Source organism: Fictibacillus barbaricus (assembly GCF_014635025.1).
GTDB lineage: Bacteria > Bacillota > Bacilli > Bacillales > Fictibacillaceae > Fictibacillus > Fictibacillus barbaricus.
Genome location: NZ_BMCE01000008.1, coordinates 1 through 54727, shown reverse-complemented (window position 1 = coordinate 54727; position 54727 = coordinate 1). Strand labels below are relative to the sequence as shown.

Below are 54727 nucleotides of genomic sequence, written 5' to 3'. Positions count from 1 at the left end.
TTAAAACTGACGGAATTAATTCTTAATTCCTTACCTATTTCTTTTGTTCAGTTTTCAAAGAACTTTATCGCGTTGCTCTCTTAAAGCAGCGACAAAAACTATCTTACCACATATCTTCTTTCGAAGCAACAACTTTTTTTAAGAAAGTTTTTTGTGTGTTTTTGTCGATAAATATGTAAGAAAAGCAACAACGTTTATTACTATATCAGCGATAACGCCTACCGTCAACGCTTTTTTTTAGTTTTTATAAAAAAACCTCCTTTCACGATGGAAAAGAGGTTTTAAGCCTATTGAGAGTACTTTTCTAATAAGTCGTTTTTCGTCTTCCACACTTCTAGCGAAAGGTCTACAAAGTACTCTTGCGGGTTCAATCTTCTTAAGTGCTGCGGCCAGAATAATTGAAGCTGTTTCTGATGGTAGCGGCGGATCTCTTCAAGTTTAGGCAGCTCATAAACAAGTTTTCCTTCTATATAAATAGGTTGAAGCAGCTCTTCTGCTGTAAAGGAAGAAACAACCTTACTTTTATACGTGTGCACCGGATCGAAAAGTTTTAGATCCTTATTAGGAAGCACTTCATCATCCATAGCGATGTAATCTGCTTCTGCTTTGCCTTTGGCATTAATGATACGATACACCTTTTTGTAGCCAGGTGTTGTGATTTTCTCTACATTAGATGAAATCTTAATCGTAGGAACATATTCTCCACCCTCATATTTTGCTACTACTTTATATACACCGCCAAGTGCCGGCTGATCAGAAGCTGTAATGAGCTGAGTCCCAATTCCCCATGAAGTAATTTTAGCACCTTGCGCTTTTAAATCTGTAATGACATCATCATCTAAGTCATTACTTGCTACAATAACTACTTCTTTAAGGCCCGCTTCATCTAACATCTTACGAGCTTGAATGGATAAGTAAGCTAAATCCCCGCTATCTAACCTGATGCCTTTAAGGGATTTTCCTTCTTCCTTCATCTTTAATCCCACTTTTATCGCATTAGGCAATCCGCTTTTTAATGTATTGTACGTATCTACAAGGAAAATACTTTGATCAGGAAGTGCTTTCGCAAACCGTTCGAAAGCCTCTTCTTCTGTTTCATGATCCTGAACCCAAGCGTGAGCATGCGTTCCTTTTGTCGGAATCCCGAAAAGCTTCCCAGCACGCATGTTTGAAGTGGCATCAAAACCTGCAATATAGGCTGCACGCGCACCCCATATCGCTGCATCTGCTTCTTGAGCACGGCGTGTTCCGAATTCCATCAATTGATCATCTGGGGTAACATAACGAATTCGTGCTGCTTTTGTAGCAATCAGCGTCTGATAGTTCATAAAGTTAAGAAGCGCAGTCTCTAGCAAGTGCGCCTCAAACACACGCGACTTAATGCGGATAAGCGGTTCGTTAGGAAAAACAAGCGTCCCTTCTTTAACAGAGAATAGTTCTCCCGTAAATTTGAAGGTTTTCAGCTCGTCTAAAAAGGCTTCATCATATTGTTCTTCCTGTGTTCGTAAATAATCAATATCTTCTTCATTAAAATGAAGGTTTTCTAAATAGCGGATAATCCGTTCAAGTCCTGCAAATACCGCATACCCGCTCTTAAACGGATTTTTCCGGAAAAAGGCTTCAAACACTCGAATGTTATTGTGCGTTCCGTTTTTCCAATGGGCGTACATCATATTGATTTGGTATTTATCTGTATGTAATGCTAAATCTTCATAGCTCATGTAAGAATCACGCCTTTCTCTTGTTTCATTTTTCTCTAATTATTCGTTTGTTAAACATGAGAAATGCCCGAAGATGGGGTTGCCATCTCTAGTTGTTCGTACTTAATCCTGTTTCATAATACCCCATAAATTTAAGAATTGACTATATAGAATAGACATTTTTTACAAGTTAGTAAGGCGGTACCTGGTCCTTAGTACTAAAAAATATTACTGGATATATAAACTTAGGATTTCCCCCTGGCAATAAAAAGTAAGTATTGCCCCTAACGCCAAATACGGGCCAAAAGGTATTGCTGTTTTTCTAGTGAACTTCTTCATTAAGAGACCCGTAATTCCAACAATAAGTCCAAAAACTGATGCGATCATGAGTGTGTAAAATGCTCCCTGAAACCCAAGCACAAGCCCCAGCACGCCCATCAGTTTGATGTCACCGCCGCCGATGCCGCCTTTAGAGAGGATCGCTAACAATAATAAGAACAAAAATCCGATCAGACTTCCGGCTACAGCATCCACCCAGCCTCTATATTCAAAAAACACTTGAAGCACGAGAAACCATATAAAAAAAAGGATCGACACTTTATCTGAAATGATGAAGTATAACAGATCAGAAACTGCGATTATTGCACACAGTAAAACGAGTGAGCATGCCAGCAACAGCTCAACAGAGAAACCGTATTTTATGTAAGAGAAGGCATATAGAGCACCTGTAATGATCTCAACCATCGTATATAAAAGTGGAATCCGCTCCTGACACGTCCTGCATTTTCCACGAGCAGCAAGAAAGGACAGAATCGGAAACAGCTCATACCAATGAAGCTTTCGTTCGCAATGGTCACACTGTGAGCGTTCTAAGCCTAACACTTTCATTCCTTTTGGCAGCCGGTATCCAACTACACCGCCAAACGAGGCTAACACTGCTCCAACTATAAAGAACCAAACGCTCCATAATGCTTCCATTTCTCCACTTCTCCCTCTGCCTTCTTCTGCAACTATTATAATGAAGGAACGAAATTTTAGCACTTTTCTTCCTTTACGTTATCGACTGCTATCATCACTTCTTTTCCTCAAACCAATAAAAAAGGAATGCCCCATTTCGGACATTCCTTCTAATGATATTCTCTATTCTACTAAGAATACGAAGTAGCTGATAAAGACGATGAAGAGTACCCACATGATCGGGTGAACTTCTTTTACACGGCCTTTCACAGTCATTGTTAGTGGATACATAACAAATCCTAATGCGATACCAGTTGCGATGCTGTATGTGAGCGGCATTGCGATCAATGTTAAGAATGCTGGCACTGCGATTTCAAGACGGTCCCACTTAATTCTGCTTAATACAGAAACCATCAACACACCTACGATGATTAGTGCCGGCGCTGTTACGGATGGTGTTACAACTACAAGTAACGGCGAGAAGAATAGTGCTAACAAGAACAATCCACCTGTTACAACGGATGTGAATCCTGTACGACCGCCTGCTGCTACACCTGAAGCTGATTCGATGTAAGCTGTTGTAGAAGAAGTTCCTAGGATCGCACCAACTGCGATCGCTGATGAATCGGCAAGAAGTGCTTTACCTGCACGCGGCAGTTTGTTGTCTTTCATGATGCCTGCCTGTGAAGCTACAGCCATTAGCGTACCTGCTGTATCAAAGAAATCAACGATGAAGAAGGTCAGAACAACGATCATCATCTCAACTGTAAAGATTTGATCAAAGTGGCTGAATGCCTGTCCGAAAGTCGGTTCAAGGCTTGGAATCGCTCCAACGATTTGATCAGGCTTGTTGATCAGCCCAACAAACATACCAACAACGGCTGTGATCACCATTCCGTAGAAGATTCCTCCACGGATGTTTCGGATCATCATTAAGATCGTCACGATAAAACCGAAGATTGCTAACAGGGTAGTTCCTTTTGTCAGATCACCAAGAGAAACAAGTGTCGCTTCATTTGGAACAACGATTCCTGCATTCTTCAATCCGATAAATGCTATAAATAAACCGATACCAGATGCTGCAGCAAACTTAAGGTCTTCCGGGATTGCGTTGATGATTGTTTCACGAATCTTGAATAATGTAATAAAAATAAAGATAATACCAGACATTAATACTCCAGCTAGAGCTGTTTGCCAAGGGATATCCATAACTAAAACGACAGAGTATGCAAAGAATGCGTTAAGTCCCATACCAGGCGCCAGTGCAATCGGGTACTTTGCCACGATTCCCATGAACAGAGTTCCAAGTGCCGCCGCAAGAGCTGTCGCTGTGAAGACCGCACCTTTATCCATGCCAGCGTCACCAAGAACTGACGGATTTACGAATAAAATATAAGCCATCGCAAGGAAGGTTGTTAATCCTGCTGTTGCTTCTTTTTTATAGGATGTATTGAACTCCTTGAATCCAAAATACTTTTCCATCTTTCTTTTTCCCCCTATACTCGATCTACGTATAAAACGAAAAAGACCCAAAGGACTCGCCCTTGGGTCTGAATACGTAAGAGTTAAAGAAAACATGCTTTATACCTAAAAAAGCACAAGCAGTAGTTTCAATAATCCTTCGTAGTCAGACCATTTACGGCAGTCTGGTAGAAACTTTCGGGCCATATCCCCGAATTTATACGTAGGAAATACATTTAATATTGATTACTACTTGAGTATAGGTCGAACTTTGTCGTGCGTCAAGCATTTTCACGAATGATTTTATGTTATTTTACAATAATCGTTCGTGTTTTCGTTTTCAATCTACTCCCACTCGATCGTTGCAGGTGGTTTTGATGTAATATCATACACGACACGGTTGATGTGATCCACTTCGTTAACAATACGTGTAGAGATTTTCTCTAGAACGTCCCAAGGGATACGAGCCCAGTCAGATGTCATTCCATCTATAGAAGTAACCGCACGGATACCAATCGTGTAATCGTACGTACGGGCATCACCCATAACACCTACACTTCGGATATCAGGAAGCACAGTGAAATACTGCCACACTTCACGCTCTAATCCTGCTTTGGCAATCTCTTCACGAAGGATGAAGTCAGACTCACGAACGATCTCCAATTTCTCTTCTGTAATCGCACCAAGTACACGGATTCCTAGACCTGGTCCTGGGAAAGGCTGACGCCAAACGATGTGTTCTGGAATACCAAGCTCCGTACCAACTTGACGTACTTCGTCTTTAAACAGAGTGTTAAGAGGCTCGATCAGTTTAAACTGCATGTCTTCCGGAAGTCCTCCAACATTGTGGTGAGACTTGATCGTCTGAGCAGTTGCTGTACCACTTTCTACGATATCAGTATAAAGTGTTCCTTGTGCAAGGAACTCGATACCCTCAAGCTTAGATGCTTCTTCATCAAATACATAGATGAATTCATTCCCGATGATCTTACGCTTCTTCTCAGGATCAGAAACACCTTCAAGTTTGCTTAAGAACCGCTCTTTCGCATCTACTTTAATGATGTTGATATTGAATCCCTCGCTGAACGTCTTCATTACTTGGTCTGCTTCATCTTTACGAAGGAGGCCATGGTCTACGAAGATACATGTCAGCTGATCTCCGATTGCTTTATGAACAAGCACTGCAACAACAGAAGAGTCAACTCCACCAGACATCGCACAGATCACTTTTTTATCGCCAACAACGTCACGGATTTTCTGAACTTCGTCTTCGATCCAGTTTTCCATCGTCCAGTTGCCTTCACATTCACAAACAGACTTAACGAAGTTATCTAAGAACTCGATGCCGTATTCAGAATGACGAACTTCCGGGTGAAATTGAACCCCGTAAAGCTTGCGAGATACGTCACTCATCGCTGCGACAGGGCAAGAAAGGCTTGTTGCATCTGTAACAAAACCTTCTGGTGGTGCTACAACAAGGTCGCTGTGGCTCATCCATACCACTTGCTGGTTTGGCAGGTTCTCATAAAGTTTGTTTGTGTTTGTGATCGTAATTTCAGCTTTTCCGTATTCACGGTGGCTTGCACGTTCTACTTTACCGCCAAAGTGGTGGCTCATGAGCTGCATACCATAACAGATACCAAGCACAGGGATGCCTAGATCGAAAATAGCTTCATCACATGCTGGTGCTCCTTCTGCATAAACAGAATTTGGACCACCAGAGAAAATGATTCCCTTTGGATTCATCTTCTTTATCTCTTCCGCAGTTGTTGTATGCGGATGTAATTCACTGTATACTCCTAAATCACGGATACGACGTGCAATCAACTGATTGTATTGTCCACCGAAATCTAACACAACGATCATTTCGCTCATAACGTGCAAATCATTCGTTACGTTGTTCATGTACTCACCCCATCTATTAATGTCAGCTATAGTATCCGTCAGCTTGTCTTACTTTACACTATCAAAAAGAATAACTTGTTAACTTATTGTTAAACGACGTAGCAAATAAGTTTAGATAGATAGTATAAGTGCAACTAAGGCTGACTTAAACCTGCATGGCGTCAGCCAAGTTTTCTTTATAAACAAAAAGAATTCCACCCTTGTTTTCCACATAAAAAACAAAGGCAGAATTCCTTAAATGTAGCTATAAAGAACCCTGCCTTCATAGTCAGGTCATTTTCGGCAACCCGGTAGAGACTCTCGAACCTTATTATCGAGGATATACGAAGGAGAATAATATCTGACGCTATAATCTTAAGGACATTCTAACAATGCCTGTTATAGCGGTCAAGGGCGGATTCTTTTAATTAAATTTTCCCACAATTCACGATGGAAATCGTTCCACAAATCAGATTGTTTTTTCTGGCTGAATTGAACACCTTCATACGCTTTTGCCAAGATGTTCATGTCTTTCGTATCGAGTGCCCGATCTACATAAAGGGCGTATTCACGCAGCGTATAGGCTGGCTGTCTTTTGATTCCGTATACTTTTAGAAGCCACAATAACCGTTCAAAAGCTTCTTCAAAAGTGTCAGAGCCTTTTTTACGTTTATAGCGCCAAATCGTATACTGACGAAGCCACTTTTTGCGGAACAAAAAGGCTATTGCGGCAACGAATACAAGAAGCCCCAGCATGATCACTGATCCATTACCCACTGACTTTAGAATCGAACCAAAGCTTTTTTCTTCTTTTGATGAAGCAGCTGATCTCTCTTCATTTAAATCCTTCTCTGGTTTCTTAGGCTGTTTTGGTGCAGCCGCTGCTGGAGCAGAGCTTGTTTTATCTTCTTCAGGCTGAAACGGGTTATCGAACCCTCGTGTCGGCTCAAACGGCACCCACCCGATCCCTGAAAAATAGACTTCTACCCATGAGTGGGCGTTTGCATTTGTTACGGTATACTCCCGAAGTCCATCATCACCTAATGCTTCAAACGTTCCTGGTGTGAAGCCTTTCACCCAGCGTGCTGGGATTCCAATCGAACGCAGCATGACGACCATGGATGTTGAAAAGTTATCACAGTACCCTTTTTTCGTTTCAAACAGGAACTGATCAACGTAATCTTCATCATCTTTTGGCACCGCTACTTCGATCGTATTGTAGCCGTATCCATTTTTCCCAAAGAATTCTTCAATCGTTTTAACTTTGTCATAGATGGTCAGCTGATTGACTGTTTCTTTCTGAGCAAGATCTTTTACCCTTTCCGGGAGCGTTTCCGGCAATTGCAAAAAAGCATCTGTTATATACTGTGGATACTGGTTCGATGCTCCTTTAAGCTGCTCTTCTTTAAGGACAGGCAGCTGATAGTCCATCGTGTAGGTGGAAAGTTTCTCTTCTCGTCCACTTTGGAAGGTTGAGATCTTTCCGCTTACCCCATCCAGCTGATAATTTGCCTCTGAATCTGCCTCAATGTTTTTTAGCTTCCCAGGTATCATAAGGAATGAATATTCTTTTCCTTTTTCAGCTTCAATTCTTGCGGTGTGGTCTTTCATTTCAACTCCGTCTTCCCAAATTCGTGTGAAGTTTGTATCTCCAGACATATCATCGGCTTCAAGTGCTACCGCTTGGGTTGGGATCTTATTCTCCCATCCTTTTCCGGTGTAGAACTCTTTCGTCTCAATCCTCCAATAATGCCTGCCGTTGTCAAAGGTCTTAAAGATCGGCGTATAGTCAAATTGGAAAGGACCGCCAAGCTGGCTGTCGTTCTCACCATAGCCAATCTTCGCAATTCCCCGGCCGTTTCCTAATCCTTCTTCCTCACCTTTACCTGACATGTTCTGAATAAAAGGAACCGGATCTGGCCAGATCGGTGAGGCTTTTGGTGCCACATAACCTAGAGCTGAAGACAAGGCTATCACTCCAGAGAGAGGTGCCACCCACAGGATAGGAAACTTTCCTTTTAATAGGGAAAAACCTTGTGTTTCAATAATCTTCATCATTCTTAAAATACCGATCAAGATCAACCCGATAAACACGGTACGAATGATCGCAAACTTCGCATCATACACCGTGAACGTATCAAGAATAGAAACGTAGATAACCGTAATCAAGAAGAACAAAAAGATGCGGCGCGTTTGGATGAGCCAATAATGCATCAGATAACTCACAAGCCACAACAAGACGAAGAACAGCAAACTGCGAGTGAGTGAGGTCATCTCGTTCCAGTTTTGTTCAGAGAAAAGATTCAGATTGTATTGAATATCCTCAATGAAATAAGGAACCCATTTAAACGATAAAAAGACATCAAAAAAGTAAAGCGAATGAAGCGCATATAACAATGCTCCCAACTTCACCGGGAAGGAAATCCAGAACGGGAGCTGAAAATAGGTCACGATGAACAAAAACAAGGTGTACATTACAAAAATATGAATGTCATTCGTGGTCGTGATCTCTTTAAGAGGTCTTAGCCATTCCCACAATAGAAGGAATCCCAACCCGTAAAGAACAAGAACGTGCAGAGTTGATGTTTGTTGCTGCTGATTAGATTGAGGCATACATGCCACCTGCCTTCAGCGTTTCGTTAAAGTCAGACCCTATAATTGGTGTCACGGGTACACCAAATTGTCTAATCCTTGAAATGTAAGTAAGATCTTGGCTCTTAAGCTTTGAATCCATCGCCAAGTAAAAGAAAATGACGTTTGTCTGCTGTCTGGATGCTAAGAGTTCAAGGGTTTTCATCGTGTACTCAGAAAGGTTTGGCGATATGATAAGCGCGGTCTTTCCTTCCATATGACCTACCATGTATTCTTGTTTAAGCCGCTCTTCAAAGTGATCAGGTACATCCGCTTTTACTTTTGCGAGCTCGTGAAAGATCCGCCATTCCTGATCAACCCCAATGTTCATCGGTATCTCTTTCCCTTTTAACGGATGGTATCCAATAGAACCGCCTTTGGATATCGAAAAGTGAACAAGTGAGGCCGCTAATGATACACCACGTTCAAACAGCCAGTCGTTCTCACCGTAGCTTCTTTCACAATGATCGAGCACAATGACAAAATCATCGTTCCGCTGCTGTTCGAAAACTTTTGTCAGCAGTTTGTTTGATCTCGCACTCGCCTTCCAGTGCAGCCAGTTCATTCGGTCACCAGCCGCATAGTCTCTTACACTTACTGTTGATGTGTAATCTGTAAACGACCGCTTACCCACCTTCTTCATACCGGTCTGAAGCATCTTGCCAGTTTCCCATCGTTCGATATCCTGATATTGCGGATAGACAAAGATCTGATCTTTTACAGAAACGCTTGTACTTTTTAAAACAAAACCAAAAATATCACCTGTACTCACTTGAATCTGGTCAAACTTAAACAACCCGCGCGGTGCTGGATTTATGGTATACGAATACTGTAAATGTCGACGGAACAAAGGGAACATTAGGATACGGGATTGAATCTGGTGTGTGTTCCCTTCATATCGTGTTTCACGGAGCAGGACTTCTGGCAGTAAATCTTCCAATACGACGTAAAAGAGAGGAAAGTTGCTGCGCCGTTTGATGACGATCGTCACTTCCACTTCTTCTCCTGCCATCAGCTTGCTTTTTGAGATATATCGTTCAATCTTAAGCCTATGAATGGGATAGAACGCCATCGTAATAGAATATAGAACAATGGGAAGAACACTGTAAAATAGAAACCAGCTTACGAATCCTCCCTGAAACATGGCAAACGAAAACGTAACAAGCAGTAAGAAAATGATCCCTGAAAACCCAATCGGTGTTTTGTAACGTTCCCAAATTTTTTTGAGAAATGCTTTCATTACGCGTGCTGTTCCTTATGAATCGGGGCAGGAACACGTGCCAACAGATCTTTGATCACTTCTTGAGCAGTAACACCTTCAAAACGGGCTTCGGGCTTTAACAGCACACGGTGTACCAGGACAAACGGTGCTAAGTATTTCACATCATCAGGGATTACAAAATCGCGGTTCATTAGAAGGGCAAACGCCTGCGCCGCTTTTAATAAAGCGAGTGATCCACGCGGACTGACTCCTAGTGCAACCGATTTGTGGTTACGGGTGCGGTTGATAAGATCAACGATATATCGCTTAATCGAATCAGATACATAAATGTTTTTCACTGCGGTCTTGAGTTCAGAAATCTCTTCAGGAGAAATCGCTGGTTTTAATATATGGATGGGGTGTTCGTTGCCAATGATGTTTAAAACGTTAAACTCTTCTTCTGGTGTCGGGTAACCCATCGTAAGCTTCATTAAGAAACGATCAAGTTGAGCTTCAGGAAGCGGATAGGTTCCTTCGTACTCTATCGGGTTCTGTGTAGCCATAACCAGGAACGGATCCGGTAAGATGTGCGTCTGTCCATCAACAGTCATGCTCATTTCTTCCATGGATTCTAGAAGCGCGGACTGTGTTTTTGGAGAAGTACGGTTAATCTCATCCGCTAAAATAACGTTTCCGACTAATGGGCCAGGTCTAAATTCAAAGCTCATATCTTTTTGATTATATATAGAAACCCCCGTCATATCAGACGGCAATAGATCAGGTGTAAACTGTATACGGTTGAAAGTAAGGCCTAAAGATTTTGCGATGGAGCGCACCATCATCGTCTTCCCTACTCCTGGTACATCCTCAAGCAATACATGTCCCCCTGCTAATAATGAAACGAGCGTTAACTCAGTAACTTGCTTTTTACCTACCATAACTTTTTCTACGTTCGCGATAACTTCTCTAAGCTGAGGATGATATTCGAATGACTTTTCATTTCTAGCGCTCATGATTGACTCCCCTCTAACATTTCTGTCTCTCTATTAGATATATTTTTTCTTCCTTTAATAATTCGCATCAGTGAAGCTATATTCCTTGTTATTTTACAAAAAAAGAGAAAATTCGGGAAACGGATGCTTGGCTTCATTTTCAAGAGCACAGACTGCTATCAAGAAAAGTGGATTGATAATGACAAATGGCCCATGAACCTGCTCGTTTTAATGATTAAAATTAAAGTAATTTACACGATATTCCAAAAGGAGTGGTTCAACTGAAACGAAAACTGTTAGCGGTTACAATGTCTTCAGCTCTGCTTCTCACCTTAAGCTTCCCACCTCAAGACCCATCCATCGTACAAGCTTCCGAGACCAGTATGATCATGCCTGGTGCACATTCTGTAAAAGAAACGTATTTTAATGGAGAAAACGGATACTGGCTCACAACGAAGAACCCCTCACAATTTCAGCAAGCCACCCTGTTCGGTAATATGGGCCTCGCTCCCTACAACTGGGGTGATGCAGCATCAGGGACAGGCTGGCATCATATGTATAAACCCGCATCCGTAAAAGGAACTCAAATCAATGGAACCTTTGAAGATGCCCAATTTGTGATCCGTGTTCCGGATGATTGGAACGGAAAACTAGTCGTTTCTGGTATCCCAGCTACTCGGAATGAAACGTCTACTGATCTTCTATTCAGTGATTTTGTACTGGAAAAAGGCTATGCATTTGCCGCCATCGATAAAGGTACGCAAGGTGAAGTTGATCCAAGTGACCCGTTCGGTAAAGTGAAGAACGCTTTGGTTCAGGAGGATGACAGTGTGGCAGAATGGAACATGAGGTTCCGCCAGATCACGAAAGCTGCACAAGAATATTTAGTCAAACATCATAGCGACCAGTTGATCCGCCCGACAGATCGTTCGAATCCAGCAAGCGATCTAGTTACAGATCAGCACCAAGTGCCAACGTATGCGATGGGGATATCGAACGGGGGTTATGTGGTCCGATTTGCACTCGAAAACGATGATCCTAAAAAAACGGGAGAGCCGCATCTTTTTGATGGCGGTGTGGACTGGGAAGGCGTTCTATGGTCAGAAAAAGCTCCGAATTTGATAAGCTCGTTAACGACTGTTGTGAACAACGCAGAAGCAGCACTTTATGGAGAAGGCAAGGAACGCGAAAAAGCGGTCAAAGAAATGTACAAGGCTGGTCTGCCTAAAGGATCTGAAAAACTTTGGGCATATCATGACCAAGTGTATTGGTTTGTGAGCCTCAACATCTACCGTGACCACTTTGATCCTAAAGCACCCGGCAGAACGGATTGGCGTAACTACTTAAACTTTGTTAATGGTGTAAGAGAGCGTTCGTATGATCATATTTTCGAAGACTACCGCTATGTAACAAGGCCAAAAGAAGTGAAAGAGAATATTAAAGAGATCGCCAATACAGGTGATATTGACGTGCCGTTAATCTCTATTACAGGTTCTCTCGATTCTCTGATTTTCCCTGAGATTCATGCGGATGGTTATCAGAAACTCGTTAAAAAGGCTGGTAAAGAGGATTTACACCGGCTTTATACCGTGAAGAACGGCAACCACGTAGACAGCTTAGTGTGGAACGCATCAACTGATTCAGATAAAACGCTTCAGCCGCTGCTGCCTTATGCACATCAGGCGTTTGATCTTTTAGTGGACTGGGTGGAGAATGACAAAGCAGCGCCAGCTAGCAAGGATGTTGGACAGCCAAAGAATCCAATAAAAGTGATTGATTTACGAACTGGTGAAGAAAGAGATCCTCGAGAATAAAAATAAAAGGGTACTTGGCAAAATACAGCTTGCTAGGAACCCTTTTTTTCATGTATTCTATTTCCCCTTTTGTAATCGGATAAGTTTGAAGTTTTAAAAGATGTTTTGTCGAATAGTTACTCAGAATTTGTAGATATTTCTCGGGAAATTGTTGAATGTGTAAGGATATCGGTTACTAGAATGTATCGGGTATCGATATGTTTCACAAGACTTTTAGCTCTGTCGTCCAAATGGTACGTATCGCGTTACTATATATCGTTTCAATAAAGTAATTATGCCAAACACCATCTTTTAAAAAATTACATGCATATCGCTACACGATATACCTATAGAATCTAAAGCTTTGCCCCTTACTTCATCATCTGTTCCCTCAATATCGTATGACTTACCAAACCCGCTTTCTATGTCGCAGCTTATATCGCCCGGCGATACGCAACACAAAATAACAACCCTTATTTTCGAAACAAGGATAAAAGCCAGCCCCATTTCTCATTAGGTCTTTGTATCGCTTCTTCTAAACGTTTATTAAAATCATTTTGTAAACGCCATTCTTTTATCTGTTCGTTCCGCAGATCTTGTATTTCTTTTTGAAGGAGTTCACTTTTTTCTTTTTCTTGCTGGAGCAATTCTTCGTAATGAGTTTTTTGTTGTTCCGTTAATCTTTCAATTTTTGCATTCGTTTTCTGGGCTGCATTTCCAATTGTAGCACTTATAACATGATGATCCTGCTGAAGCCGGGAAACCGTTATTTTAAGCTGTGACATATCATTGGTCATTTGCATATTCATTTCACGTGCTGCTGCGAGTTCATTGGCTAACACCATTAGGATCTCTTTTAATTGATTGGGATCTTGGGGTAAATCCCCATATGTATCGGGTATAGCAATCTCTGTTTCGTCGGAGTCTTTTAATCTCTCTTTTTGTTGATACACCAGGTCTTTCGCCGTATCGTCTAAGGGCTTGTCCGTATCGCGCAGCGCTATAAGCGCTCCAATGTCAGATTGAACAAAAATACGCCGGTCGCCGTCCTTCAAAAACTCATATCCGTTCCGTTCTAAGATTTGACCATACTTTCGGACAGTAGGTGTGGCAATCCCTACTTCTTCTGCGACTTCCTTAGTCGAGAATGCTCGTTCATTCGGTTGTATATCACGTCGCATATCGGACCTCCTTTTCAATTCAATATAAAATTTTATTCATTTATATGTATGTTATATCGCCCAGCGATACAAACCTAAAAAAGCCGATTCACCTTCTCCATAGGATTCGAAGGTATTAGTAGTGATTCGTCTATATCGCCTAATTATCCTCTTAATAATATCAAAAAGACTACCTCCTTTTTTAGGAAGTAGTCTATTCTTTAAAAATTTTATTTTCGTGACCAACTAAATCCCTATGCGGATTTGGCTTCAAGCTGTCTGTTAGGAGAATTCCACATCTCTGCCCATTTTTTCACAGCAGCGACCATAATAACCAATCCAAGGGTCAGCATGATCACAGAGAGAATCGCATTCAGTACGTTGTAGCCTGGATTTGCTGGATTTAAATAAACATTTTTGACCATCCAGTATCCAGCATAATTGACCGTTACAAATAGATAAGCAAGCGGAATAAGACAAGTAAGCATATATCTTCTTTTATCAGCCATTTTTAATATAACTGTGGCTCCAACAATTAACCCAATCGATGCCATCAGCTGGTTCGATACACCGAATAGCGCCCATACCGAGCCGATATCCCCTGAATAAAGAAGATATCCCCACATAAAGCATGCAAGCGCACTGGCGATAATAGAGCCGGGAACCCAATCCGTTTTCTTCATCGGCTTATAATAATCACCAAAGAAATCCTGGATCAAATAACGGGCAACACGAGTTCCTGCATCAATCGCTGTTAAAATAAACACAGCTTCAAACATAATCACGAACTGGAAGAAATAAGCTGAGAGCTTAGCGAACCATGGAATTTCAGTAAAGATATACGTCATCCCAACAGCAAGAGTTACTGCCCCGCCTGTTCTGCCCTCTAAATCCAAACCGATTTCACGGCTGAGTTCAGGAAGATGGACGACATCCATCCCTAATGTTTTAAATACCTCAGGTGTTGAGTTAATGGCAAAATAATCAGCCGGCTGAAGAGCAGTCGCGGCGATTAATGCCATGATTGCAACCAGGCATTCCACCAGCATCCCGCCAAATCCGACAACTTTAATATCCGACCATTTATCAAGCATCTTTGGCGTGGTACCTGATCCAACAAATGCGTGGAAGCCTGATATCGCACCACAGGCAATTGTAATCGAGATAAACGGCCAGACTGGTCCGGCTAAAATCGGGCCGCCGCCATCAATAAATTTTGTAAAAGCAGGGAATTCAATCGATGGATTAATGATAAAGACACCGACGATTAAGGCAATAAATACACCTATTTTCATAAAGCTGCTTAAGTAATCCCTTGGTGCGAGCAGGAGCCAAACCGGCAGCGCTGCCGCAAAGAAAGCATAAATAGGCAAAATGATAGCCAACGTTTTTGAATCAAGAGTCAGCCAGTCGCCAAGAGCGGTCCCTTGAATCTGCGGCCCCATAAAGACACCGAACATGAGTAAAATAAACCCAACTGTTGATGTTAATTTTAAATTGCCTGTTTTTTTGTAAAAGATACCTACTCCCATAGCGATAGGAATGGTGATGCCGACTGCAAATGTACCCCATGGGTTGTGTTCAAGTGCATGTAGGACAACCATGGACAGTCCCGCCATCGTAATCGTAATGATAAACAGCATCGCAAGGCCTGTACAAAAACCAGCCACAGGACCTAATTCATCTTTTGCAACCTCTGAGAGCGATTTCCCTTTTTTACGCATAGAGGCAAACAATACAACCGCATCATGGACAGCTCCGCCAATTACTGCACCGATCAATAGCCAGAGCAGCCCTGGAAGATATCCGAATTGAGCTGCTAATATTGGGCCGACGAGCGGTCCAGCAGCGGCAATCGCGGCAAAGTGATGTCCGAATGACACCCATTTATTCGTTGGGACATAATCCTTTCCATCATTTAGTTCGTGTGCCGGGGTCGGCTTTTTATCATTTAATTTCATGACTTTTACGGCCATAAATGTTCCATATAACCGATAAGCAATCATTAATATGCAAATGGATCCAATAACAATTGTAACCGCATTCAATTTATTCTCCCCCTCTGCCTTATTTTCGTTTCTGTAAACTTTATCTTACTAAATGAAAACGCTAACATAGGGTTTTCATTTTAAAATGCAGAAATAAGGGGATGAATCACAAAATACTGCAGCTGAAATGCAGCGTTTAAAAGCCAAAATGCTCTTTAAGCTCTTTTGTAAATGTACGGCTCACGGGAATTTTCTCCCCATCCTTCATGATCAGGTTATAGGTGGAGTGAAACCAAGGCTGAATTTCCACAATTTTATCCAAATTGACTAAATACCCACGATGCACTCTAACGATGGATCTCTGATGAAGCTTCCTTTCGTATGTGATCAACGGTTCATTCACCTGATATCTTTGTTTATCTGTTACAATAACCGTTCTTCCTTCAATAGTCCCTATATATACAATTTCATGAACAGGAATCAAAACGATTCGTTCATCAATTGTCACCGCCAATTTATCATTCCGTTTACTAGATGGCAGCATTTTATCCAATGTAGAGCTGTCTCTATTTTCTTTGCCCTTGAGCACTTTAGCCAATTTTTCAACCGTTTGAAGGACCCTGATTTCATCAAAAGGCTTCATAATATAATCAATGGCCTGCAATTCAAATGCCTTTAGCGCGTATTCATCATAGGCCGTTGCGAACACAATCTCCGGACGTGGATTGAGATCCATTATTTTTTCTGCTAAATCCAAACCGCTTTCGTTAGCCAGTTGAATATCCAAAAAAATCACGTCAATCTGTAATTCTTGAATTTGGCTCAACGAGCTTTCTATTGAGTCACCTTCTCCCGCAATTTCCACTTGCTTGCTTCTTTTTAACAGAAACGCCAGTTCATCTCTAGCTAACGGCTCATCATCAACGATAAATGCCTTAAACATATTCCTCACCCCACTTGTTTTGGGTTAAAGGCAGGATCATAGTAACCTTTGTACCTGAATCTTGCTCACTTTCAATCATAAAGGTACCTTCCTTACCGTATATCTCTTTCATGCGCTTTTGAATGTTCCATAAAGCTGTCCCGGTCCCTTCTTCTGATTGAACCGTTTCCGTTCCAATCGATTGCATCAGGGGGGCAGGAATTCCCTTGCCATTATCCTTCGTTGTCAAAACCATTTTATTGTTATCAGTATAAGCTGTAACCGTTACTCTTCCTTTTTTCATGTTCGAAAACGCATGGCGAATCGCATTTTCCACTAAAGGCTGAAGGGTAAACGGGGGGATTAGTACCTTGTTCAGTGCTGGATGAATATCAAAATCCACCTGATACTTCCCTGGAAAACGAGCTTGCTCTAACGATAGATAAGCCTCAACGTGTTCTAATTCCTTTTCCAGCGGAATCAGCATTTGCCTAGCACCCTGCAGGTTGCTGCGAAAGAACACGCTTAATTTGATGAGCAGCTTCCTCGCTTTTTGTGCATCCGTCCGAACCAGGCTAGAAATGGTGTTGATGGCATTAAACAAAAAATGCGGGTGAACCTGTGCCTGCAAGGCTTTAATCTCTGCATCCTTTAATAATCTCCTCTGCTGTTCTGCCTCTGCCAGCTCCAGCTGTGTAGAAAAAAGCCTGCTTAAGCCTTCCGCAAGCTCATGCTCCACCTGATCGAGCTTATTTTGGTCTACAAAGTAAAGCTTCAGTGTCCCAACCGTTTCGCGGTGAACCTGTAAGGGAACAACGATCGCCGCTTCTAAAGGGCAATTTTCACGATAACAATGTATTTCATCTGTTGACCTGGCAATTAAAATCTTCCCATGATCGAGCACTTTTTTCGTTAACATGGTTGCCAATTGTTGTCCGGGCTTATGATGGTCTGAGGCTGCACCGGTATGAGCAAGCACCTGTTCCTTATCCGTTATCGAAATAGCATCCGCTTTTGTTCCTTCTAAAATAATTTTTGCAGCCTCACCGCATGAATGACGGTTTAAACCCTGGCGGAAAAAGGGAAGTGTTTGCTGGGCAATCTGCAGGGCATTGTGGGTCTGAAGCGCCCTTGTACGCTCTTCTTCCATTAAAATACTTTGGATGATTAATATAAAGATCAGCGTGCCGAGCCCATTGATAGAAATCATGGGAACCGCGATAACCTCGACCAGATGAGAAGCCGCTTCATACGGTCTTGCAATGAGCAGGATAACCCCCATTTGTACGCTTTCCATCAGGATCCCGATTGCTACTGCTCCCCATGGTGAATGGTTCCTTGCTATTATTCCATAACGACGCCCAAGAAGACCGGTAATCAATCCAGCTAAAATGGTGGAGACCGCACAGGCTTCAGCCGTAAATCCACCCAGCGTCAAACGATGTATGCCTGCAATTAACCCTGCACCTAAGCCGACGATAGGCCCACCCAACAAACCACCGATGGCTACCCCCATGATGCGGGTATTGGCGATCGCCGCGTCATAATCCACATCCGTCTGCCAGGCCTGAGATATAATGGTTCCATTGTGTATTTCTACACCGGTATAGTTGCTAATGATTCCAAAAGCGCCAAATATGCCAATCAGAATCATTTTGTCTTTTCTATTATGCTCTTGATGAACAATTTGACGGAATGACCTCATTCTAGAAAGCAAAAAAGCCACCATAACAAGGACACCCGCCCGCTCAAGCATTAAGGGCAACAGCTGAAACAGTTTAACCCCCTCCTTCTGTATCGCGTAACGATATAAGCGCTACGATATCAGGCTGTACAATAATACGCCCCTTTTTACATACAGCGCAAATAAAACCTTTTTTTGTCCAATATGAAGGTTTTAAAATTTATATGCAAGTTATATCGCCTAGCGATACGAACCCTAAAAATCCAATTAAAAGCTTCTTCGATTAAATAGCCCTTTAAAAAACAAGCAAAAGACTACTTCCTTTATTATTTGGAAGTAGTCTTTTTTTAACAAATAAATTACATACGTGAACAGTTCTCACTTTACGCAAAAGATGATTCACTATTTTCTAAAGCGCGAAAGGCAGATATAATAGATTATTAATATGATAAAAACGAAAGAGGTAATTTTGTGAATACAACATACTCATCCTTAGAAACAACTAAAACAAAAGTATTAGTCATCAATGCACTTTTCGTGGCATTGACTCTTGTAGCAACAATGTTCATTAACTTTAAGCTGCCAATCATGGGTAACGGAGGCCTCATCCATCTTGGTAATGTTCCTCTATTCATTGCTGCATTCGTTTTCGGCAGAAAAACAGGGGCCATTGCAGGTGCCTTCGGAATGGGCTTATTTGATCTTATCTCCGGTTGGACAGTGTGGGCGCCGTTTACCTTCGTTATCGTAGGAGCAATGGGCTATGTAGCCGGCCTTATATCTGAAAAAGTCCCCGGCAAACGAGTGATCGTATACACAATGGCCGTTATAGTCGCAATGATTATAAAAATTGTAGGCTACTATTTTGCTGAAGTTGTCCTTTACGGCAACTGGATTCAGCCATTCGGATCAATCCCAGGAAACGTCTTACAGGTCGTTATTGCTGGTATCATAGTCGTACCGCTAGTAGCACGCATAAAGAAAAGAATTTTATAAATATATGAGTTGCTAATTTAGCAGCGATTGCACCCTTTAGAGCAGTTACTTTGAAAAAAGACTGCTTTATGGGGTGTTTTTTTGTGGAAATGTAAGCAAATGAGTTCGTGGCTGATGACCGCTTCAGGATGCTCGCTTTCCACGAGGGGTAAGGTGAGCTAGCTAGCTAACTGCGCATTTAAAGTCTCACCTGTCCCGCTGCTCCCGCAGGAGTCTCGCACCTTCCGCTCAATAGTAGCAAAAAGTCCCTCCCAAAAAAGATAGACCTTTTAAAGTTATTTCGGTTGTCCAAGACTCTGCAGAAAATTCTCATCACACTTCACTTCGCCGAAATGTTAAAATAAATGATACTTCAAACTCAAAGGTGGAAAGACTTTCTACCCTCAAATTCTACATATCAGGGCAACTTAGGAGTGTATGTAAGCATGAACAAAAAAGATATAGCACAGATTCGAAAGCAATTTAAAAAAGATAACGATTTACTCAAAATCTCCAGTATTTTTAATGTCTATATTATGAAGGAATCAAGTGATATTTATCATCACCAGAGTCAACCATTTGAAATGCTTGACTCAGACCAACAAGAGTTATTTATGAATAACTTTAAAAAACTGCTTGGCGGAAATTTAGATGAGAAGCTCTTTGAATTAAAGTTTCAAAAGGATGCTGAAAACAACAGTCAGCTCATTTTGCATCAAGGATTACTCAGCAGTGATGTAGAAGACTGGAAAGAGCGAATGCTCCAAATGGTAGGTAAAATGCTTTTAAATCGACAATACGAGATGGATATTGTCATTACATTTATTCGTGGAGAATATTTTAAGCCCACGAAACGCCGAAATGAAGAGGCTGTGGAAAGTGAACGAGATACCGTTTACTCTTTCCCCTTTATTCTGTGCAGTATAAACAATACACAAGAACCAAAAAAAGAACTGCTCTTTGACTATGTTGAAAAAGAATTCAAATATAATTTTGTTGTTGACCCCATTATCAACCTCAATGCGCCGATCGGAGGATTTCTATTCCCTTGTTTTACCGATAATGCAGCAGATGTTAACCATATTTTATATGCAGCAGGAAAAGTACACGAGCCTGATCACCAATTCATAGAGAACGTTTTAAATGGTGAAGAAACGATGACGGCAAAGGATGATAAAATCGTTTTTGAAGAAATTTTAAAAGACGTAACAAGAGATCAATTAAATACATCCACTCTCTCAAATGTGTATGAAGAAATTAACCGTATGATTGAAGAAAATGAAGAGGAAGAACACCCAAAATTAGATTCTAAGGACGTTGAACGCGTTTTAAAAATGAGCGGCCTTGAAGATATAAGTGCGGAAAAGGTAGAATCTGCCTTCCAAAAAGTTATTGATGATGACAAATATGAGATAAAAGCAAGCAGCATCGTGCCGAAGTATACTTCAAAATCGATTAAAATTAACACAAAAATAGCTAACATTTCTATTAGTCCGCAAGATTTAAGGTACGTCAAACAAGTTCATCTTAGCGGTAAACGTTACCTCATGATCGAAGTGGAAGAAGATACAGTCATCGAAGGCTTTACAATGATTCCAGAGGCTTTTGGGGAGAAAGTAGAAAAGTAATATTCTTAGGAGTGGTTGATTTCCGTTTCAGGATGCTCGCTTTCCGCGGGGCGTGCGGTGAGCCTCTCGGCGCTTTGCGCCTGTGGGGTCTCACCTGTCCCGCTGCTCCCGCAGGAGTCTCGCATCTTGCACTCCAATCAACTTGTCAATGAAGGCTCTTTAAAAAAACAACCCAAAATCAGATATCTTGTTGAAAAGAACCTCTTTGTTGATTAATCTGAATAACTCATCAAGCAAAAAAAAAAGCTTCTCTCAAGTTTGTTCATCTTATGAGAAGCCTTTTTTATAGTTTCCTAGGTAAGCCAAATGTTAGCATTTCACTCTCACTTAGGGGCAGATTTCATCATGCCGCCCGTAAGTCCAACGATTTGTAACGTGTTTAACATTAGTTTACGAAAGTTTATTTTACCGCATTATATAAGTTTTTTAGTTTTCTTATTGTAATATCTATAACGATAATTAATGGCAAAACAAATAAGGATACCACTTATAATTACGGTATCCTCTAAATAATGGTTCTTATTTAATTTCATCTAAAAGGTGGTACGCTTCTTCTTTTGTTTTTACTGTTAATAATTGTTCTCTAAAGGTTTCATCCATTAGTTTACGCGACAGCATTTGAAGAATCTTTAAATGCTCGTTTCCTTCACTTTGTTTAGGAACCGCAATCATAAAAATTAATTTGGCTGCTGTACCATCTAAACTATTCCATTCAACGCCTACTGGTTTTATTCCAAAGGCAACAGCAGGTTTTTTGACCGAATTGGATTTTCCATGCGGAATAGCAATATTCATCCCTATCCCCGTCGTACTTTCATTCTCACGATCCAAGATGGCTTTTTTAAACGCCTCTTTAGAGGATAACAAACCGTTATTGTCAAATTTCTGTATCATTTCATCGATTACATTATCACGCGTTTCACCCGTTATATCGATATCAATTAGATCGAGGGATGTGATGTCAGTAAGCTTCTGAATCTCTTTTTCTTTTTCGAATGTTTCATGTTGAACAATTTTCGTTTCCTCTTCATTTACGGTCTCGTTTTCAGGCTCAACATCTTTTTTGAGCAGGTTAATCATGATCGCTGTCACAATAACTCCTGTTATTACGGCAATAAAGAACATCAACACATTATCTACTGCTCCTAATACGGCAACGATTGGTCCGCCGTGAGCTACTCTGTCTCCTACATTTCCAAGCATTGCAATAACAGAACCCGTCATTGAACCAACCATGATACTCGGGATAACACGCAATGGATCTTGTGCAGCAAAAGGAATGGCACCTTCTGTAATTCCGAATAACCCCATCGTGAAAGCTGCTTTCCCTGCTTCTCGTTCAGCCTGCCGGAATTTTCTTTTACTCAAGAACGTAGCAACACCCATTCCGATAGGAGGGATACAAATCGCTGCTGCAATAGGTCCCATGATTTCATAGTTTCCTTCCCCAATCATGGCAGAACCAAAGAGAAAAGCTACCTTATTGACCGGTCCGCCCATATCAAAGGAAATCATTGCGCCTAAAATCAACGCTAATAACAATGAACTGCTGCCTTGCATACCAGCTAACCATGTTGTAAGCACCTCAAACACTTTAGCTACAGGTGCGCCAATAACAAAGATAAAAGCCAGACCTACAATGAGCGAGGATAACACAGGAATGATAATAATCGGCATAATCGGTTGAATTGCTTTTGGTACTTTAACCTTTTTAATCGCCAGTGCAACATACCCGGCTAAGAAACCGGCAATGATTCCTCCTAGAAAGCCTGCGCCTGCTTCACTTCCGTAAAAGCTTCCGGTTGCTGCTATATAACCGCCGATTATACCCGGCGCAAGCCCTGGGCGATCCGCGATACTATAAGCGATGAATCCTGCTAGTATCGGAATCATGAACGTGAAGGACGCTCCACCGATCATCTCGATCTTTTTCCAGAACGAGTCATCTGATATGACGATGCCTCCTGGTGTTTTGTCTCCCCCAAGAGTAAGTGCGATCGCGATTAAAAGTCCGCCAACGACAATGAAAGGAATCATATAAGAGACACCATTCATTAAATGACGATAGATCGGATTTTCTTTTTTATCTATTTTACTATCATAAGAAGTGCCCGAGTTCGATTGATAGACAGATACGTCTTTGCTCATTATTTTCTTAATAAGCTGTTCAGGTTTTCTTATCCCGTCTTGTACACCGACAACTAACAGCTTTTTACCGTTAAATCGATCTTTGTTTACTGTTTTATCAGCAGCGATGATTATACCGTCAGCTTCTTGAATGTCTTTTTCCGAAAACTCATTCTCTACCCCTATAGAACCTTGAGTTTCAATTTTCATTTGAACTCCTAAACGATCAGCTGCTTTTTGAAGATTTTCGGCAGCCATATACGTATGAGCAATCCCATTTGGGCAAGATGTTATAGCTAATAATTTCATATGGATTCTCCTCTAACTCTTTATTGAAATCGCTTACACATACTATACAATTAAAAGTCTCGACAAAAAATCCGGATTATTACCGGAGCTTCCGGAAAAATGAATTTTTAATATAAAAACAAGGCTCAATGGCCTTGTTTGATGAACTGCTTATAAAGAGATAAAAAGCTTAGTATATCTTTTTCTTTTAATAGCGTTTGAATCATCTCAGGTTGACTGCTCATATAAGAAATTTCTCTAAATAATTGTTGGGTTCCTTCTCGATCTTCATTCTTGATTGCCAGCATTAACACAATCGATACTTTTTCAGCACCCCATTCAATCGGATGCTGAAGCGTCGCCACTGCAATTGATGAATGCTTAACAAAACTTGGATGCCCATGTGGAATTGCTATTCCAGACCCTATTGTTGTGGCTGACATCTTTTCTCTAACGATTGCATTTTGGGTGTATTCTTTTTCAACATATTCTTTTTTATGGAGAGCGGCTGCTAGTTTCTCTATTAATTCATACTTGTTCGTGGTGTTTTCGTGTAAAAACACTAAAAAAGGAGTGGTATATTTCAAAAGGACGGAATCGTTAAATCCTTTCTTTTCTGGGTTATCTTGCTTTTTCAAGAAATCCTCTAGCCTATTCACATCCGAATTTTCTAATAAAGGTGAGACAACGATATGCGGAGTTCTTAAATCCGTGAGAGATGTTGTACTTATAATGACGTCTACCTTATGTTTCTTTAAATAAACATTCAATTCAGCTTTAGCCACACAATCCATTATATGGACATGATGAAATCTTTGTTCAACCTTTGTTCTCAGCAGCTGGGACATCCCTACCCCCATATGACAGACAATGAGTACATTTTTGACTTTTGTCTTTTTATTTTTAAGCCGCTCCAATGATGCTTGAAAGTGCAGTGTTAAATATCCTGCTTCTTCTTCCGGAATGTTAAGTGCTTTGGTCTCGTCTACTTCCTCAAGGACATGTATCATCATATCAAACATATAAGGATATAATTTTTTTATTTCATTCAGCATGGGATTAGACACTGCGAGATCGTACTTCAGCCGGTTTAATGTTGTATATAAATGAACTTTCAACCCATTCATTAACACTTCGTCTTCTTTAAAATCGACCATGCACAACGCGGACATATTTACGATCAGACTCTCTACTAAGTGGTTAAGTACTGGATGATTTTCAGCAAGATCATCCATATTTTGACCTTCAGTATTTTGGCTGTACCGAACCTTTCCACCTAGCAGCCGTAATGCTAGATATGCAATCTCTGCTTCAGAAAAATGCATATAGAAAGATTTTTCTAATTTTTTGAGAAGTTCTATTGCCCATGCATATTCTTTTTTATTTTTAAGTTTCATTATTTCGATATTTGATGTGGATATAGACTGATTTAATTTTGAACGCTTAATCATCAATAAAATATGAACGGTCAATCCTTCCACCGTTTCGTCTGTGAAAAAAATATGTTGTTTTTGCTGCATTTCTTTTAATTCATGTATAACCATATCAACTTCATGTGGCAAGAATTGTTTCTTCAAAAACAGGTTGGCAGGCTCCTTACGTACAAGCAGCTCAGATAAGCGAGAAAGAGCAGACCTCTTGTCTTTTTCAAATCCTTCTACATGTAAGCCGACCTTTTGTTTCGTAACAAGAGTCAGATTAAACTTTTTGAGCCACACTTCTAATAGATCTAAATCTTTTTTTATGGCCGATTTCGCAACAAAGTATCTGCTTGATAGATCTTGAGCAGTCAGTGGTTTGACACTCATCAACAAATGATAAGCAATCTGAACGACTCTTTCATCATCGGATTCCTGAATATCCCTACCATTAGTCACATGCAAATCATTATATAATCGTGCCTTTTCATCTTTATCAATTTCTAAAAATATTCCTAGACCAGGCTTTCGAATAATTTTGGCATCCGACCGCCGTTTGAGGAACTCTTCTATCACTTTAAGGTCACTCCGAACCGTTTTTTCAGAACAACCTACTTTTTCTGCTATATCCTGTCCTAACAAAAATTCACCTGCTTGAGTGAGTAAAATACGCAGAATTGTTTTCTGTCTATCATTCATCCTTACACCTGCTTGTTTTGTGAGTTGCTTTGTTCATTATCTTTTAACAATTTATTACCAATTAGTATGTATTAACTGTCTACTAGAAACTCATTTTATTGAAGACAACTTTAAGAAGACTCTTCTTATTATATCTACTCAGCAAAAAGTAACACCTAAAAAGAATACGGGCTTATTTAACCCGTACCCTTGATGAACTTTTATATTTGTTTTTTATACTGATGTTTTTGTATGCTGTACACGTTTGTTATCCATTGTTACAGCGGCTGCCAGTACAAGATAAATCAATAGAATCCATAATTGGATTTTCAGTTCGGACCAATCTCCCAATAAAATAATCTCGTGCAATCCCCGAAGTGAATGAGCCATTGGCAGTACCTATCAACAAGCATTACCGTATCATCCATTTTTATATCCGTTTCTTAGCTTATTTGCAAAGTTATCATACCGTTATGTAGTTGTTACAAAAGAAATGAAAAAAGAGGCTTCCCAAAAGTTTAAAGAACTAATGGAAAACCTCTAAATCCAACCCTTTGTTAAAGGGTTTTCGAGCTCATGATTACATCATGCCGCCCATACAACCATGGGTTTGTAACATGTTTAACAAGATTCTACATTATAAGATAAACACGCGTTATTAAAACGATTCCAAAGCACTTTGAAGTAATATCTTTTACATTAAATGATAATTAATTACAGTATTACGTTACCCTTCTGTTACCCCATTTTAATTAGAGCTTGCCTATATTCGGCAGGCTCTAAGTGTTTAGCAAATAATATTTTTTATACATAAAGTGAGATCACAAATTTAGCTCCCAAGATAACTATAAGCGCTAAAAATTCAAAAACTGCAATTCCAATGTGATCTCGTGTTTTTATTTTGTTTTTATAAGAATAAGTTATCCTATTTTCCATAGCTTCAATTAACTTATCTTTTTCTTCCTTTGTTAATAGTGGGAAGTCTATAGAGTTATTAATCACATGTTTTTTTAATTCTCTTTCTGCTGTTTTTTCTGCATTTTGTTCGTCTTTATTATATATATCTTCATAAGGTTTATTGTACTTTTTCGTGGCATAGATATACCAAAGCATCTTTAAGAGAAAAAAAGGAATAAAAATTACTGCAATCCAAGTTCCATTTAACTTAGTAGACATTAAAAATAACGCCAGAAAGTAAATAGCTGCAAGTACAACAGATATTATAGTAGCTTTAATATAAGCACGATAGATTTTTTTTAGCTCTTTTACATGACTATTATTAAAAAAATTATTCAAAGCATGAGCAGCTTCGTGAGCTCCAACCACTGCGGCCTCATAATCATCATCCTTGTAATGATTATTATTAAGATATATAACAGTGTCATGAGGATTATCAGGGTCATAGGAGCAGCGGGACACCCCTAAATCTATATACTTGATTTCCTTATAACTAAAATTGTTACCATCAAGAATTGCTGTAGCTATGTCTTTAGATTTAATTACCACTTCTTCTCCCCCAAATTAGAAACTAAAGTCATTCAATATTTAATTGTTTGGTTATATTCAAAGACTCTCAACCATAATTGGCTGAGAGCCTTTTAGCAATCTAACGATTAGTTATAAAACAGTTCATTTAGTCTTCGTTTCCATTCATCTTCAAACACCACTTGGAACTCGATTCTCTTATCACCAAACTCTAACCCTAATTCGTTCCATGAGGTCTTCTCCCCAATTTCGTTACATAATGCAAAGATGCTCTGCTTATATTTGGTATCCTCGTTCTTTAAGTGTAGTCCCTTTGTTTCTACTACAAAGATGTTATCAAAGTCAGCTTCACTTTCTTTACTTTTTTCCGTAAAGATAAAGTCAGGATATACTTTTCCTTTCTTCCAACCTTGTATGTAGTAATCTGCACGGACGGCATTTCGGTACCACCATAAGAGTTTCTCTTGTTCATCTAAATATATTGCAACGGATTGTTCCAGGTCATTAAAGTCTTCCTCTGGAACGTAATCAAATAGGCTTAATTGAATAGGATCACCATTTGAACGGGTTAACTTTTTAGTTTTCTTTTTAACCTTAATATGGTGCGGCAACTTATATCCACCTTGTTTTTTCTCTATGAAGAAGTGCAATAGATTATCTTCAATTAATGCTCTGAACACTTTTTCACTTAATCTATCCCGCTCCTGTTCTATGTTTTTTACCAATTCTTCCACAATGAAAACCAGATTAGAAGCAATTGTAGTATCATCATAATTCTTACGGAGGATTTCAATTGTTTGTTTAGCAAAATCAAAAGCCACCCATGGATTCGGAACTAATCCCATTAGATGACGGGTTATAAATACGTAATCGATTGAAAGACCGATAGTCTGTTCTTGACCACTTCTCTTTTCAATTACGTCTTTTTCATCAGTGCTTAAACCAACATCAATAACTTCATCTTTGAGTTTCTTGTCTCCCAATTTCAATTCTTCAATTAGAGAGAGATTCACTTCATCCCAATTAACTCTACTAACAAGATCCATTTCATAACTGATTTCTCGCCACTTGCTTTCTTCTTGTATTACAAAGCGAGGCAGGTAAACCGTCCCTTCAAATTGCTTAAATTGTTCACGGTATCCAACAGTTTCTTCTCTAACTTGGGTCGGCTGGTTATCATTAGTACCTTGAATGATTCGTCCTGCCAAATCACCTAAACCTTCCCCTTCGAGCCCTGTTTTAATTTCGTTAAGAACATTACGGGCTTCTCTTTGGAAGCAATACACATAACTTTCGTTCAATTCCGAAACATTAGTTTTTCTTCCATATGGTTGGCGAAGGATTCGACCAACTAGCTGAGTAAGAGCAGTTTGTGCTGTTGGATTAGTTAAAATTGTAAGCACATATGCAAAAGAGCAATCCCATCCCTCTTGTAGTGCTGCTTTCGTAATAATATACCGGATCTGACACTCCTGAGATAACAAATCAATGCCTTCAATATCATCTGTTTCACTAGTTTTAATCGCTATCTCATCAGATGAAATCCCACATTCATTGATAAGGTATTCCTTAGCATCATCTGCGTGAATAAAACCTTGGCCTCTTTGTTTTTTTCCAGTACGTTCAACTTGAATCAAGGCAATTGGTCTAATATACTTCCCAGTATTTGCTTCGTATTCGATAGCGTATTTCTCAAGAACATTTCGTTTCTCGACACTTGCAAGTAATGTATCTTTCCAATTTGTACTAGATTTATTTGTAATATGAAGGTCTAGCTTAATCATTTCTTCTTTATTAAGGTCTTGTCCTTTTACGTTTACTAATACGTTACTTCCTTCTGGGGGTGTGGCTGATAACTCTACGACAAATCGTGGATTGAAGTTACGAATTGTTTTTTGAGCGTTTTCACTGTATGCTCTTTGCCCTTCATCAATGATAATCATCGGTTTTATACGTTTTAAAGTGTTTCCCAACGATGTTTTAATTTGTTTCCCGAAAAACTCTCCCTCTTCTCCAAAATAATCAAGATTTGGGAAAGCCTCAAGAAGCCGTTCGTGTTCTGTCGGCTGATCTTCTGGTGGGAAAAACGATTCAAAGCCACCTGCATCTTGAAAGATCTTTAAAGACTCATTGTTTCTTCTATTTGCCGATGGAAGCATTAAAAGCATAATAACTAAATTTTCTTCAACATCTTGTGGTGTAAACCTATTGGTTTTTTCTATAATCATTGTTCTCCCACCACTGGAGATATCTAATGCTTGCCGGTACGGATGTTCTCTGTTTTGTAAAGCCGACAACGTTTGTCGGTATATTTGTGTAGTTGGCACTACCCAGAGTACAAACCCGGATTTTTTATTTAGGTAATGAGCATTTATCAATTCTATCGTGTAGGTAGCAAGTAAAGTTTTCCCTCCACCTGTAGGTACTTTTAAGCAAAAGTTCGGCAAATCTTCATTGAGCCCGTTCTTTTTAGAAGTATAGGGCTTGTCGACGAACTTTTCCCAAGCCTTTTGTGGAAAATCAATCGATAAGTCTGGATCAATTGCTAAGGCTTTATCGTTTTTAGCTTTGAACTCCGAAAGCGTTTCAACATACCCTTTAACTTGTTTAAGTACTTCTTTTTGATATTCTTTTAGTTCCATTTTTATCAGTCCTTAAGTCGATAGATTTCAAATGGGAGTTGTGAGTATTCAATCCTATAATTTAATAAATACTCTTGATCCAAGTATTTCATCGGCGCAAAGACCAATCTCTGTTTACCAGTGTATTCGCCTAAATTCTTGGCTACCTCTAAATTTAATGAAGTTGTCCGTAAATACGCCAAATCTGGTTGGTAAAACATATATACTTCGTATTCTTTACTTTCTCCAATAAAGTTTCTATTTGTATCAATACATTCTGGATCAAACTCTTCACCAGTAGCGGTATAGAAGATATAACGTGCTAAATCTTCGTATGAAGGGAGTTTTTCTCCATGTAGAATTGCCTCCATCTCTATTGGATCGCCTAATTGAAAATATGAAAATGTACCACCTAATCCGGCTTTGATATTTTCATTTCTACTTTTTGGTACACCTTTAATTACGCGCCTTACTCTTTCTGCTGTAACTTCATTTGTGTATTCTTCCATTTCAACAAGGATAAATTTACGTTCTGTTTCATCCTCTTTGTTCAGTTCTAAAACTGCTTGCCCAGTAGTACCAGAGCCAGCAAAACTATCAAGAATAATATCTCCATCTTTAGTTGATTGTTTAATAATATCTTTAATTAAATATGGAGATTTGGGGTTTTGGAATGTTTTATTACCCATTACTTCTTTATAACTCTTGGTGCCTGCGTCACTTGAATGAGATTTTTTTAACCAAATACTTTTCGGTTTAACTTTTTTTAAATCTCCACCTAATAACATAAAATCTTTTTGGAAGACATCATATTCATTTCTTCCTCCAACTAACCGCACCATAAGTTCATCAATACGCTCTTGTGCGGTTAATTTACCCCATCTCCATCGACCATCTTCACCGCTAGAAAGTTTTGGTGTAATTTCTACATCATTCTCTGTCATCTGGGTTAGAGAAAGTTCTTCTGTATCAGGATTATAATAAAATGGGTAATACATTTCTGGTCTATCCTCACGTTTGGAACCAGCTCCCCTTTTTCTAAGTCCTTGTAAGCGGAAATATTCACCATCATCATCTATCTCGGTGTATTCTTCCTGATATTCCTCTGGAATTGGTAAACCATAAGTATCATAAAGGGTAGACTTTCTGTAAACCAAAAGAAATTCATGGGCTGTAGCAAAATATCTGTCATCACTTCTGCCCTTCAAATTGTTTATAACCGAAATTTGCCCAATAAAATTATTTTCATCAAAAACCTCATCCATTAACGCACGAAGGTTATGAACTTCATTATCATCAATACTTGCAAAGATAACACCATCTTCACTTAATAGTTCTTTAAGAAGTTTTAATCTTGGCATCATCATACACAGCCATTTATCATGGCGAGACAAATCATCTTTATCAACTACATCACCTAACCAAGATTGAATCATTGGGGAATTCACATTATCGTTATATACCCATCCTTCGTTACCTGTATTGTAGGGTGGATCAATGTAAATACATTTTACTCTTCCTGCATATGTAGGGAGCAGCGCTTTTAAAGCCTTTAAATTATCGCCGTGAATAATGAGGTTGTCATTTAAACTAACTTTATTCGTCAAACTCTTATCTTTATCTGGAACAAGTTGATGGTATTTTACTGCATAATGATGGTTTTGTACGAAACTCTTACCTTTAAAATTTAAAATTGGCATACATTTCGCCTCCTCAGAACATATAGTCCCGCTTTTTCTTTTTTATTAGTTTATCAATCTAACATTTCAAAGTTTACTGTTAGTAAAAATTATCTATTATATCATATCATTGTTTCATAATGTAATAACAGTACATTTTATCCGCTGGGATTTAATTGGAAAAGCATATATAATTAGCAGATGAAATAGCACCATTTTTGATATGTAAACAACATCAAAAAACGACCATTTGTCTGGTCGTTATATATATTTTCAATGTTTTTTCCATTAATTTATCTATGAAGAAAAAAATGAAGTCATAATTATACATTTGGTGATTTATTAGGTCCACTTTCCCATGTGTAGTTCTTGAAATGATGGAGTTCTTTATAGGGTATTTCTTCATGTTCTTCTATCTGCCTTCGTAACTCACCGTATATCTCTTTGTATAGTCTTGCAGTAATAGAAAAATATTCTAAATTATATTCTTCTACTTCATGTATTAAATTGTCATCAGAAAATTTTACTACATAATTCTCACCGATCTTATGGCCCAAAAAATAGCTAAAACTGTTTGGGTGACACCTTTCTGACAAATCGTCATATGAAGCTCTAAATTCACCCTCACGCACATTATATTTAGATTTTAAATAATAATCCACCGCATCAATTAATGACATCACATTTATCGGGTCTGGTGCTTCTGGTACTCCTCTTTTATCTTTTATCCCTAAGTATAAGCGTCTTAAACTATCATCAAACTGGTCATGTGGTAATGTACCATTTTTATATTGGTTATATTTTTTATGTAAGAAGGCTAATGAACCAGTTGTTTCGTATAATGCCCTTAAAGATAATGTTGACAATACTGGGATGTTCTTATTTAAACCCTCTAAATATCCTTTACATAATAATTTTATTCTAAATAAATTTGTTTGTAGTAGAACAATGCAATTTTGACCAATCATATTACCTGGTCTTTCGTGAGGTGTTAATTTTTTTATAAAGTTATCATCAAAGAACTTAAATAACTCTTTAATTTCAACAATATATTTACCATTATCAATATGTTTGATTTTATCTTGTACAGACTTTTTTAGTTGCATAAAGACTCCTTTAAGACTTTTTCTTAATATTTAAATAAGTATTCTTTTTTGTATATTTAGATTTCTCTACCCCATTGGTTATTTCACTAGCCTGCTCTTTAATTCAATAAGAAAGTACTTTTCTCCTTCTTGAAGAATTGCATGTTATTTTTTAATATGGGAACATTTTTATAAAGAAAATAAAGCAATGCGTATTGAACAATAAATGAACCTTATATACCAAAGAAAAAACCGCAACGAATTTCGCTGCGATCAGTGATATATGCTATACTTTTTGCATATTTCTTGTTTTCTTTCCCAAAGAAGAACCGGTTATATTAAGGCCTATAATCTAGTATACGTTGCTCCCATGTGCTTTTAAAAACATTTTCTAACCATTGCCTTTTAGTCTCCTTATCGGGTTCTACTTGATTTAACATCAAGTAGTCTTTAATTTTAATAATGATCTGATTATACCTTTTGTCATACCCATACCAAGCTTTAATTATTATCACTGAATCTAAACCAATAATTTTTTCACAAAATTCTTCAAATGCTAATAGAAAACCATATATTTCACTTAATCTTCTTTTTTCTGCTCCTGACAGTTTTAATTTATCATCAACCAAAATTGTTAACTTACTTATCGATATTATTTTGTCGTATTCCATTAATCGGAGTAAAAAAGTACTTACAATATCACTCGATACCTGAATTCTTTCTGTATATGCTCTGTCTGACTCTTGATAAAGAAATCTTGGACACGAATCAACCAGCTTTTTACACTGTCCTTCATCATTATTTGCGTAAGCCTTAATGAACTTTCTAAATCTTTCATGTGGACTAAGTTTTGGATAAGTGATAGCATTCATTTTTTTTAATGAGTTCATATTGCTCTTAATGCTCATCTCTTCTTGACCTCCAATTCTTCAACAACTTCCTTAAGGTGTTCTAGTTCTTCTTGCAATTCTCCCATTTCCATACTTTTTAAAGCGGTGTTTGAAAGTGCATTTATAGCCTTTGCTTTTTCATTAGTCATGTCACCATTCATTAAGAGATGATTAATGACCCTTGACAACATTCGCCTTACATCTTGGGGTTTACTAAGCCTTATTTCATTTTTATACAAAGCCACCTTCTCACCCCCTTCAAGAATCCTTTATTAACAAGTTTTTCAGCTTATATAGTGATACAAATTTTACTAATCTTTACTCCAATACAAGTAGAATAGTAGTTTGTAAGTGCCTCCTACATTACCTACCATTAGGGTACAACCCCTTTCTTCTTATGTGTTGAATCTTTTGCCCAATACTGCTACGTTTTTCCTACAATTCCTACACTTGATCCTTTTAATGTTGTGGGAATTGTAGTGCAATGTAGGTTCATAGATGTTACCCTCAGTTTTTTTGTCCGACAAGCTTTAAATAGATTTGTAGGTATCGTAGGTCTCTTCCTTTGTTTCTAATAAAAAAGGGTTTACATCATAGACGGTTTTTTTACCAATTTTTCTCTCATAAACATACCCTCGAGTTTCTAATTCATAAAATGCTGCTCTCAGTTTACTAGCTTTTCTAAAGCGTTTGTTAGTTAAGAGTTGGATATCTCTGTAGGCAACAGTAAGTTTTTTTTGGTTTTTAACAACTTCCAATAGATACTTAACATCTCGTGTCCCTTCATCGACACCCATACAACCATAAGCGGCTTTGGCATGTTCTATAAAGTATCTGGTAAGTTGTTTAGCTTTGATGTACGTTTTCTCTTTTATTCGTTTAGGTATATCCCCTTTATTTATTGGTAAAGTTTGAACATGTTCAGCTATATGCAAAAGACCCGAGATACGAATAATTTGCCCTGCTAATTTACTCCCCCATTCTTTCATTTCAGCTAATGTGCCTCCTTCTAAAAACATTTCCTCTAACTCTTCTCTTAACCCTATCTCTTCTAAAGTGGCGTTATCAGTAAGTGTTAGCGGGATGGTTTCCAAGTCTTGGAGCTGCATTAATTGTTTGATTCGATCCTCATATCTTTTCTTCACTTCAGTTTCAATTGGTTGTGGAGTAATTTTTCTGTAGCCAACCAATGAGCGGGGGAATGAAAATAAAAACCTTGGCATTAACCCTCGTTCCTGAAAACTGACCGGGACATCTTGTACTACATTGGGCTGAATAAAAAGTCCAATTGTTAAAGCAGGATTATTTAATACTTTTGCCTCTCTCCCTATCCGATCAACAGCACAATAATCTCCGCTAAAAGCTTTTAAAAATATTTCAAAGTTTACTTTTCCGTCAGCATAGCGTCCAGCCATAATATTAAAAATACCGCCTCCCTCTGCTGATAACAAAGCCATTTTTTCGTTATTATCGGCCATTAAGTCTGTCAGTTTTTCCGGTGTCACATCCTCAACTATATAACGAGGCAAGTAAGTTAACCTTTCTTGGTTAATTTCATTATTTAATGCTACAATTTCTTGTAACATAGCTTTATTTCCATCTTTGGCATACTCCTTTTCAAGCTGTTCCACACGCTTTTGTTTAGCTTTCCGTTTCACATTTTGCTCGTACACTTTCTCTTCTAATTTTTCCCGCTTCCCTCTCTCATACGCTGTGACCGGTTCCTGAAAAGCTTTAAAGACAGAACTTTTTCGATTACCTGGAGGAAGTGCTAAAATAGTATAAGTATTTAATGACTCACTCCATTCACCTGTTAATAGAACATAGAATTTTTTAGCAAGGGCAGTTGATAAGATAGAGATAGCAGCCATACTCGGAGCATCCAAAGGGGTTTGAGTTGATTCAGCTACACCTTCCACATACTCCCTTAACCAAGGTGGAAAAACATCTACTGGAAAGGGAGGAAGTTCGTACTCCTCAAAAGGAATAGGTGTTTTCCATTCCGCTGATACTGGAGTTCTAAGTTCCTCTCTTTTCGCCTCTTTAGCAACCTCATATTCAGCCATTAGTTCTGTATCGATACCCATTTTTCTTCCCTCCTCTTAACCGCTTTGTCTCCCTGCATAAGATGCTGTGAAAGGTTGATTCTAATTCTTCAATAGTTTGAGGGGGGTCATTCCTCTCATTCCATAAAATCATTAATTCAAAGGCTATCGGAGCAGCTATACCATGGCGTAATAAGTAACCGGCGAAGGAAGCTGCGGTTACATTTCGTTCCCCTTCCCCGACTCCGTGTAAGACTTCTATCCAATAACCTTCAGATTTTTTTATTTGTTTATTCCAGATAGGGTCAGCTACCAAGTTTAGCAACCACAAAGGCATATCTTCTAATGGAACTTCAAGCGGTCGACAGGATAATTCCCATTCATATTTATTACCACTAATATGAAGAGAAGGAGACCCCACAATATAGCCTCCCTCTCCTCTAACGTCCAATCCTGGTAAAATATTTGTTCGATTTTTGATTAGTCCAGGGTTCTTGAATAAAATATGACAGCCACCGCCTCCAGTTACCGCTTCAACTGTACATGGCAGAGGAGAGTATTGCTTTTTTAACTTCAATAATGATTCATCACCACCATGCCGGGGATCAATATCCAAGGCAATAAACCCACTTGGTTCACCTGTAGCTATCCCGATGTTAGCTTCTGGCCATTGCTTCCACCAATTCCTTATCACGTTTATATTCGTCGTCGCTGCTTTTAAACCGTTTTTTACACGTGGGTGTTTTCCGATACTTTTGCAGTTGGGATTATTACAAGTACATCTTTTATTCAATGGGGTATGAAGCGGAAAAACTGCCCATTTTAACTTACTTGCATAAGCCAAAGCTGCTTTACCATTTATTGAAATATTCAATCTAACCTCCCCTTTTTAAGTGCATAAATCATTTGTTTATTTGAAACTAGACAACAGTTTGAATACCTTTTCTCTTTAGTATTTCTTCTGTTCTATCCATTGGAAAAAGTCTTTTTTATCAACACGTTTTGATAAACCGATTTGGAAACTTCTTATGCCCCCAGCTTCTTCTTTCATTTGTAAAAGCTCATATACACGACGTCGAGAGATGCCTAAATAATTAGCGATATGTTGAGCAGTTAATATATTTGGTAGCTTTTGTTCATTCATTCCTGTCACTCTCCCTCCTGATCTCTCTTCAGTTGTTCGATTATGTCTAAAATCTCTTCCTTTTTCTCTACAGATAATTTTTTTCTTAATAGCCGGTAATATGAATTTTCATGAATCCCCAGCTTTTCTGCGACAATCCAATTTGGTATTGAGCCTTTAGCTCTTCGTATTTCTTCATTTCTTTTAAAGTAGTTCAAATTTAATGCCTCCTTGTATTGTTATAGGTGGGTGGTGGTGATATACTCAGTATATAAGTTTTTGTTACGATAAATAAGATAAAAAAATTGTTATATCGTAACAAAACGTAACTATTTTAAGGAGGAATATTAGTGTCTAAATATACCTATCCATTAACTGGGCAAGATTCAACGGTAAATGTATATCCAGTACAACTAGTCAAAGTAGAACAAATGAATATTGAAAAAGAAAACATTGGACCTCGTTCTAAATCAATTTTAAGAAATAGCTTAAATAATTGGAGCAAAGCTTTAAATAAAGGTATGGGAGAAAAATTGTCTTTAGCTTTGAAATTGGTGGGGCTAGAGGAGAAATCACATCAAATTGTTTTTAATAATGATGGGTTGATAAATCAGTTTGCAAAATTAAGATCAATTGAAGATATTGAATCGTTTTCAAAGAAATATGGTTTGTTAGGAATAGAACCTCCGGACAATGAACAAATAAAAAGTTCCTATTATTCACATCCCTCTTTTATTTTTAATAAATATGGATCTAGTTTATTTGAACCCATCCAGTTATGGCATTGGCATATAAATGAAATTCATCAAATTTTAAAGTTATACGATATTGTAAAAAAAAATAGTTCTGATGATTCAGTTAGCCATCTAATCGAAATAAAAATGCACACGGGAATGTTTGGGTCCCTGGCTGAAGATAGAAGTGTTACGGATAGGTATTTTGTGCACTGGACTACAGGAGAGCCAATTCTCATGCTCCCAGAGGATCTAGAAGAAAAGCCGCTATTAGAAATCGGACAGTATACTTTATCTAAAGTTTTAGCATCCCACTTATACGGAGGAGTACATCTAGGGACAGGAGATATTATTCGAAATTCTTCAACAAAAGGATTCAAGGTTTTGGAACGAAGGTACACTAACTCTTTATTAGCTGCAATTTATTATGATCTATGGCAAAAAATTAATAACGATATGAATATTTATATTTGCGGAAATAAAAGTTGTGGATCACCTTTTATAAAAGCTGGACGAAAAAAATTTTGTTCAGATGCTTGTAAACAAGAAGCGTACAGAGATCGTCTTAAAAGAAGAAAGGTTAGGGATGAATAATGAGTTATATCTATAAACCACGTTGTAAATGTAAAGGTAAGAAATGTACATGTGGGGCTAGCTGGGCTTACATTGTAGATGTAGGAACAGACCCTAAAACCGGGAAACGTAAGCAAAAGAAGAAAAGTGGTTTTCGAACAAAAAAGGAAGCAGAAGCGGCTTGTGCAATTTTTAAAAATGAAATCGGCCAAGGGATTTTTGTTAAAGAAACTAATGTAACCTTTGAAGAATTTGCATATGAATGGCTTTCTATTTACGAAGGTATGGGGAAAGTAAAGGAAAGTACAGTACGGATACGTCAGCATGAAATCAAACGACTATTAGATTATTTCGCAAAGTTAAAGTTAAAAGATATCACTAGAAAACAATATCAAAACGCTATAAATGATTTAAAAAAAAGAGGATATGCCCAAAACACAATTGATGGAGCTCATCGTACTGGTAGAATGATTTTCAAGAAAGCTTTGGAATTAGAAGTATTAAAGAAAGATCCAACAGAATTCACTTACGTCCCTAGACAGCAAAAGACCATAGAAGAAATAGAAGAAAAAAAAGAAGTACCCAGTTATCTAGAGAGACAGGAGCTAAAACACTTTTTGCATGTTACAAAAAAAATGGGATTGGATCAAGACTACTCAATTTTTTTATTATTATCATATACTGGATTGCGTGTAGGTGAAATGTGCGCCTTAAAATGGCGAGATATCAATATGGAAGAACAAACAATTAGTATTTCAAAAACTTACTATAATCCCACAAATAATAGAAAGGAATATAAATTATTAACACCTAAAACACCTACAGCAGCACGTGTTATTGATATAGATGATACTGTTATTAATGAATTAAAAAAACATCAGTTATTTCAAAAGAAAAAGATTATGGAACATCGTGATATTTACTATGATGAAGATTTTGTTTTTACAAGTACGGATGATGAGTTACCCGGTTACCCCTATTATATTAAGAAGATAGAAAATCGTATGAAACGATTATTAAAATTAGGTGGATTAAATTCCTTGCTCACCCCACATTCGTTACGACATACTCATACTTCTCTATTAGCCGAGGCAGGAGTAAGTCTTCCACAAATTATGGAACGTTTAGGGCATAAAGATGAATCCACAACAAAAAATGTTTATTTACATGTTACAAAAGAGATGAAAAAAGAGGCTTCCCAAAAGTTCAAAGAACTAATGGAAAACCTCTAAATTAAACCCTTATTCAAGAAAATGTTACTCATTCGTTACCCCTAGCCCATTTCTAGTGCCTAAAAAGGTATACAAACCCACTTGTTAAAGGGTTTACGAGCTCATGATTACATCATGCCGCCCATTCCGCCCATGCCCATGCCGCCCATGTCAGGCATTCCGCCGCCAGCGTTTTCTTCAGGCTTATCAGCGATTACTGCTTCAGTTGTTAGGAACATTGCAGAAACAGATGCTGCGTTTTGAAGTGCAGAACGTGTAACTTTCGTTGGGTCAACGATTCCAGATTCGAACATGTTTACCCACTCGCCAGTTGCTGCGTTGAATCCGATTCCGATTTCTTCGTTCTTCAGACGCTCAACTACTACAGATCCTTCAAGGCCTGCGTTGTGTGCGATCTGACGAACTGGCTCTTCAAGTGCACGAAGAACTAGTTTAACACCCGTTAACTCGTCGCCAGTTGCTTCCACTTTAGAGATAGCATTCAGCACGTTAACTAGAGCTGTACCACCACCGGATACGATACCCTCTTCAACCGCTGCACGCGTAGAGTTCAATGCGTCTTCGATACGAAGCTTGCGCTCTTTCAACTCAGTTTCAGTAGCTGCACCAACTTTGATTACTGCTACACCGCCAGCAAGTTTCGCCAGGCGCTCTTGTAATTTTTCTTTATCAAACTCAGAAGTTGTTTCTTCGAGTTGTGCTTTGATTTGGTTAACGCGAGCTGCAATCTTAGCAGAGTCTCCTGCACCTTCAACGATTGTTGTGTTTTCTTTTGTTACAACAACTTTAGAAGCTGTACCAAGCTGCGTGATGTTTGCAGTCTTAAGGTCAAGACCAAGCTCTTCAGTGATCACTTCACCGCCAGTTAGTACTGCGATGTCTTCAAGCATTGCTTTACGGCGGTCACCGAATCCAGGAGCTTTTACAGCTACTGCATTGAATGTTCCGCGAAGCTTGTTGACTACTAATGTAGCAAGTGCTTCACCTTCAACGTCTTCAGCGATCAACAATAGAGATTTCCCTTGTTGTACCACTTGCTCAAGAACTGGAAGGATCTCTTGGATGTTTGTAATCTTCTTATCTGTGATAAGGATGTACGGGTTATCCAGCTCTGCTTCCATCTTGTCAGAGTTTGTAACCATGTATGGAGATGCATATCCGCGGTCGAACTGCATACCTTCAACCACTTCAAGCTCTGTTGTGAATCCTTTAGATTCTTCGATTGTGATAACGCCGTCGTTCCCAACGCGCTCCATCGCTTCAGCGATCAATTGTCCTACTTCTTCGTCAGCAGCAGAGATTGCAGCAACTTGTGCGATAGACTCTTTGCCTTCGATCGGCTTAGAGATTGCTTTTAATTCTTGAACTGCAGCAGCAGTCGCTTTTTCAATTCCTTTACGAAGAACCATTGGGTTTGCACCACTTGTTACGTTCTTCAATCCTTCACGGATCATTGCTTGTGCAAGAACTGTTGCAGTTGTTGTTCCGTCCCCTGCTACGTCGTTCGTTTTGCTTGCAACTTCAGCTACTAGTTTAGCACCCATGTTTTCGAATGCATCTTCAAGCTCGATTTCTTTTGCGATCGTAACACCGTCATTTGTGATTAGAGGAGAACCGAATTTCTTCTCAAGCACAACATTGCGTCCTTTTGGTCCAAGCGTTACTTTTACAGCGTTCGCTAATGCATCAACACCACGAAGCATTGAGCGGCGTGCGTCTTCACTAAATTTAATATCTTTAGCCATGTAAAAACCCTCCCATTAATGTTTAATAGTTAATGACTTACATATGCTTGTATTTATGTAGCTTCAAAACATTGAAGCTTCAATTCTCTGATGTTAGCCTACGATTGCTAAAACGTCAGATTCACGAAGAATCAAGTATTCTTTACCTTGGTACTTCACTTCTGTACCAGCGTATTTTGAGAAGATAATCGTGTTTCCTTCAGAAACTTCTAAAGAGATACGCTCGCCGTTATCCGTCACACGGCCCGTACCAACAGCAACAACTTTTCCTTCTTGAGGCTTTTCTTTTGCTGAATCTGGCAATACAATGCCGCTTGCAGTTTTTTCTTCACCTTCTACAAGCTCAATAATAATACGGTCACCTAATGGCTTTAACAAGTGAAACACCCTCCTTAAATAGTTAAAAGAATTTTACTTATTAGCACTCGGTGTTAGTGAGTGCTAACTCCATTTCTAATAATAAATAAAACTTTAAAACTTTGCAAGCGGGAAATCTAAAATTAATCAAATTCGATATCCTCGCGAGCCATGCCTATTCTATGTTAAAATGGGTAAGCATATAGAGAGTAATAGTCGTAATTATTTTTAGGTGTGGTAGTAAAGGAGAAGGTAATTTGAAGAAAAAATATTGGTGGATCATCTTCATATACATCGCAATGCAATTCTCGGGTTATATCGGGATTCCTCTGCTGCAAGAAATTGGTGTTCCTAAAACACAGCTATTTGGAATGTGGGGAACGATCAGTTTCATCGTGGCTCTTTTCATCATCCTTTACATGCTGATACCTGAAATGAGAGAAAGGCACCGGGACTCTGAACGGGTTTCTAGAGGGTCTGCTGTTCTATGGTCGATCATCGGTATATTTATGGCTTATGCAGCTCAAATTATTGCGAGCTTGATTGAGTTAAACGTGTTTGGCATAGAGCCTGGATCAGAAAATACGAAAAACCTTGTTGAGATCGTGAAAAACGTAAAATACTTTATGATTGTTACAGCTATTGTTGGACCAATCCTAGAAGAGATCATCTTCCGAAAGATCATTTTCGGTTCGCTTCATAAACGCTTTAATTTCTTTATCTCTGCTTTGATCAGTTCTCTAATCTTTGCTGCTGTTCATGCGGACTTTACACATTTATTGATCTATACGGCAATGGGCTTCACGTTCGCTTACCTTTATGTTCGCACAAAACGCCTCATTGTTCCGATCGCGGCACACGTAGCCATGAATACACTTGTACTTATCGTTCAGATTTTCCTTGCTGACGAGATCAAGGAAATGGAGAAGCAGCTAGATACAGCGCAATTGATTATTGGAGGACTACTATGAAGACATCACCACTGTTTATGGCATTTTTATATTTAGGGATCGGACTCGTCTTTACGTACTTGGCTGTCCATTATGCGAGTGAGTACGGCATGACAAGCTTCTGGACCATCATTACAATGGTCGTAGCCACTTTCGATTTCGCCAATGCCATCCGCTATTTTGCATTAAACAACCATTTGAAGAGAAAACGGAAGAAATAAACGGAAACTGCCCCCGGCTGGAGGCAGTTTTTATTGTTGTTGGAGTTAATCCATCGGCTCAAGTCTTTTAATCTGTCGACTTTTTCAGTTTTTCTGTAGACTTTAGAATATTTACTGTCCATTCTACTACTTTTACTGTCCACTTTTTCAATTTTACTGTCCACTCTAATGCTTTTACTGTCCACTTCACATTTCAGCGGAAATTCGTCGACAAAAAAAAGGACCCTCCCCCCAGGAGCAATCCTCTTTTTTATTCATGATAAGCAGACTCCATCTCAGACTCTCTTTGTTTCACGAGGGCTTCGACTTCCGCTTTCATTCTTTTCTTATAAGCCATTCTCGATATGATAATGCTGATCTCATATAAAAGAATAAGCGGGAACGTGACCATCAGATGAGAAAGCAGTTCTGGCGGTGTAATCAAACCCGCGATTACTAAGATCCCAAAGTACGCGATTTTCCTGATTTTCTTCAGATAGTCAGGTGTTACGATTCCGAGCCTAGTTAAAAACATGATCAATACCGGGAACTGAAACAATAGTCCAAACGGCAGTGTGATGTTGAACAAAAACGAGAAGTATTCCTGGATGCCATATTCTCCTTCAACACTTAAGGAAATCGCAACGTTTCCCATGAAACTTACAACGAATGGAAAAAGAATAAAATAAGAAAACGCGAGTCCCGTTAAGAACAGCACAAACGCGATCGGGATGTACATCAGCGTTACTTTTCTTTCATTCTCATAAAGGCCGGGGCTTATGAATGCCCATAGCTGGTATAAAGCCACTGGTGCCGATAATACGAGCCCGATAAAGAACGCAAACGTCATATAGACATTAAGTGGATCGGTTAGATGAAAAGCGTTCATCTGAATGTTCTTTGCAATTGGATCACTTTGCAGATAGACGATCACTGGTTTCGCTAAGAAAAATCCTGCGGCCAAAAACACAAAAAAGGCTAATAAAGCCCACATGATGCGCTTTCTTAACTCACCGATATGACCGTATAACGACATATTTTTTTCAGAGGTCATAAAAAAACATCCTTACTTCTTCAGTTGTTCGCTTTCCTTTTTGTTATCATCGTCTTCGTCCATGATGCCTTTTGTAGCATTCTTGAACTCACGAAGCGTCTTACCTGCAGCTTTTCCTAGTTCAGGCAGCTTTTTTGGCCCGAACATAACTAATGCTACACCTGCGATTAAAGCAATACTTCCTGGTCCTAACATTAAGATTACCTCCTTGGTTTAAGAGTAGTTTTTCATAAAATAAACAAGCGACTGTAATTCGACTGCTAAATCAATATGATGCACACGAATTTCTGGTGAAACTGTTAACCGTGCTGGCGTAAAGTTCAGTATTCCTGTTACACCTGCCCGCTCGAGCTGATCGGCAATCGACTGGGCAGCACCTACTGGCACAGTTAGGATCGCAACATTAATGCCTCTGCTTTTTAGCTCTTGTTCGATATCTTCCGTGTGATAGATCGGTACTCCCGCTATCTCCGTGCCGATTTTAGCCGGATCGACATCAAATGCAACTTCTATCTTCGTATTATTATTTTTGGTGAAATTGTAATGCAAAAAGGCAGTGCCTAGGTTACCTACTCCGATTAATGCTACCGTTGTCGTCTCATCCTGGTTCAATGTTTTACTGAAAAACGACAGCAGATAATTAACATTGTAGCCATAACCCTTTTTTCCTAATGCGCCAAAATAGGAAAAATCTCTGCGTATTGTTGCAGAATCTACTTTAACTGCTTCACTTAACTCAGCTGAAGAAACCCTTTGCTTGCCAGATGATGATAGATTCTTTAGGAAGCGATAATACAAGGGCAGCCGTTTTGCTGTTGCGTGCGGTATTTTTAACTGTTCTTGGTTCATGTATGGAGCCCTCCATGTGTAGAAAGCTTATCTATCCCTATTGTATCATACTTTGTCAGGGGTTGAAGAACGTAGAAAGTCGCCATTCTTTCCTCCTGTTTTTGACACAAGGTATGTAGGACCGATCACCATTCCCTTATCTGCTGCTTTACACATATCATAAACCGTTAGAGCTGCAGCAGAAGCAGCAGTTAAAGCTTCCATCTCAACGCCCGTACTTCCTTTTGTTTTGACTTCAGCTTGTATATTTAATTTATAGTTGCCATCGTCAATGGAATCCCAATCAAACGATAGGTCAACACCTGTAAGTGAAAGTGGATGACACATCGGGATCCAGTCAGAGGTCTTTTTGGCCGCCATAATTCCAGCGATCTGCGCTACGGCTAGAACGTCCCCTTTTTTGAATCCATTACCTTTGATCTTAAGGAAGACTTCTTCTGAAACCGTTACCCCGCTAACCGCTATGGCTGTTCGGTGTGATGTTTCTTTTTCCGAAATGTCGACCATTCGAGCACGGCCTTCTTCGTTAAAATGGGTTAACTCTGTCATAAAACCCCTCCTCATGATGAATATACACGAAACCGCTTTTATTGTCGTTAATATTTTACTTGTAATTATTGCAAAATGTTGAACATTCCCTTTGTTGGCGCGAATCCGCAAACTGCGCTACACTACTAGTAGACAGGGTATGGATTGCAATAAATCACCCTTTTTACGTAGAGGTGAATGAATATGATTATTTTACAAGTTCAAGACGTTACGAAATCCTTTGGAGCAGACGTCATTTTATCCAATATAAAACTAGAAGTTCAAACAGGTGAGCGAATTGCGCTAGTCGGAAGAAACGGAGCAGGAAAGTCCACTCTGCTTCGCGTGATCACAGGTGAGTACTCATACGACTCTGGTCATGTCATGATTCCAAAAGACGTACGAACAGGCTACCTGGCACAAGATGCGGGACTCGATTCCGACGAGACCATTTGGAACGAGATGCTCTCTGTATTCGAAGACTTACGTAAAAAAGAGAAGAAGCTGCGGGAGATGGAAGCCCGTATGGGGGATCCTGAAGTTATTGGGAATGCCGCAGAATACGAACGCCTTTTAAAAGACTACGATGAACTGCAAGTAACGTTTAAAGATGAAGGCGGCTATCAATACGAAGCTGAGATCCGCACCGTACTTCACGGCTTTCAATTTGCTGACTTTGATAGAGATACAAAGATCAACACACTTAGCGGCGGTCAAAAAACAAGACTGGCATTAGCCAAGCTTCTTTTAACAAAGCCTGATCTCCTTATTCTCGATGAGCCTACCAACCACTTAGACATTAAAACATTAACGTGGCTCGAGCAATATTTGCAGGGTTATCCAGGCGGGATCTTGATCGTTTCCCATGACCGTTATTTCCTCGATAAGATCGTTACAACGGTTTATGAGGTTTCGAGAAAACGTTCATATCGATTTACTGGAAACTACTCAAGCTATTTGGAACAAAAGGCAGAACGATTCGCCCAAGAAATGAAAGAGTTCGAGAAGCAGCAGGAGCAAGTGGCGAAGTTAGAAGATTTTATTCAGCGAAATATCGTCCGGGCTTCTACTACAAAACGGGCACAGAGCCGTCGTAAACAATTAGAAAAAATGGAACTGAAAGAACGTCCAGCTGGTTCAGAAAAGTCTGCTTCCTTCTCATTCGAGATTGAAAAACAGAGCGGTAACGACGTGCTGAAGCTTGAGGATGTAAGCACTGGATATGAAGATGGTCCCCCGTTATTTAAAAACGTTCAATTAGCGGTTAACCGCCAGGACAGTGTTGCCATTGTCGGACCAAACGGGATCGGGAAATCGACGCTATTAAAAGTGATTCGAAAACAACTGCCGCTCCTAACGGGTGACATCCGTTACGGCAGCGGGCTGAAGATCTCTCATTATGACCAGGAACAAGCAGACCTTCATTCCAGAAAGACACTCTTAAACGAACTATGGGATGATTATCCAGAGAGAACGGAGAAAGAAATCCGTTCCATCCTCGGACAATTCTTATTCAGCGGTGACGATGTATTAAAGCTCGTTAATGAGTTAAGCGGCGGCCAAAAAGCACGGCTTGCTCTCGCAAAACTTATGATGGAAAAAGGAAACCTCCTTCTACTGGACGAGCCGACCAACCACTTAGATCTAGACAGCAAAGAAGTGCTTGAACAAGCATTGATCCATTATCCGGGTACAATCCTTTTCGTATCTCATGACCGTTATTTTATAAATCGAATTGCAACGAAGGTTGTTGAGCTCTCACCGACTGGCATAACCGAATACCTAGGTGATTACGATTATTACACAGAGAAAAAGAACGAGATGAAAGCTCGGGAAGAAATCGCTGAGCGTCAAAAAGCAGAGAACCCCGTAAACACACCACAAGCAGGTCAATCGAATGGTGCGAAAAACTCCATCGATAAAGAAGCAAAAAAGCAAGACCGGAAACGCCAGCGCCGCATTGAGGAAATCGAAGGTCTTCTAGAAGGATTAGAGATCAAGATTGCACATGCAGAAGGCGAATTATGTAAGCCAGAAGTGTTTCAAGATTATGAGAAAACACAAGAGTTTCAGTCCCAGTTAGATGCCTTAAATGAAGAGATGGAATCATTAATGGAAGAATGGGAAGAACTGCAGAACGCATAAGTGAAAGCTGACATCCTTAGATTAACGTAAGGGCGTCAGCTTTTTTATTTATCCACAGCATTATAGAGTTATTTGTAAGTTTTATGAGACTTATCCACTTTATCCACACGAACATGTGTATACTTTATGTGAATTGTGTATAACCTGAAGCCTTTATTTCAAATGATTTGAAAACATTGTCCACATTATCCACAAAGATGTGAATAACTTTTCCACAAAAAATAAGGGGGTTTGTGTCGAAACTCGTCTAGTTCAGTCGACAAAAAAAGCTCCTTCCTCTAAAGGAAAGAGCTTAATGCCTTATTGTGCTTCTAAATCTAAGCCTGGTACACCATTCAATGCCATATCGCCACGCGTTCCCTTTTGATATGCAACACTTCCTGCTGCTGCGATCATAGCTGCATTATCTGTGCATAAGTGCAGAGGAGGAATCACTAGATCATAATGAGTTCCTTCAAAGCGCTTTTCCAACATATAACGTAGGCCTTTATTTGCCGCTACACCGCCAGCAAGTAAAACCTGCTTAACGCCATATCGCTCTGCAGCACGGTACGTCTTTTCCACAAGTACGTCCACAACGCTCGCTTGAAAGCTTGCTGCCAGGTCTTCTGGCTTAATTACTTCTCCACGCTGCGCCGCATTGTGAACCGTGTTGATAACTGCTGATTTTAAACCGCTAAAACTAAAATCAAGAGATTCCGGTTCTAACCAAGCCCGTGGCAGATCAATATTCGGCTCGCCTTCTTGAGCTAACTTATCGATATGAGGGCCGCCAGGGTACGGCATGTTCAACGTTCTTGCCACTTTGTCATACGCTTCCCCTGCTGCATCGTCTCTTGTTTCCCCAATCACTTTGAACGTTCCGTGCTCCTCCATCAAAACAAGCTCTGTATGACCACCTGAAACGATCAATGACAACAATGGGAATGTCATCTCTTTAACAAGACGGTTTGCATAAATGTGCCCGGCAATATGGTGGACCGGAACAAGTGGAAGACCATGAGCAAAGGCGAATGCTTTTGCTGCATTAACACCGATCAAGAGTGCTCCAACTAATCCAGGACCTTCTGTTACCGCTACTGCTGTTAGATCCGCTGGCTCTAGCTCAGCTTGATTCAAAGCTTCCTCAATCACGATCGTAATTTGTTCAACATGATGGCGTGATGCTACCTCAGGGACAACACCGCCAAATCGTTTATGGCTTTCAATCTGTGAAGCCACAACATTCGCAAGTAATTCTGTACCGTTCTTCAGAATCGCTACCGCTGTTTCATCACAGCTTGTTTCTATTGCTAATATAATTTCATCTCTTATCATAATTCCACCCACATTACTAAAGCATCTTCCCCATTATCGCTATAATAGTTTTTTCGGATACCGCCTGCTTGAAATCCGAGTTTTTTATATAAGTTCTGAGCAACATGATTACTTACGCGTGCTTCTAGCGTCATCGTTGCGGCACCATGTCTTTTAGCAAGCTTAATGGCTTCTTTCATAAGGAGTTCACCAAGCTTTCTCCCTCTGTAAGATGGCAGTATTGCTATATTCGTTACATGCGCTTCATCCATCACAAGCCAGATTCCGCAATAACCGATCGGCTGAAAGGAGTCTTCAATCACAAGATAATACGCGAATTGGTTCTCAACAATCTCTCTATAAAAAGCTTCTCTCGACCAAGGAACTGCAAAAGATGCCTGCTCGATCCCTAGGATATCATCAATATCACTGACATTTGCCAATCTGAAAGTATATGCCTCTCCCATCAGTTATCCCTACTTCCCTTGTGACTTCAGCCAGTTCACTTCTGCTTCTGCCAACTGAAGATAACTTGGTATAAACGTATGGATGTCATCAGGTTCTCTCATCATCCCTATACGGCCTAGTTCGCTCGGCCTCGGATTGTGATCCGATACTTGTCCAAGTACCGCTTGATCCCCTAACACTTCTTTTATCGTATCCTGATGTAACGGAAGATCGTTTCCTACAAATAAAATCTTCTTATCTAACGTTTGAAGCTTTTCCAGCCAATCTTTTAATAGGATGATGCGGTCTTCCCAAAGGTTTTGGAAATCACCTGCATCGTTTTGGCCGTAAAGCCCGGTAAATAATTGAGTACGGCGCGCATCGAATAGGGGCACTGTAAAACCATCAAAATATTTTCCGCTCTGAGCAAGTACTTCTAAACTAGAGATCCCTACTAGGTCTTTTTTAAGCGTCCAAGCAAGCGTCTTGGCAATCGTTACACCAATACGGACTCCTGTGTAGGAGCCAGGGCCCTTTGCCACCACAATTCGATCCAGCTCAGCCGGCTTTACCCCAGTCTCATTGAGCACTTCTTCAATCGCAGGCATCACTCGTATCGAATGATTCTTTTTTAAGTTTGTAATATACTCACCGAGCACTTTTCCTTCATCCAATACAGAGATCCCCATCACAAGATTGGATGTGTCTATTGCAAGAACTTTCATTACATAATCTCCTTAACACGTTCTTCGTATCGTTTGCCAATTGGTGTGATTTGTATCTCACGCTCGTCGTCGCCTTTATGCGAGATAACAAGCTCAAGTCTTTCCTCTGGCAGATGTTCTTCTATAAAAACGGCCCATTCTACGACACAGACACCGTCACCTGAAAAGTATTCTTCAAACCCAAGATCTTCATCTGAGTCTTCCAACCGGTACACGTCCATATGATAAAGGGGCAAACGTCCTTTGTATTCTTTAATGATAGTGAAGGTAGGCGAATTCACTGTACGTGTGATTCCAAGTCCTTTGGCCAAGCCTTTTGTAAAGGTTGTCTTCCCAGCTCCAAGATCTCCAGCTAGTGTAAGAACATCACCACTTTGAAGAATGGAACCCAGCTTTTCGGCAAAAGACATCGTTTCTTCCGCTGACTTAGTTTTAAAATGATACGCACTCATGGCTTTTCCTTACCTTTCCCTAAAATGATTAAATCCTTTTTTCGTAAGCCGTTCAGGTTTCTCCACTTTATCACTGTGCAGATAGACTTCCGGGCTGCCAGCTTCTCCAACTTCCCCTATTTCGTATAAAGGAAGAGAGCGTTTTTTGAACATAGAAGCAAGTTTCGTAAAGTCCCCTTTTGAGACGGTACCAACCAGAACGTAATCCTCTCCCCCGAACAATTGATGGTTTAGTCGATCGTCCACTGGCAGTTCAGATAATGAGGAACTTACAGGAAGCTTGTCTTTTTGGATATGTATCTTTACATGGCTTGCTTCAGCGATTTCATTCAGCTCACTTGCGATCCCATCACTTACATCGTTAAGTGAAATACGAAAGCCGCTGAAAGCTAATATTCTTCCTTGCTCAACATGAGGAACCGGCATCTGATGCTGTTGAATCCATGTCTCTTCGATGTTAGTAAAAACAGCATGTCTTGTTTTTTCAAGAAGAACGTGAAGACCTGCTGCTGATTCTCCTGTGTTACCTGTTAAGAATACAGAATCACCTGACTTCGCATTACTTCGTAGAAGACTTCTTCCTTTTTCTACTTTTCCAATAACCGTCACAGTTAATACAAGAGGTCCTTTCGTCGAGACCGTATCTCCACCGATTAAATCCATTTTATAGTTCTTAGCAAGATCACCCATTCCTTGATAGATCTCTTGAAGCTCTTCTTCGTCCCATTCTCTCGAAATAGCTATAGAGACTAAATAAAACTGGGGAATGCCGCCCATCGCAGCTATATCACTCACATTAACAGCAAGCGCTTTAAATCCTGCTTGATAAGGTGATAACGTATCTCTCGTAAAATGAACCCCTTCAACCATCGTATCAACACAGACGACCTGATCCATGTTTTCATCTGCAGACCACAGAGCAGCATCATCACCTATACCGGCAATTAATTCTTTTTGATATGCGTTATTGGGTGTGATGCTTTTAATCCATTCAAATTCATCATTCATCATGGATAATCCCCTCTCTGGTCCAAATCAATTTATAAAAAAGCCTTAGGATCAAGTGAACTCCTAAGGTTACAATAGTATATTTTCAGTTTAACTTACTTTTAGACATAAAAAAACACGAAACCTTGTTTCGTTTTTTAAAGTGGCGGACCCGACCGGGGTCGAACCGGCGATCTCCTGCGTGACAGGCAGGCATGTTAACCACTACACCACGGGTCCATCTTGTATGTAATTTGATGTAGTAAATTAATTGGTTGCGGGGACAGGATTTGAACCTGCGACCTTCGGGTTATGAGCCCGACGAGCTACCAGACTGCTCCACCCCGCGATGATAAAAGTATTCGGATGATGTTTCCGAGTTTGTTGTCTCTTCCTCTACAAGCATCTTCTTGATGTGTATCCGTCGAGACATGTCGTTGTGATTTCACTGAAGCGTATGCTCCATGCTCCACCCCGCGACGTTATAAATGGTTGCTATTCTTATTAAGATAACAACTTGTTTCGGACATTTATTAATATAACACGTTTATTAGTATGATGCAAGTGTTTTAAAAATATTAGGCACTGGAAATTTTATTTTTTTCCAGTGCCCACATGATTAAGCTGCTTCGTTCCTATTATCTGGCAGTTTGTTAAACCCTTTAACATAATAGATAACCGTTAAAAGTACTAACCAGCAAGGTCCTACAATTAAAGCAATTCGTGTATCCGGGAAGTAAGCCATGATTCCCACTACGAATATGAGGATCGCTAATGCAACGTAAGATCCAAAAGGATAAAATGGCACTTTAAACTTCAGTGCTTTCTTTTCCTCTGCACTTAATCCTTTACGGAACTTGAGTTGTGACACAAGGATAACCGACCAAGTCCAGATCGCTCCAAACGTAGAGATACTTGTTACCCATACAAATACTTTTTCAGGAACCAGGTAGTTTAGAACTACTCCGATTAAAAGTGCTGCAGCAGATACTAAAACAGCCACTGATGGCACCCCTGAGTTACTGATCTTATTAAGCTTAGCTGGTGCTTGCTTTTGCTCAGCAAGGTTGAAAAGCATACGTCCTGTGCTGAAAATTCCGCTGTTACAGCTTGAAAGAGCAGCAGTTAGAACAACAAAGTTAATAATACCTGCAGCTTGTCCAATACCGATCTTTTCAAAAGTAAGAACAAACGGACTTCCTTGTGTACCAATTTGATCCCACGGGTAGATGGACATGATAACAAACAATGCCCCTACATAGAAAATTAGGATGCGCCAGAAAACAGAGTTAACAGCCTTAGCTAGGGACTTTTCAGGGTTCTTAACCTCACCGGCAGTTACCCCGATCATCTCGATTCCTAAGAAGGCGAACATGACCATCTGCATGGACATAAGGATTCCCTTCACTCCGTTTGGAGCGAAACCGCCATTTTCCCAAAGGTTGCTGATACCAGTTGCAACGCCACCGTTACCAAAACCAAATAGAATCATACCTAAACCAGTAACAATCATTAAAACGATGGCTACAATCTTAATTAAGGCAAACCAGAATTCAAACTCTCCATATGCTTTAATAGCAAGTAGGTTGATGCTGGCCATAATCACCAAAGCGGCTAATGCCCAAATCCATGTTGGTACATCTGGATACCACATCTTCATATAAATACCTACGGCTGTAATCTCAGCCATACAAGTTACGATCCATAAGAACCAATAATTCCAGCCTGTTAAATAACCAGCTAAAGGTCCAATATAGTTTTTTGCATATCGGCTAAAAGATCCGGCAACTGGCTGATGAATCGCCATTTCGCCTAGAGCTCTCATAATGATAAACATAACTGCTCCACCTAGAGCGTAAGCTAAAAGAATGGCTGGTCCTGCCATTTCAATCGCTGAAGCTGACCCTAAAAATAAGCCAACCCCAATAGCAGCCCCAAGTGACATAAGTGTAATATGTCTTTCCTCGAGACCTCGATGTAATCCTTGTTTCGGCTTCATTTCTATGCCTCCCTTGAAGTAAATGATGAAGCGCTTTCATACAATTATTATAACATATTTCGACAAACTGTAACAATTCGTTTTTATTACAATTTAAACGCCTAAAGCCTTTAAAGCTTTCTCAGCTGCGGATTTAAAAACAGTACTTATATCATCAATATTTTCAATACCAACCGAAATACGGATTACATTCTTATTAATCCCCAGCATTTCACAGGTTTCTGCTGGCAGCGAACGATGAGACGTTCCTAATGGATAGGAAACCGTCGTTTCCACACCAGCCAGAGTCGGTACGATCTGAACCCAATCCAGTGACTTAAAGAAAGTAAACACATCACTTTGATCGTCGAGTTCAATCGTAACGATTGATGAATTCCCCGTATCACTTACATACTCAGGGTAATATACTTTTTTGATTCCGTCTGTTTTCTTAAGCTGTTTTGCCAATTCTGTCGCGTTTGATATATGACGTTCCATTCGAACACTCAATGTCTTTAAGCCTCTTGAAGCAAGCCACGCATCAAATGGCCCCAGATTACAGCCTAAATGAATCATCTTCGCTTGTGCCTTAGCAATAAGGTCTTCTTTCCCTACAACAACGCCAGCCGTCACGTCACTATGACCGTTAAGATATTTTGTCGCACTGTGAACAACTAGATCTACACCCTTCGTATATGGCTGTAACACATACGGTGTGGCAAATGTATTATCAATCATCGTAGTGATATTATGTTTTCTAGCTATGGAGACAAGTACATCAAGATCTTCAACACGAAGTAACGGATTCGTAATGGATTCAGAATAGATCAATTTTGTGTTGGAACGGATATTCTTTTCAATTTCTTCAGCATCTTTAAAAGAAACAAATGTCGTTTCAATGCCAAAGCTCTTAAGATCATCAGATAAAAGTTGATAAGTTCCTCCATACAGATCATCACAAGCAACAATATGATCGCCGCTTTGTGCAACGGATAAGATTCCAACTAAAATAGCAGACATACCAGATGAAGTAACGACACCGGCAGGAGCCTGTTCGAGGTCCGCAACGCCATTCGCAAAATCATTCTGATTGGGGTTGTTCATTCTCGTATATAAGTAATCGTTCTTTCCTCTAAAGTAATCCTCTAAATCATCTAGATCCGAAAAGGAAAATGCAGATGTCTGATAGATCGGATTGATCTTACTTACCGACTTTACACTATTATGCCCACTCGCATGCACACTGGATGTATCGAAATGAACGTTTTTCATTATATATAGCCTCCCCATTGTTTTTAACTCCTAGTTTACCATAAAAAGCGTGAGAAATAAGATATGATATTTGAGGATTGAATGTTGAAATTTATAGTGGGGAATGAGAATTATTTTAAAAACTTAATTGGATCGTGTTTTGTTCTAATTGGAGTGGATTTTGACTTAATTGAGTCTTTTAGCCACTGTGTCAAACCTGAGAAACGATGAAAAGAAGATGGTTTTTGTCCATCTTCTTCCTTCTTCTTCCTTAGAACTTCTAGTGGCGGGAGAGAGTTAATGTGTGAGGTCGCAGTGAATGATTGCGGGATAGATGAATGGCTGGATGCGGTGTGTCATGGATATGTAGGATATGGCTAAAACCTAATTGGGTCATGTTTTGACTTAATTGACCCTCGTTTTGACTTAATTTTTGTTGGTTTTGACTTAATTGAGTTTTTTCGCCTCTGTGCCAACCCTTGAAATGATGGAAAAGAAGATGGTTTTGTCCATCTTCTTCCTTATTTAAAGGTTTTCGCATCACGTTTCTGCTCATTTCCTGCCTTTTCTATACAAAAAAGAAGATGAATTCGTTTCATCTTCTTCCTCTTTTTAGGTTTTGTCTGATTAATAAGTCTTCGGGAGATTTTATAAGTCCTCAAAAATTCTTATAAGTCTTCAAAAATTTTTAAACGCCCTCAAATTTATTTATGCGTCTTTACCATACTTCGTTAAGATTCTGCAATCCATGCTACAACTCATTTTTCAACACAAAAAAAGAAGATGGATATCATCCATCTTCCTTCTTG

47 protein-coding genes, 2 tRNA genes and 2 riboswitches are annotated in these 54727 nt (G+C 39.5%); of the genes, 8 read left to right on the top strand and 41 right to left on the bottom strand.

Annotated features, from left to right (window positions below; translation table 11 throughout):
- Positions 1–287: 287 nt before the first annotated feature.
- The 7 genes from IEV52_RS21440 to IEV52_RS21410 all read right to left on the bottom strand — a co-directional run bounded on the left by IEV52_RS21440 (position 288) and on the right by IEV52_RS21410 (position 10847).
- Entirely contained in the window at positions 288–1721 is a 1434-nt protein-coding gene (locus IEV52_RS21440) for a nicotinate phosphoribosyltransferase (RefSeq protein ID WP_188404597.1), read from the bottom strand.
- Positions 1722–1928: 207 nt separating this feature from the next.
- Positions 1929–2678, bottom strand: a complete 750-nt coding sequence (locus IEV52_RS21435) for a prepilin peptidase (protein ID WP_188404596.1) — start codon at positions 2676–2678, stop codon at positions 1929–1931.
- A gap of 162 nt (positions 2679–2840) precedes the next feature.
- Positions 2841–4139 carry an NCS2 family permease gene (locus IEV52_RS21430; protein ID WP_188404595.1) on the bottom strand — a complete coding sequence of 433 codons (1299 nt, stop codon included), beginning with the start codon at positions 4137–4139 and terminating at the stop codon, positions 2841–2843.
- Between the two features lie 122 nt (positions 4140–4261).
- A riboswitch (purine riboswitch) is annotated at positions 4262–4363 on the bottom strand.
- A gap of 100 nt (positions 4364–4463) precedes the next feature.
- Positions 4464–6023, bottom strand: coding sequence for a glutamine-hydrolyzing GMP synthase (guaA, locus tag IEV52_RS21425; RefSeq protein WP_188404594.1), 1560 nt, complete (start codon positions 6021–6023; stop codon positions 4464–4466).
- A 245-nt stretch (positions 6024–6268) separates the two neighbouring features.
- Positions 6269–6370, bottom strand: a riboswitch (purine riboswitch).
- A 40-nt stretch (positions 6371–6410) separates the two neighbouring features.
- Positions 6411–8615 carry a DUF4129 domain-containing transglutaminase family protein gene (locus IEV52_RS21420; RefSeq protein ID WP_188404593.1) on the bottom strand — a complete coding sequence of 735 codons (2205 nt, stop codon included), beginning with the start codon at positions 8613–8615 and terminating at the stop codon, positions 6411–6413.
- On the bottom strand, positions 8602–9873 hold the full coding sequence (locus IEV52_RS21415; RefSeq protein WP_188404592.1) for a DUF58 domain-containing protein: 1272 nt from the start codon (positions 9871–9873) through the stop codon (positions 8602–8604). Before IEV52_RS21415 ends, IEV52_RS21420 begins: the two co-directional genes overlap by 14 nt.
- Positions 9873–10847 (bottom strand): AAA family ATPase, encoded by a 975-nt coding sequence (locus tag IEV52_RS21410; protein ID WP_188404591.1) that lies wholly within the window; start codon positions 10845–10847, stop codon positions 9873–9875. The genes IEV52_RS21415 and IEV52_RS21410 overlap by 1 nt, the downstream gene beginning before the upstream one ends.
- A 260-nt stretch (positions 10848–11107) precedes the next feature.
- On the opposite strand from IEV52_RS21410, the gene IEV52_RS21405 reads away from it, so the two are divergent.
- A complete protein-coding gene (locus IEV52_RS21405) occupies positions 11108–12640 on the top strand; it encodes an alpha/beta hydrolase (RefSeq protein WP_188404599.1) in 1533 nt (510 codons plus the stop codon).
- A 452-nt stretch (positions 12641–13092) separates the two neighbouring features.
- Here the strand turns inward: IEV52_RS21405 and IEV52_RS21400 are convergent, their stop codons facing one another.
- The 4 genes from IEV52_RS21400 to IEV52_RS21385 form a co-directional block, all read right to left on the bottom strand.
- Positions 13093–13800 (bottom strand): hypothetical protein, encoded by a 708-nt coding sequence (locus IEV52_RS21400; RefSeq protein WP_188404590.1) that lies wholly within the window; start codon positions 13798–13800, stop codon positions 13093–13095.
- A 233-nt stretch (positions 13801–14033) separates the two neighbouring features.
- Positions 14034–15827: a carbon starvation protein CstA gene (cstA, locus tag IEV52_RS21395; protein ID WP_188404589.1), complete on the bottom strand. Its 1794-nt coding sequence runs from the start codon at positions 15825–15827 to the stop codon at positions 14034–14036.
- Between the two features lie 136 nt (positions 15828–15963).
- Entirely contained in the window at positions 15964–16710 is a 747-nt protein-coding gene (locus IEV52_RS21390) for a LytR/AlgR family response regulator transcription factor (RefSeq protein ID WP_188404588.1), read from the bottom strand.
- Positions 16703–18466: a sensor histidine kinase gene (locus IEV52_RS21385; RefSeq protein WP_188404598.1), complete on the bottom strand. Its 1764-nt coding sequence runs from the start codon at positions 18464–18466 to the stop codon at positions 16703–16705. The genes IEV52_RS21390 and IEV52_RS21385 overlap by 8 nt, the downstream gene beginning before the upstream one ends.
- Positions 18467–18844: 378 nt before the next feature.
- Here IEV52_RS21385 and IEV52_RS21380 point away from each other — a divergent pair, with 378 nt between their 5' ends.
- Positions 18845–19369 carry an ECF transporter S component gene (locus IEV52_RS21380; RefSeq protein ID WP_188404587.1) on the top strand — a complete coding sequence of 175 codons (525 nt, stop codon included), beginning with the start codon at positions 18845–18847 and terminating at the stop codon, positions 19367–19369.
- Positions 19370–19794: 425 nt separating this feature from the next.
- Positions 19795–20976, top strand: coding sequence for a DUF4317 domain-containing protein (locus IEV52_RS21375; protein ID WP_188404586.1), 1182 nt, complete (start codon positions 19795–19797; stop codon positions 20974–20976).
- Between the two features lie 519 nt (positions 20977–21495).
- On the opposite strand, the gene IEV52_RS21370 is transcribed toward IEV52_RS21375, so the two are convergent.
- The 13 genes from IEV52_RS21370 to IEV52_RS21310 all read right to left on the bottom strand — a co-directional run bounded on the left by IEV52_RS21370 (position 21496) and on the right by IEV52_RS21310 (position 36633).
- Entirely contained in the window at positions 21496–23412 is a 1917-nt protein-coding gene (locus tag IEV52_RS21370) for a PTS fructose transporter subunit IIABC (protein WP_188404585.1), read from the bottom strand.
- A 125-nt stretch (positions 23413–23537) separates the two neighbouring features.
- The gene (locus tag IEV52_RS21365) at positions 23538–25508 is read right to left on the bottom strand and encodes a BglG family transcription antiterminator (protein ID WP_188404584.1); all 1971 of its coding nucleotides are present in this window, start codon (positions 25506–25508) and stop codon (positions 23538–23540) included.
- A 213-nt stretch (positions 25509–25721) separates the two neighbouring features.
- Positions 25722–25877, bottom strand: coding sequence for a hypothetical protein (locus IEV52_RS21360; protein WP_188404583.1), 156 nt, complete (start codon positions 25875–25877; stop codon positions 25722–25724).
- A 414-nt stretch (positions 25878–26291) separates the two neighbouring features.
- On the bottom strand, positions 26292–26993 hold the full coding sequence (locus IEV52_RS21355; protein ID WP_188404582.1) for a zinc metallopeptidase: 702 nt from the start codon (positions 26991–26993) through the stop codon (positions 26292–26294).
- Between the two features lie 107 nt (positions 26994–27100).
- Positions 27101–29614: a DEAD/DEAH box helicase gene (locus tag IEV52_RS21350; RefSeq protein WP_188404581.1), complete on the bottom strand. Its 2514-nt coding sequence runs from the start codon at positions 29612–29614 to the stop codon at positions 27101–27103.
- Between the two features lie 5 nt (positions 29615–29619).
- Complete coding sequence (locus tag IEV52_RS21345; RefSeq protein WP_188404580.1) at positions 29620–31293, bottom strand: site-specific DNA-methyltransferase; 1674 nt, start codon at positions 31291–31293, stop codon at positions 29620–29622.
- A 302-nt stretch (positions 31294–31595) separates the two neighbouring features.
- On the bottom strand, positions 31596–32378 hold the full coding sequence (locus IEV52_RS21340) for a hypothetical protein (protein ID WP_188404579.1): 783 nt from the start codon (positions 32376–32378) through the stop codon (positions 31596–31598).
- 317 nt (positions 32379–32695) lie between these two features.
- Complete coding sequence (locus IEV52_RS21335; protein WP_188404578.1) at positions 32696–33265, bottom strand: hypothetical protein; 570 nt, start codon at positions 33263–33265, stop codon at positions 32696–32698.
- Positions 33262–33492, bottom strand: coding sequence for a hypothetical protein (locus IEV52_RS21330; protein WP_188404577.1), 231 nt, complete (start codon positions 33490–33492; stop codon positions 33262–33264). The genes IEV52_RS21335 and IEV52_RS21330 overlap by 4 nt, the downstream gene beginning before the upstream one ends.
- Before the next feature lie 285 nt (positions 33493–33777).
- Positions 33778–35334, bottom strand: a complete 1557-nt coding sequence (locus tag IEV52_RS21325; protein ID WP_188404576.1) for a YfjI family protein — start codon at positions 35332–35334, stop codon at positions 33778–33780.
- Positions 35306–36166 (bottom strand): bifunctional DNA primase/polymerase, encoded by an 861-nt coding sequence (locus IEV52_RS21320; protein WP_188404575.1) that lies wholly within the window; start codon positions 36164–36166, stop codon positions 35306–35308. Before IEV52_RS21320 ends, IEV52_RS21325 begins: the two co-directional genes overlap by 29 nt.
- A gap of 75 nt (positions 36167–36241) precedes the next feature.
- Complete coding sequence (locus IEV52_RS21315) at positions 36242–36436, bottom strand: helix-turn-helix domain-containing protein (protein WP_188404574.1); 195 nt, start codon at positions 36434–36436, stop codon at positions 36242–36244.
- A 5-nt stretch (positions 36437–36441) separates the two neighbouring features.
- Positions 36442–36633, bottom strand: coding sequence for a hypothetical protein (locus IEV52_RS21310; RefSeq protein WP_188404573.1), 192 nt, complete (start codon positions 36631–36633; stop codon positions 36442–36444).
- Positions 36634–36765: 132 nt separating this feature from the next.
- Here IEV52_RS21310 and IEV52_RS21305 point away from each other — a divergent pair, with 132 nt between their 5' ends.
- Positions 36766–37743, top strand: coding sequence for a hypothetical protein (locus IEV52_RS21305; RefSeq protein WP_188404572.1), 978 nt, complete (start codon positions 36766–36768; stop codon positions 37741–37743).
- Complete coding sequence (locus IEV52_RS21300; RefSeq protein ID WP_188404571.1) at positions 37743–38954, top strand: tyrosine-type recombinase/integrase; 1212 nt, start codon at positions 37743–37745, stop codon at positions 38952–38954. The genes IEV52_RS21305 and IEV52_RS21300 overlap by 1 nt, the downstream gene beginning before the upstream one ends.
- 107 nt (positions 38955–39061) lie before the next feature.
- Here IEV52_RS21300 and groL read toward each other — a convergent pair whose 3' ends face one another.
- Entirely contained in the window at positions 39062–40699 is a 1638-nt protein-coding gene (gene groL / locus IEV52_RS21295) for a chaperonin GroEL (RefSeq protein ID WP_188404570.1), read from the bottom strand.
- Positions 40700–40792: 93 nt separating this feature from the next.
- Positions 40793–41077, bottom strand: coding sequence for a co-chaperone GroES (groES, locus tag IEV52_RS21290; RefSeq protein ID WP_066242572.1), 285 nt, complete (start codon positions 41075–41077; stop codon positions 40793–40795).
- A 236-nt stretch (positions 41078–41313) separates the two neighbouring features.
- On the opposite strand from groES, the gene IEV52_RS21285 reads away from it, so the two are divergent.
- Entirely contained in the window at positions 41314–42027 is a 714-nt protein-coding gene (locus IEV52_RS21285; RefSeq protein WP_188404569.1) for a CPBP family intramembrane glutamic endopeptidase, read from the top strand.
- Positions 42024–42227 (top strand): YdiK family protein, encoded by a 204-nt coding sequence (locus tag IEV52_RS21280; protein WP_188404568.1) that lies wholly within the window; start codon positions 42024–42026, stop codon positions 42225–42227. The genes IEV52_RS21285 and IEV52_RS21280 overlap by 4 nt, the downstream gene beginning before the upstream one ends.
- A 67-nt stretch (positions 42228–42294) precedes the next feature.
- On the opposite strand, the gene IEV52_RS22640 is transcribed toward IEV52_RS21280, so the two are convergent.
- From IEV52_RS22640 to moaC, 5 genes are read right to left on the bottom strand one after another with little or no spacing between them, the layout of a single operon-like run.
- Entirely contained in the window at positions 42295–42417 is a 123-nt protein-coding gene (locus IEV52_RS22640) for a hypothetical protein (RefSeq protein ID WP_268234799.1), read from the bottom strand.
- A 60-nt stretch (positions 42418–42477) separates the two neighbouring features.
- Complete coding sequence (gene tatC / locus IEV52_RS21275; protein ID WP_188404567.1) at positions 42478–43260, bottom strand: twin-arginine translocase subunit TatC; 783 nt, start codon at positions 43258–43260, stop codon at positions 42478–42480.
- 12 nt (positions 43261–43272) lie between these two features.
- Positions 43273–43455 carry a twin-arginine translocase TatA/TatE family subunit gene (locus IEV52_RS21270; protein ID WP_188404566.1) on the bottom strand — a complete coding sequence of 61 codons (183 nt, stop codon included), beginning with the start codon at positions 43453–43455 and terminating at the stop codon, positions 43273–43275.
- An 18-nt stretch (positions 43456–43473) separates the two neighbouring features.
- Entirely contained in the window at positions 43474–44109 is a 636-nt protein-coding gene (locus tag IEV52_RS21265) for a redox-sensing transcriptional repressor Rex (protein ID WP_188404565.1), read from the bottom strand.
- A 45-nt stretch (positions 44110–44154) separates the two neighbouring features.
- Positions 44155–44658, bottom strand: a complete 504-nt coding sequence (gene moaC, locus IEV52_RS21260; RefSeq protein WP_188404564.1) for a cyclic pyranopterin monophosphate synthase MoaC — start codon at positions 44656–44658, stop codon at positions 44155–44157.
- Positions 44659–44841: 183 nt separating this feature from the next.
- Here moaC and IEV52_RS21255 point away from each other — a divergent pair, with 183 nt between their 5' ends.
- Entirely contained in the window at positions 44842–46782 is a 1941-nt protein-coding gene (locus IEV52_RS21255) for an ABC-F family ATP-binding cassette domain-containing protein (RefSeq protein ID WP_188404563.1), read from the top strand.
- 300 nt (positions 46783–47082) lie between these two features.
- Here IEV52_RS21255 and tsaD read toward each other — a convergent pair whose 3' ends face one another.
- From tsaD to IEV52_RS21205, 10 genes are all read right to left on the bottom strand, one after another.
- Complete coding sequence (gene tsaD, locus IEV52_RS21250; RefSeq protein WP_188404562.1) at positions 47083–48099, bottom strand: tRNA (adenosine(37)-N6)-threonylcarbamoyltransferase complex transferase subunit TsaD; 1017 nt, start codon at positions 48097–48099, stop codon at positions 47083–47085.
- Positions 48096–48545 carry a ribosomal protein S18-alanine N-acetyltransferase gene (gene rimI, locus IEV52_RS21245; protein WP_188404561.1) on the bottom strand — a complete coding sequence of 150 codons (450 nt, stop codon included), beginning with the start codon at positions 48543–48545 and terminating at the stop codon, positions 48096–48098. The genes tsaD and rimI overlap by 4 nt, the downstream gene beginning before the upstream one ends.
- 9 nt (positions 48546–48554) lie before the next feature.
- On the bottom strand, positions 48555–49250 hold the full coding sequence (gene tsaB / locus IEV52_RS21240) for a tRNA (adenosine(37)-N6)-threonylcarbamoyltransferase complex dimerization subunit type 1 TsaB (protein WP_188404560.1): 696 nt from the start codon (positions 49248–49250) through the stop codon (positions 48555–48557).
- Complete coding sequence (gene tsaE / locus IEV52_RS21235; RefSeq protein WP_188404559.1) at positions 49250–49702, bottom strand: tRNA (adenosine(37)-N6)-threonylcarbamoyltransferase complex ATPase subunit type 1 TsaE; 453 nt, start codon at positions 49700–49702, stop codon at positions 49250–49252. The genes tsaB and tsaE overlap by 1 nt, the downstream gene beginning before the upstream one ends.
- 9 nt (positions 49703–49711) lie before the next feature.
- Complete coding sequence (gene thiL, locus IEV52_RS21230; RefSeq protein ID WP_188404558.1) at positions 49712–50710, bottom strand: thiamine-phosphate kinase; 999 nt, start codon at positions 50708–50710, stop codon at positions 49712–49714.
- Positions 50711–50853: 143 nt separating this feature from the next.
- Positions 50854–50929 (bottom strand) — tRNA-Asp (locus IEV52_RS21225).
- 32 nt (positions 50930–50961) lie between these two features.
- A tRNA-Met gene (locus IEV52_RS21220) sits at positions 50962–51038 on the bottom strand.
- Between the two features lie 270 nt (positions 51039–51308).
- Positions 51309–52688, bottom strand: a complete 1380-nt coding sequence (locus IEV52_RS21215) for an amino acid permease (RefSeq protein ID WP_188404557.1) — start codon at positions 52686–52688, stop codon at positions 51309–51311.
- 93 nt (positions 52689–52781) lie between these two features.
- Complete coding sequence (locus IEV52_RS21210) at positions 52782–53939, bottom strand: trans-sulfuration enzyme family protein (RefSeq protein WP_188404556.1); 1158 nt, start codon at positions 53937–53939, stop codon at positions 52782–52784.
- A gap of 259 nt (positions 53940–54198) precedes the next feature.
- Complete coding sequence (locus IEV52_RS21205) at positions 54199–54474, bottom strand: hypothetical protein (protein WP_188404555.1); 276 nt, start codon at positions 54472–54474, stop codon at positions 54199–54201.
- Between the last annotated feature and the right edge of the window lie 253 nt (positions 54475–54727).

Excerpts from the sequence above, each read along its gene's own strand:
- IEV52_RS21350 (WP_188404581.1), bottom strand. The coding sequence starts at position 29,614 with ATGGAACTAAAAGAATATCAAAAAGAAGTACTTAAACAAGTTAAAGGG.
- IEV52_RS21360 (WP_188404583.1), bottom strand. The coding sequence starts at position 25,877 with ATGGCTCATTCACTTCGGGGATTGCACGAGATTATTTTATTGGGAGAT.
- tsaD (WP_188404562.1), bottom strand. The coding sequence starts at position 48,099 with ATGATAAGAGATGAAATTATATTAGCAATAGAAACAAGCTGTGATGAA.
- IEV52_RS21345 (WP_188404580.1), bottom strand. The coding sequence starts at position 31,293 with ATGCCAATTTTAAATTTTAAAGGTAAGAGTTTCGTACAAAACCATCAT.
- IEV52_RS21265 (WP_188404565.1), bottom strand. The coding sequence starts at position 44,109 with ATGAACCAAGAACAGTTAAAAATACCGCACGCAACAGCAAAACGGCTG.
- IEV52_RS21270 (WP_188404566.1), bottom strand. The coding sequence starts at position 43,455 with ATGTTAGGACCAGGAAGTATTGCTTTAATCGCAGGTGTAGCATTAGTT.
- IEV52_RS21325 (WP_188404576.1), bottom strand. The coding sequence starts at position 35,334 with ATGGGTATCGATACAGAACTAATGGCTGAATATGAGGTTGCTAAAGAG.
- moaC (WP_188404564.1), bottom strand. The coding sequence starts at position 44,658 with ATGACAGAGTTAACCCATTTTAACGAAGAAGGCCGTGCTCGAATGGTC.
- tatC (WP_188404567.1), bottom strand. The coding sequence starts at position 43,260 with ATGACCTCTGAAAAAAATATGTCGTTATACGGTCATATCGGTGAGTTA.
- IEV52_RS21335 (WP_188404578.1), bottom strand. The coding sequence starts at position 33,265 with ATGAGCATTAAGAGCAATATGAACTCATTAAAAAAAATGAATGCTATC.
- IEV52_RS21375 (WP_188404586.1), top strand. The coding sequence starts at position 19,795 with ATGAACAAAAAAGATATAGCACAGATTCGAAAGCAATTTAAAAAAGAT.
- IEV52_RS21300 (WP_188404571.1), top strand. The coding sequence starts at position 37,743 with ATGAGTTATATCTATAAACCACGTTGTAAATGTAAAGGTAAGAAATGT.
- IEV52_RS21400 (WP_188404590.1), bottom strand. The coding sequence starts at position 13,800 with ATGCGACGTGATATACAACCGAATGAACGAGCATTCTCGACTAAGGAA.
- tsaE (WP_188404559.1), bottom strand. The coding sequence starts at position 49,702 with ATGAGTGCGTATCATTTTAAAACTAAGTCAGCGGAAGAAACGATGTCT.
- IEV52_RS21370 (WP_188404585.1), bottom strand. The coding sequence starts at position 23,412 with ATGAAATTATTAGCTATAACATCTTGCCCAAATGGGATTGCTCATACG.
- rimI (WP_188404561.1), bottom strand. The coding sequence starts at position 48,545 with ATGGGAGAGGCATATACTTTCAGATTGGCAAATGTCAGTGATATTGAT.
- IEV52_RS21365 (WP_188404584.1), bottom strand. The coding sequence starts at position 25,508 with ATGAATGATAGACAGAAAACAATTCTGCGTATTTTACTCACTCAAGCA.
- IEV52_RS21435 (WP_188404596.1), bottom strand. The coding sequence starts at position 2,678 with ATGGAAGCATTATGGAGCGTTTGGTTCTTTATAGTTGGAGCAGTGTTA.
- IEV52_RS21420 (WP_188404593.1), bottom strand. The coding sequence starts at position 8,615 with ATGCCTCAATCTAATCAGCAGCAACAAACATCAACTCTGCACGTTCTT.
- IEV52_RS21210 (WP_188404556.1), bottom strand. The coding sequence starts at position 53,939 with ATGAAAAACGTTCATTTCGATACATCCAGTGTGCATGCGAGTGGGCAT.
- guaA (WP_188404594.1), bottom strand. The coding sequence starts at position 6,023 with ATGAACAACGTAACGAATGATTTGCACGTTATGAGCGAAATGATCGTT.
- groL (WP_188404570.1), bottom strand. The coding sequence starts at position 40,699 with ATGGCTAAAGATATTAAATTTAGTGAAGACGCACGCCGCTCAATGCTT.
- IEV52_RS21340 (WP_188404579.1), bottom strand. The coding sequence starts at position 32,378 with ATGCAACTAAAAAAGTCTGTACAAGATAAAATCAAACATATTGATAAT.
- IEV52_RS21315 (WP_188404574.1), bottom strand. The coding sequence starts at position 36,436 with ATGAATGAACAAAAGCTACCAAATATATTAACTGCTCAACATATCGCT.
- IEV52_RS21205 (WP_188404555.1), bottom strand. The coding sequence starts at position 54,474 with ATGAGCAGAAACGTGATGCGAAAACCTTTAAATAAGGAAGAAGATGGA.
- IEV52_RS21215 (WP_188404557.1), bottom strand. The coding sequence starts at position 52,688 with ATGAAGCCGAAACAAGGATTACATCGAGGTCTCGAGGAAAGACATATT.
- IEV52_RS21390 (WP_188404588.1), bottom strand. The coding sequence starts at position 16,710 with ATGTTTAAGGCATTTATCGTTGATGATGAGCCGTTAGCTAGAGATGAA.
- thiL (WP_188404558.1), bottom strand. The coding sequence starts at position 50,710 with ATGAATGATGAATTTGAATGGATTAAAAGCATCACACCCAATAACGCA.
- tsaB (WP_188404560.1), bottom strand. The coding sequence starts at position 49,250 with ATGAAAGTTCTTGCAATAGACACATCCAATCTTGTGATGGGGATCTCT.
- IEV52_RS21280 (WP_188404568.1), top strand. The coding sequence starts at position 42,024 with ATGAAGACATCACCACTGTTTATGGCATTTTTATATTTAGGGATCGGA.
- IEV52_RS21410 (WP_188404591.1), bottom strand. The coding sequence starts at position 10,847 with ATGAGCGCTAGAAATGAAAAGTCATTCGAATATCATCCTCAGCTTAGA.
- IEV52_RS21430 (WP_188404595.1), bottom strand. The coding sequence starts at position 4,139 with ATGGAAAAGTATTTTGGATTCAAGGAGTTCAATACATCCTATAAAAAA.
- IEV52_RS21415 (WP_188404592.1), bottom strand. The coding sequence starts at position 9,873 with ATGAAAGCATTTCTCAAAAAAATTTGGGAACGTTACAAAACACCGATT.
- IEV52_RS21440 (WP_188404597.1), bottom strand. The coding sequence starts at position 1,721 with ATGAGCTATGAAGATTTAGCATTACATACAGATAAATACCAAATCAAT.
- IEV52_RS21255 (WP_188404563.1), top strand. The coding sequence starts at position 44,842 with ATGATTATTTTACAAGTTCAAGACGTTACGAAATCCTTTGGAGCAGAC.